Source organism: Shimia sp., assembly GCF_049116215.1.
Lineage (GTDB): Bacteria > Pseudomonadota > Alphaproteobacteria > Rhodobacterales > Rhodobacteraceae > Shimia.
In genome coordinates this window covers 1-54809 of record NZ_JAGDZB010000002.1, presented here as the reverse complement: position 1 = coordinate 54809, position 54809 = coordinate 1, and the positions used below count along the sequence as shown (strand labels likewise).

At 57.3% G+C, this 54809-nt stretch carries 61 protein-coding genes (1 of these 61 running past the window's edge); 39 read left to right on the top strand and 22 right to left on the bottom strand.

From position 1 onward, the window contains the following. On the top strand, positions 1–294 hold the 3' portion of the coding sequence (locus tag JXR15_RS05830; RefSeq protein WP_422052304.1) for a lytic transglycosylase domain-containing protein. The gene continues 291 nt to the left of window position 1, outside the view; only the last 294 of its 585 coding nucleotides appear in the window; its start codon lies off the left edge, out of view; it ends in the stop codon at positions 292–294. Between the two features lie 21 nt (positions 295–315). Here the strand turns inward: JXR15_RS05830 and JXR15_RS05825 are convergent, their stop codons facing one another. Continuing rightward, positions 316–1236, bottom strand: a complete 921-nt coding sequence (locus tag JXR15_RS05825; protein WP_422052303.1) for a helix-turn-helix domain-containing protein — start codon at positions 1234–1236, stop codon at positions 316–318. Between the two features lie 87 nt (positions 1237–1323). After that, positions 1324–2205, bottom strand: a complete 882-nt coding sequence (gene miaA, locus JXR15_RS05820) for a tRNA (adenosine(37)-N6)-dimethylallyltransferase MiaA (protein ID WP_422052302.1) — start codon at positions 2203–2205, stop codon at positions 1324–1326. A 119-nt stretch (positions 2206–2324) separates the two neighbouring features. Between miaA and pyrH the strand changes: the two genes are divergently transcribed. From pyrH to JXR15_RS05750, 14 genes are all read left to right on the top strand, one after another. Next, the gene (pyrH, locus tag JXR15_RS05815) at positions 2325–3059 is read left to right on the top strand and encodes a UMP kinase (RefSeq protein ID WP_299424727.1); all 735 of its coding nucleotides are present in this window, start codon (positions 2325–2327) and stop codon (positions 3057–3059) included. Between the two features lie 97 nt (positions 3060–3156). After that, on the top strand, positions 3157–3720 hold the full coding sequence (frr, locus tag JXR15_RS05810; protein ID WP_299424729.1) for a ribosome recycling factor: 564 nt from the start codon (positions 3157–3159) through the stop codon (positions 3718–3720). A 5-nt stretch (positions 3721–3725) separates the two neighbouring features. Further along, positions 3726–4448, top strand: a complete 723-nt coding sequence (locus JXR15_RS05805) for an isoprenyl transferase (RefSeq protein ID WP_422052301.1) — start codon at positions 3726–3728, stop codon at positions 4446–4448. Further along, positions 4445–5218, top strand: a complete 774-nt coding sequence (locus JXR15_RS05800) for a phosphatidate cytidylyltransferase (protein ID WP_422052300.1) — start codon at positions 4445–4447, stop codon at positions 5216–5218. Before JXR15_RS05805 ends, JXR15_RS05800 begins: the two co-directional genes overlap by 4 nt. Continuing rightward, positions 5215–6384, top strand: coding sequence for a 1-deoxy-D-xylulose-5-phosphate reductoisomerase (gene dxr, locus JXR15_RS05795; protein WP_422052299.1), 1170 nt, complete (start codon positions 5215–5217; stop codon positions 6382–6384). The genes JXR15_RS05800 and dxr overlap by 4 nt, the downstream gene beginning before the upstream one ends. 24 nt (positions 6385–6408) lie before the next feature. Next, entirely contained in the window at positions 6409–7755 is a 1347-nt protein-coding gene (gene rseP, locus JXR15_RS05790) for an RIP metalloprotease RseP (RefSeq protein WP_422052298.1), read from the top strand. Positions 7756–7848: 93 nt separating this feature from the next. Then, positions 7849–7995 (top strand): hypothetical protein, encoded by a 147-nt coding sequence (locus JXR15_RS05785; RefSeq protein ID WP_299424738.1) that lies wholly within the window; start codon positions 7849–7851, stop codon positions 7993–7995. A gap of 177 nt (positions 7996–8172) precedes the next feature. Continuing rightward, positions 8173–10533, top strand: a complete 2361-nt coding sequence (gene bamA, locus JXR15_RS05780) for an outer membrane protein assembly factor BamA (RefSeq protein WP_422052297.1) — start codon at positions 8173–8175, stop codon at positions 10531–10533. An 18-nt stretch (positions 10534–10551) separates the two neighbouring features. Next, on the top strand, positions 10552–11106 hold the full coding sequence (locus JXR15_RS05775; RefSeq protein ID WP_422052296.1) for an OmpH family outer membrane protein: 555 nt from the start codon (positions 10552–10554) through the stop codon (positions 11104–11106). 131 nt (positions 11107–11237) lie between these two features. After that, a complete protein-coding gene (fabZ, locus tag JXR15_RS05770) occupies positions 11238–11702 on the top strand; it encodes a 3-hydroxyacyl-ACP dehydratase FabZ (RefSeq protein ID WP_299424743.1) in 465 nt (154 codons plus the stop codon). A gap of 5 nt (positions 11703–11707) precedes the next feature. Beyond that, positions 11708–12505, top strand: coding sequence for an acyl-ACP--UDP-N-acetylglucosamine O-acyltransferase (lpxA, locus tag JXR15_RS05765; protein WP_299424744.1), 798 nt, complete (start codon positions 11708–11710; stop codon positions 12503–12505). Positions 12506–12509: 4 nt separating this feature from the next. Beyond that, positions 12510–13310, top strand: a complete 801-nt coding sequence (locus JXR15_RS05760; RefSeq protein WP_422052295.1) for an LpxI family protein — start codon at positions 12510–12512, stop codon at positions 13308–13310. After that, on the top strand, positions 13310–14467 hold the full coding sequence (lpxB, locus tag JXR15_RS05755; protein WP_422052294.1) for a lipid-A-disaccharide synthase: 1158 nt from the start codon (positions 13310–13312) through the stop codon (positions 14465–14467). The genes JXR15_RS05760 and lpxB overlap by 1 nt, the downstream gene beginning before the upstream one ends. Beyond that, the gene (locus tag JXR15_RS05750) at positions 14464–15042 is read left to right on the top strand and encodes a cadmium resistance transporter (protein WP_422052293.1); all 579 of its coding nucleotides are present in this window, start codon (positions 14464–14466) and stop codon (positions 15040–15042) included. Before lpxB ends, JXR15_RS05750 begins: the two co-directional genes overlap by 4 nt. A 12-nt stretch (positions 15043–15054) precedes the next feature. Here the strand turns inward: JXR15_RS05750 and mnmA are convergent, their stop codons facing one another. Then, positions 15055–16200: a tRNA 2-thiouridine(34) synthase MnmA gene (gene mnmA, locus JXR15_RS05745; RefSeq protein WP_422052292.1), complete on the bottom strand. Its 1146-nt coding sequence runs from the start codon at positions 16198–16200 to the stop codon at positions 15055–15057. A 123-nt stretch (positions 16201–16323) separates the two neighbouring features. Between mnmA and JXR15_RS05740 the strand changes: the two genes are divergently transcribed. The 5 genes from JXR15_RS05740 to JXR15_RS05720 all read left to right on the top strand — a co-directional run bounded on the left by JXR15_RS05740 (position 16324) and on the right by JXR15_RS05720 (position 22092). Continuing rightward, on the top strand, positions 16324–16596 hold the full coding sequence (locus tag JXR15_RS05740) for a DUF1153 domain-containing protein (protein ID WP_283426374.1): 273 nt from the start codon (positions 16324–16326) through the stop codon (positions 16594–16596). A gap of 102 nt (positions 16597–16698) precedes the next feature. Further along, positions 16699–17415, top strand: coding sequence for a response regulator transcription factor CtrA (gene ctrA, locus JXR15_RS05735; protein ID WP_299424752.1), 717 nt, complete (start codon positions 16699–16701; stop codon positions 17413–17415). 97 nt (positions 17416–17512) lie between these two features. Then, entirely contained in the window at positions 17513–19765 is a 2253-nt protein-coding gene (gene ligA, locus JXR15_RS05730; protein ID WP_422052811.1) for an NAD-dependent DNA ligase LigA, read from the top strand. Next, positions 19762–21852 carry an ATP-dependent DNA helicase RecG gene (gene recG, locus JXR15_RS05725; protein WP_422052291.1) on the top strand — a complete coding sequence of 697 codons (2091 nt, stop codon included), beginning with the start codon at positions 19762–19764 and terminating at the stop codon, positions 21850–21852. The genes ligA and recG overlap by 4 nt, the downstream gene beginning before the upstream one ends. Before the next feature lie 117 nt (positions 21853–21969). Next, positions 21970–22092, top strand: coding sequence for a hypothetical protein (locus tag JXR15_RS05720; protein ID WP_422052290.1), 123 nt, complete (start codon positions 21970–21972; stop codon positions 22090–22092). Positions 22093–22410: 318 nt separating this feature from the next. Here the strand turns inward: JXR15_RS05720 and JXR15_RS05715 are convergent, their stop codons facing one another. Further along, positions 22411–22863 carry an iron-sulfur cluster assembly scaffold protein gene (locus tag JXR15_RS05715; RefSeq protein ID WP_422052289.1) on the bottom strand — a complete coding sequence of 151 codons (453 nt, stop codon included), beginning with the start codon at positions 22861–22863 and terminating at the stop codon, positions 22411–22413. Positions 22864–22930: 67 nt separating this feature from the next. Between JXR15_RS05715 and hisI the strand changes: the two genes are divergently transcribed. After that, entirely contained in the window at positions 22931–23293 is a 363-nt protein-coding gene (gene hisI, locus JXR15_RS05710; RefSeq protein WP_422052288.1) for a phosphoribosyl-AMP cyclohydrolase, read from the top strand. Here the strand turns inward: hisI and gluQRS are convergent. The 3 genes from gluQRS to JXR15_RS05695 all read right to left on the bottom strand — a co-directional run bounded on the left by gluQRS (position 23290) and on the right by JXR15_RS05695 (position 26610). After that, the gene (gene gluQRS, locus JXR15_RS05705) at positions 23290–24132 is read right to left on the bottom strand and encodes a tRNA glutamyl-Q(34) synthetase GluQRS (RefSeq protein ID WP_422052287.1); all 843 of its coding nucleotides are present in this window, start codon (positions 24130–24132) and stop codon (positions 23290–23292) included. The genes hisI and gluQRS overlap by 4 nt on opposite strands. 95 nt (positions 24133–24227) lie before the next feature. Further along, positions 24228–25571: a methylenetetrahydrofolate--tRNA-(uracil(54)-C(5))-methyltransferase (FADH(2)-oxidizing) TrmFO gene (trmFO, locus tag JXR15_RS05700; protein WP_422052286.1), complete on the bottom strand. Its 1344-nt coding sequence runs from the start codon at positions 25569–25571 to the stop codon at positions 24228–24230. Positions 25572–25824: 253 nt separating this feature from the next. Beyond that, positions 25825–26610: an enoyl-CoA hydratase gene (locus tag JXR15_RS05695; protein ID WP_422052285.1), complete on the bottom strand. Its 786-nt coding sequence runs from the start codon at positions 26608–26610 to the stop codon at positions 25825–25827. A 56-nt stretch (positions 26611–26666) separates the two neighbouring features. On the opposite strand from JXR15_RS05695, the gene JXR15_RS05690 reads away from it, so the two are divergent. Then, positions 26667–27086, top strand: a complete 420-nt coding sequence (locus JXR15_RS05690; RefSeq protein ID WP_422052284.1) for a PaaI family thioesterase — start codon at positions 26667–26669, stop codon at positions 27084–27086. 32 nt (positions 27087–27118) lie between these two features. Next, positions 27119–27724 carry a DUF2459 domain-containing protein gene (locus tag JXR15_RS05685; protein ID WP_422052283.1) on the top strand — a complete coding sequence of 202 codons (606 nt, stop codon included), beginning with the start codon at positions 27119–27121 and terminating at the stop codon, positions 27722–27724. Positions 27725–27800: 76 nt separating this feature from the next. Here the strand turns inward: JXR15_RS05685 and JXR15_RS05680 are convergent, their stop codons facing one another. Next, complete coding sequence (locus JXR15_RS05680) at positions 27801–28031, bottom strand: DUF1127 domain-containing protein (protein WP_422052282.1); 231 nt, start codon at positions 28029–28031, stop codon at positions 27801–27803. 89 nt (positions 28032–28120) lie between these two features. Here JXR15_RS05680 and JXR15_RS05675 point away from each other — a divergent pair, with 89 nt between their 5' ends. The 7 genes from JXR15_RS05675 to JXR15_RS05645 all read left to right on the top strand — a co-directional run bounded on the left by JXR15_RS05675 (position 28121) and on the right by JXR15_RS05645 (position 34134). After that, positions 28121–29515, top strand: a complete 1395-nt coding sequence (locus JXR15_RS05675) for a PLP-dependent aminotransferase family protein (RefSeq protein ID WP_422052281.1) — start codon at positions 28121–28123, stop codon at positions 29513–29515. A gap of 159 nt (positions 29516–29674) precedes the next feature. After that, on the top strand, positions 29675–30136 hold the full coding sequence (rplM, locus tag JXR15_RS05670; RefSeq protein WP_299424769.1) for a 50S ribosomal protein L13: 462 nt from the start codon (positions 29675–29677) through the stop codon (positions 30134–30136). 3 nt (positions 30137–30139) lie between these two features. After that, entirely contained in the window at positions 30140–30625 is a 486-nt protein-coding gene (rpsI, locus tag JXR15_RS05665; RefSeq protein WP_093320630.1) for a 30S ribosomal protein S9, read from the top strand. Positions 30626–30783: 158 nt separating this feature from the next. Further along, positions 30784–31947: a hypothetical protein gene (locus JXR15_RS05660; protein ID WP_422052280.1), complete on the top strand. Its 1164-nt coding sequence runs from the start codon at positions 30784–30786 to the stop codon at positions 31945–31947. A 149-nt stretch (positions 31948–32096) separates the two neighbouring features. Next, a complete protein-coding gene (locus tag JXR15_RS05655; protein ID WP_422052279.1) occupies positions 32097–32771 on the top strand; it encodes a cytochrome c3 family protein in 675 nt (224 codons plus the stop codon). Continuing rightward, a complete protein-coding gene (locus JXR15_RS05650; protein ID WP_422052278.1) occupies positions 32768–33655 on the top strand; it encodes a c-type heme family protein in 888 nt (295 codons plus the stop codon). Before JXR15_RS05655 ends, JXR15_RS05650 begins: the two co-directional genes overlap by 4 nt. Next, complete coding sequence (locus JXR15_RS05645; protein WP_422052277.1) at positions 33643–34134, top strand: hypothetical protein; 492 nt, start codon at positions 33643–33645, stop codon at positions 34132–34134. Before JXR15_RS05650 ends, JXR15_RS05645 begins: the two co-directional genes overlap by 13 nt. 8 nt (positions 34135–34142) lie before the next feature. Here the strand turns inward: JXR15_RS05645 and JXR15_RS05640 are convergent, their stop codons facing one another. The 8 genes from JXR15_RS05640 to secG form a co-directional block, all read right to left on the bottom strand. Next, a complete protein-coding gene (locus JXR15_RS05640; RefSeq protein WP_422052276.1) occupies positions 34143–34718 on the bottom strand; it encodes a hypothetical protein in 576 nt (191 codons plus the stop codon). Positions 34719–34731: 13 nt separating this feature from the next. Further along, a complete protein-coding gene (locus JXR15_RS05635; RefSeq protein WP_164646435.1) occupies positions 34732–35349 on the bottom strand; it encodes a TetR/AcrR family transcriptional regulator in 618 nt (205 codons plus the stop codon). Further along, complete coding sequence (ppk2, locus tag JXR15_RS05630) at positions 35342–36211, bottom strand: polyphosphate kinase 2 (RefSeq protein ID WP_422052275.1); 870 nt, start codon at positions 36209–36211, stop codon at positions 35342–35344. Before ppk2 ends, JXR15_RS05635 begins: the two co-directional genes overlap by 8 nt. A 71-nt stretch (positions 36212–36282) precedes the next feature. Continuing rightward, the gene (gene metA / locus JXR15_RS05625) at positions 36283–37227 is read right to left on the bottom strand and encodes a homoserine O-acetyltransferase MetA (RefSeq protein WP_422052274.1); all 945 of its coding nucleotides are present in this window, start codon (positions 37225–37227) and stop codon (positions 36283–36285) included. Between the two features lie 48 nt (positions 37228–37275). Next, positions 37276–38145: an ATPase gene (locus tag JXR15_RS05620; protein ID WP_422052273.1), complete on the bottom strand. Its 870-nt coding sequence runs from the start codon at positions 38143–38145 to the stop codon at positions 37276–37278. 207 nt (positions 38146–38352) lie between these two features. Further along, positions 38353–38625: a hypothetical protein gene (locus JXR15_RS05615; protein WP_422052272.1), complete on the bottom strand. Its 273-nt coding sequence runs from the start codon at positions 38623–38625 to the stop codon at positions 38353–38355. A gap of 275 nt (positions 38626–38900) precedes the next feature. Further along, the gene (locus JXR15_RS05610) at positions 38901–40544 is read right to left on the bottom strand and encodes a CTP synthase (protein ID WP_422052271.1); all 1644 of its coding nucleotides are present in this window, start codon (positions 40542–40544) and stop codon (positions 38901–38903) included. Positions 40545–40809: 265 nt separating this feature from the next. Beyond that, positions 40810–41172 (bottom strand): preprotein translocase subunit SecG, encoded by a 363-nt coding sequence (gene secG, locus JXR15_RS05605; RefSeq protein ID WP_422052270.1) that lies wholly within the window; start codon positions 41170–41172, stop codon positions 40810–40812. A gap of 429 nt (positions 41173–41601) precedes the next feature. On the opposite strand from secG, the gene JXR15_RS05600 reads away from it, so the two are divergent. The 4 genes from JXR15_RS05600 to JXR15_RS05585 are packed head-to-tail and all read left to right on the top strand — an operon-like array spanning position 41602 to position 44433. Beyond that, a complete protein-coding gene (locus tag JXR15_RS05600; RefSeq protein WP_422052269.1) occupies positions 41602–42762 on the top strand; it encodes a helix-turn-helix transcriptional regulator in 1161 nt (386 codons plus the stop codon). Positions 42763–42815: 53 nt separating this feature from the next. After that, positions 42816–43430 carry a nitrile hydratase subunit alpha gene (nthA, locus tag JXR15_RS05595; RefSeq protein ID WP_422052268.1) on the top strand — a complete coding sequence of 205 codons (615 nt, stop codon included), beginning with the start codon at positions 42816–42818 and terminating at the stop codon, positions 43428–43430. After that, positions 43427–44104 carry a nitrile hydratase subunit beta gene (gene nthB, locus JXR15_RS05590; protein ID WP_422052267.1) on the top strand — a complete coding sequence of 226 codons (678 nt, stop codon included), beginning with the start codon at positions 43427–43429 and terminating at the stop codon, positions 44102–44104. Before nthA ends, nthB begins: the two co-directional genes overlap by 4 nt. Continuing rightward, positions 44101–44433 carry a nitrile hydratase accessory protein gene (locus JXR15_RS05585; protein ID WP_422052266.1) on the top strand — a complete coding sequence of 111 codons (333 nt, stop codon included), beginning with the start codon at positions 44101–44103 and terminating at the stop codon, positions 44431–44433. Before nthB ends, JXR15_RS05585 begins: the two co-directional genes overlap by 4 nt. On the opposite strand, the gene JXR15_RS05580 is transcribed toward JXR15_RS05585, so the two are convergent. Continuing rightward, positions 44430–45359, bottom strand: coding sequence for a transferrin-binding protein-like solute binding protein (locus JXR15_RS05580; RefSeq protein WP_422052265.1), 930 nt, complete (start codon positions 45357–45359; stop codon positions 44430–44432). The genes JXR15_RS05585 and JXR15_RS05580 overlap by 4 nt on opposite strands. A gap of 142 nt (positions 45360–45501) precedes the next feature. Beyond that, positions 45502–45897, bottom strand: coding sequence for a DUF6524 family protein (locus tag JXR15_RS05575; RefSeq protein ID WP_422052264.1), 396 nt, complete (start codon positions 45895–45897; stop codon positions 45502–45504). A 151-nt stretch (positions 45898–46048) separates the two neighbouring features. Here JXR15_RS05575 and JXR15_RS05570 point away from each other — a divergent pair, with 151 nt between their 5' ends. The 3 genes from JXR15_RS05570 (at position 46049) to JXR15_RS05560 (ending at position 48216) form a co-directional block, all read left to right on the top strand. Continuing rightward, complete coding sequence (locus JXR15_RS05570) at positions 46049–47362, top strand: adenylosuccinate synthase (RefSeq protein WP_422052263.1); 1314 nt, start codon at positions 46049–46051, stop codon at positions 47360–47362. A gap of 28 nt (positions 47363–47390) precedes the next feature. Beyond that, positions 47391–47633, top strand: a complete 243-nt coding sequence (locus tag JXR15_RS05565) for a DUF2842 domain-containing protein (RefSeq protein WP_422052262.1) — start codon at positions 47391–47393, stop codon at positions 47631–47633. 124 nt (positions 47634–47757) lie between these two features. Beyond that, positions 47758–48216 (top strand): thiol-disulfide oxidoreductase DCC family protein, encoded by a 459-nt coding sequence (locus tag JXR15_RS05560; protein ID WP_422052261.1) that lies wholly within the window; start codon positions 47758–47760, stop codon positions 48214–48216. Positions 48217–48264: 48 nt separating this feature from the next. On the opposite strand, the gene JXR15_RS05555 is transcribed toward JXR15_RS05560, so the two are convergent. Then, on the bottom strand, positions 48265–50754 hold the full coding sequence (locus JXR15_RS05555; protein ID WP_422052260.1) for a hypothetical protein: 2490 nt from the start codon (positions 50752–50754) through the stop codon (positions 48265–48267). A gap of 142 nt (positions 50755–50896) precedes the next feature. On the opposite strand from JXR15_RS05555, the gene JXR15_RS05550 reads away from it, so the two are divergent. After that, a complete protein-coding gene (locus tag JXR15_RS05550; RefSeq protein ID WP_422052259.1) occupies positions 50897–51577 on the top strand; it encodes a thiamine diphosphokinase in 681 nt (226 codons plus the stop codon). Here the strand turns inward: JXR15_RS05550 and JXR15_RS05545 are convergent. Continuing rightward, the gene (locus tag JXR15_RS05545) at positions 51534–52457 is read right to left on the bottom strand and encodes a DMT family transporter (RefSeq protein ID WP_422052258.1); all 924 of its coding nucleotides are present in this window, start codon (positions 52455–52457) and stop codon (positions 51534–51536) included. The genes JXR15_RS05550 and JXR15_RS05545 overlap by 44 nt on opposite strands. 81 nt (positions 52458–52538) lie before the next feature. Beyond that, complete coding sequence (locus JXR15_RS05540; protein ID WP_422052257.1) at positions 52539–53015, bottom strand: Lrp/AsnC family transcriptional regulator; 477 nt, start codon at positions 53013–53015, stop codon at positions 52539–52541. 93 nt (positions 53016–53108) lie between these two features. Between JXR15_RS05540 and JXR15_RS05535 the strand changes: the two genes are divergently transcribed. Continuing rightward, complete coding sequence (locus JXR15_RS05535) at positions 53109–54263, top strand: MFS transporter (protein ID WP_422052256.1); 1155 nt, start codon at positions 53109–53111, stop codon at positions 54261–54263. Between the two features lie 76 nt (positions 54264–54339). Here JXR15_RS05535 and JXR15_RS05530 read toward each other — a convergent pair. Continuing rightward, positions 54340–54809 (bottom strand): AMP-binding enzyme (locus JXR15_RS05530; protein ID WP_422052255.1); only part of this gene is annotated, 470 nt, incomplete at its 5' end.

The window sequence follows — 54809 nt, the reverse complement described above, 5'->3', positions numbered from 1 at the left end:
AAGCTGGTGCAGCAAGAAAGCAATTGGAATGCCACGGCAAAGTCGCACAAAGGGGCGTTGGGGCTGGCGCAGTTGATGCCGCAGACCGCGCGGCTGTTGCGGGTGGATCCACATGATCCGCAGCAAAACCTGGAAGGTGGCGCGCGCTATCTTAAACAACAGTATCAGAAGTTTGGCAGCTGGCGCTTGGCTTTGGCGGCCTACAACGCCGGTCCAGGTGCGGTGGAGAAATACGGCGGTGTGCCGCCGTACGCAGAGACTCGCAACTATGTGCGGGTTATCTGGGGCGGGTAAGCCTTATTAATTTCAGATAAATTACCGGACGCGGGCCTGCTTGCGCACTTGGCTCGGCGCGGCGCCAAAGTGCTGTTGGCAGAAGCGCGTGAAATAGGCGGCGCTGCCAAATCCGAGAGAATCTGCCACACGGTTGATGGGCAGATCACTATCCAAAAGTAGGCTGCGGGCGCGATGCTGGGTCATTTGCGAGAGCATTTCGGCTGCGGTGAGACCGGCAGCCTGACGACAGACGCGCGTCAGATGTGTCGGCGTGATATCGAGTTGGTCAGCGTACCACGCCATCGGGTACCCACTGGTGTATTCGGCCGCAAGGATGTCACAGAAGCGGCGTACAATGCGTTCTGAGGCGCGGGTTGGCGGCGGCGGTCCAGCCTCTTGCAGGTCCCGGCGCAGGGCGACAGATAGAAGGCGGGCGTGGGCATTTAAGGCCTCGGCCATAAAGGGGCGCTTGTCGTGCAACTCGCGGCGCAGAGCGTCCAGAATGGCGGTGAATTCGGCTTGTTCGGTTCCGTCCTGCAATCGCAGATGCTGGGCACGGTCGGGCAGAGTCACGCGGCCGTCATCCGGGATCAACATGGCCAAGCCCTGAACCTGCAACCCAAGTTCAAAGGAGAGCAGTTTGCCAGCGGGGACAAAAATTGCGTTATGCGCCCCAAAACCCCGGCGCAGGCCATGCAACAAAACGCGCCCCTGACCACGGGTGGTCCACAATAAAATGTGGTGCGTGCGCACATGTAATTGCTCAAGCATCCACGGCGCGCCTTTGGTCAGGCCAGCAAGAGTTTCTACACGAATTTGTGGCAAAGGTTGATCTGCCAAAACAGGGCGTGGCGGCGGAGCTGCAGCCACAGGCGCCGCAGGTTTTCGCGCCGCTCCAGACATGCCGCCCATGCCCGGTTTGGTCATAAATGACGGGATATGTAAATTTTTATCGGTCATCTTGCTGTGGATTAAGCGCAGGATGTGCGATTCGAGCAAGTGAAGACTTACTGACCTGTTGTGCCGAATGGCGAAAATTTGCGGAAATTAGATGTCTGCCGGCGTGTGGTGATGCCAGGTTTTCATTTTGGAGCGGAACCATGTGCGTTGACGTTTGGCAAACTGGCGCGTGGCAATTGTGGCGCGTTCGCGGGCGGTTTCCAGATCAATTTCACCACGCAGATGCGCGATGAGTTCCGGCGCGCCAATGGCTTTGGCGGAGAGAAGGGTTGGATCATAGATGGCGAGATTGGCTTCGGCTTCTTCCAGCGCGCCGTGGTCCAACATCAGGTCAAACCGCCGGGCAATCCGCGCGTTGAGCCAGTCTTTGGGCACGTCAAAAACAATCGGCATTGTATCGGACAATGGCAGGAGCGGAGGCGGCGTGTTGTCTTGCCAATCTGCCAATGCGCGGCCTGTGGCGGTGAGGACTTCCCATGCACGCTGCACACGCATGGGGTTTTGGGTGTCGATCCGGGCCTTAGTTTCGGGATCAAGCTCGGCAAGCAGGGCTTGGAAGCCCTCGGCTTCAACGCGGGCGTTGGCGTGCGCGCGCAGCTCTGGTGGTGTGGCGGGGATGTCTGCTAGGCCCTGGGTCAGCGCTGTGAAATACAGGCCGGTGCCACCAACAATGATGGGGCGGGGACCGTTGGTCAGAATTGGCGCCACCTCACGCAGCCAGTGGCCGACTGAATATTCAGCATCATAGGGAACATGGCCATAAAGGCGGTGAGGGGCGGCGGCTTCGTCATCGAGCGAAGGGCGCGCGGTGAGTACGCGCCAATTGTCAAACACCTGAATTGCATCGGCATTGATGATCATGCCGCCCTGTTGCGCAGCAATCTCCAGCGCAAGGGCGCTTTTGCCGCTGGCTGTGGGGCCTGCGATCAATACGGGTTGATCAGAGGCGATGGGCGGCAGTTGTGACATGCGGGTGACCTGACTTTGCGCTTACTTTTGTCGGTTATCCCCAACTCTCGCATTGAACCTGCGGGCGTTTTCCGACATTTTGCGTCCAATCCTAAAACGATGCGCAGATGGAGTGCAACATGAGCGACGACACCGTCCCCGCCGACGCCACCTTTAACCGTGTGATGTTGAAAATTTCGGGGGAGGCGTTGATGGGAGACCAGGGCTATGGCCTGCACCCGCCGACAATTGCGCGTCTCGCCAAAGAAGTGAAATCTGTTCACGACATGGGCGTGGAGATTTGCATGGTGATTGGGGGCGGCAACGTGTTCCGCGGCCTGTCCGGTGCTGCGCAAGGTATGGAACGCACCACAGCGGATTATATGGGCATGCTGGCCACGGTGATGAATGCGCTGGCGATGCAGAGTGCGTTGGAAGAACTGGGCGTGTTCACCCGCGTGATCAGCGCGATTCGTATGGATGAGGTGGCTGAGCCATACATTCGTCGTCGTGCTGTGCGTCACCTTGAGAAAAAACGCGTGTGCATCTTTGCAGCCGGAACCGGTAACCCGTATTTCACCACGGATACGGCTGCGACACTGCGCGCCAATGAGATGGCTTGTGAAGCGATCTTTATGGGCAAAAACGGTGTGGACGGCATCTATGACAAGGATCCCGCCGAGCATGATGATGCGGTGCGCTATGATGAAATCACCTATGACGAGGTGCTGGCCAAGCGTCTGCGGGTGATGGACGCGAGCGCAATTGCACTCGCGCGGGACAACAACCTGCCGCTGATTGTGTTCCCGCTGGACGAGCCTGGTGGCTTCAAAGGCATTCTCGCGGGTCGGGGCACCTATACAAAGGTTGTCTGATCCCGTTAAGGTGATCGAGACGGCGTGACGCGGCGGCAAAAGCCCCGCAACGCGCGAAAAAGACAAAAGAAAACAGACAGAAGAAGAGAGCAATCTCATGTCCGAAGAGTTTGAACTTGATACCGACGATCTGGCACGCCGTATGGATGGTGCCATGGGTGCGTTGAAAACTGAATTTGCGTCGCTGCGCACAGGCCGCGCCTCAGCCAACATGCTGGAGCCTGTGATGGTGGATGCTTATGGATCGCGCACACCCATCAACCAGGTGGGCACCGTGAACGTGCCTGAGCCACGTATGGTGACCATCAACGTCTGGGATAAATCACTGGTGAGTGCGGTTGAGAAGGCGATCATGAACTCTGGTCTTGGGATCAACCCACAGACCAACGGCACCATTGTGATGTTGCCTATTCCGGAGCTGAACGAAGAGCGCCGCACCGAGCTGGCGCGTGTGGCTGCGCAATATGCCGAACATGCCCGTGTTTCGATCCGCAACCTGCGTCGGGATGGCATGGATCAGATCAAAAAAGGCAAGGCGGACGGCCTGTCTGAGGATGATCAGAAGCTTTGGGAAGCGGAAGTTCAGGAAATGACTGACCGTTATATCAAGCAAATCGACGGCGCGCTTGAGAACAAGCAATCCGAGATCATGCAGGTCTGATCAATATGGGTGACGAGATTCCCGCGACCGGCCCTCGGCATGTGGCCATTATCATGGATGGCAACGGCCGTTGGGCGCAGGCGCGCGGTCGCCCGCGGTTATTCGGGCACCACGCCGGGGCCAAGCGCGTCAAAGAGATTGTGCGCGCTTGTAAGCCTTTGGGCGTGGAGTATCTGACGATTTTTGGGTTCTCGACCGAGAACTGGAAGCGCACGCAAGCGGAAGTGGCGGGCTTGATGAGCCTGTTCCGCCAATACATCCGCAAAGAGGCCCGTGGGCTGAAGGCGGAAGGGGTGCGGGTGCGATTTATCGGCGACCGTCCGCGTTTGGATGAAAAACTGCGCGCTTTGATGGACGAATTGGAAGAACTCACCGCAGACAATGACGGGGTGAATCTCACAATTGCGTTGAACTACGGCGGTCGTGATGAAGTGGCGCGCGCCACGCAGCGGTTGGCGCAGGACGTGGCAAACGGGTCGTTGGCACCGGAAGATGTGAACGAAGAGACCTTGCCAAAGTATCTTGATACACATGTTTTGCCCGATCCCGATCTGGTCATTCGCACAAGCGGCGAAGCGCGGATTTCCAACTTCCTATTGTGGCAATCGGCGTATGCAGAATATGAGTTTATTGACACGTTGTGGCCGGACTTTTCGAAAGAGGAATTCCGCAAACTGGTGGACGCTTATGCGCGACGGGACCGTCGTTTTGGCGCGGTGACAGTGTGAGCAGCGTGTCTGGTAAGTGGGGCGATTTGTTGCCTCGGACCCTGTCGGCAGTTGTGCTGCTTGGCGTGGGGGGATTGGCGATCTGGCAAGGGGGCTTTTTGTTCCACGAGTTTGTCGTGATCATCTGTGGCGGTATGGTTTGGGAATTGAGCCGGATGATGTCCGGTGGCGACCAGAAAATCTCGCTCTCTATGGGTGTCTTGGCCGCTGTGGTGATGTTCTTGACCGACTTTGTGCCGGGGCAGGCGATTTTGCCGATGCTGCTGGCTGTGCCCTTAGCGGGTGCTGGGCAACTCAAAAAAGATCGTGGAATTTACTTGGCTTACGCAGTGGGGCTTATGTTGGCCTGTTATGGGCTGATTGTGTTGCGCGATGTACGTGGGGCCTATTGGGTGATCTGGCTGGTGTCGGTTGTCGTGGCTACAGATGTGGCGGGCTATTTTGCCGGGCGCCTTTTGGGCGGTCCAAAGTTCTGGCCCAAAGTGAGCCCCAAAAAGACGTGGTCCGGCACAATGGCTGGCTGGGTGGCAGCGGCCTGCGTGGGCGTGGCCTTTGGTGGCACGCCGTTGATACTTCTGTCGGTGCTGACCTCCTTTGCCTCGCAGATGGGCGATGCAGCTGAGAGCGCGATCAAACGTCGTACGGGTATCAAAGACAGCTCAAACCTTATTCCGGGTCATGGCGGCTTGTTGGACCGGTTTGACGCTATGTTGGGCGCCGCGCTTTTGGTGCTGGTGCTGGGTGCCGTGTTGGGGCTGCCTGCGACATGAGAAAAATCTCCATTTTTGGTGCTACCGGGTCGATTGGGCAAAACACCATTGACCTGATCCGACGCGATCCCGCCAGCTATGACGTGGTGGCGTTGAGCGGTGGTCAAAATATTGCCCAACTGGCGGCAGACGCGCGTGAGCTGAAGGCTGATGTGGCGGTGACGGCGGATGAGGCGCGGCTTGATGACCTGCGCGCTGCATTGGCTGGCAGTGGCGTTGAAGCGGCGGCTGGTGCGGCTGCGATCCGCGAGGCAGCGGCGCGGCCTGCGGATTGGGTGATGAGCGCAATTGTTGGTGCAGCGGGACTGGCGCCGGGTTTGGAGGCGCTGGAGCAAGGCGCGACCTTGGCGTTGGCCAATAAGGAATCGCTGGTCACAGCGGGCCAGCTGATCATGGGCACCGCTGCGAAATACAACGCGCGTATCTTGCCGGTGGACAGCGAGCATTCAGCGATCTTTCAAGGCCTGATTGGCGAAGATATGGCGGCGGTGGAGCGGATCATCATCACCGCCAGCGGTGGTGCGTTCCGGGATTGGACCCTGGAAGACATGGCGCGCGCCACACCGGAGCAGGCCAGCAGCCATCCCAATTGGAATATGGGACAGCGGATCACTGTGGACAGCGCCTCGATGTTCAATAAGGCGTTGGAGGTCATTGAGACCAAAGAGTTTTTTGGCTGCGGGCATGAGCAGATCGAGGTGCTGGTGCATCCGGAATCTCTGGTGCATGCGCTGGTTGGGTTCAACGACGGCGCCTTGATGGCGCATGTAGGGCCACCGGATATGCGGCATGCGATTGGCTTTGCTTTGCATTGGCCAGAGCGCAAGACGTTGCCGGTGGAGCGGCTGGACCTTGCCAAGGTCGGGGCGTTGCACTTCCGCGAGCCAGATTTGCAGCGCTATCCGGCGTTGCGACTGGCACATGAGGTGTTGGAACTGGGCGGGCACGCGGGGGCCATTTTTAACGCGGCGAAAGAGCGTGCGTTGGACGGGTTCCTGGATCATCGCATTGGGTTTTTGCAGATGGCCGAGGTGGTCGAAGAGGTTTTAACACAGCTTTCTCCATCACATTGCCGCAAGAATGCCGAAATGACCCTTGATACGGTCATGGAAACCGACCATCTGGCCCGCAAGACGGCCGGTCAGGTCATGCAAAAATTGGCATAACGCCCCAGAAAGAGGACGACCCCTTTGGATATTTCATCGCTGATTTCCGGTATTGGTGGCGGCGGGCTGACCGTGTTGTGGTTTGTGGTGGCCCTGTCGATCATCGTCGCGATCCACGAGTATGGCCACTACATTGTGGGACGCTGGAGCGGCATTGGCGCGGATGTGTTCAGCCTGGGCTTTGGGCCGGTGATTTGGTCACGTTATGACAAGCGCGGCACCAAGTGGCAGATCGCGGCGATTCCGTTGGGTGGTTATGTGAAGTTCAAAGGTGATGCCAATGCCGCCAGCGGTAAAGACGGCGAAGCTATGGAAGAGATGTCCGAAGAAGAACGTCGTCACACCATGCACGGTGCGCCACTTTGGGCTCGAGCTGCCACGGTTCTGGCCGGACCGGTGTTCAACTTCATTCTGTCGATCATCATTTTCACTGGCGTGATGTTGTTCAACGGCCAGATTGGCAGCAAGCTGATTGTGGGCGAGATCTGGGATCTGCCAGAAGCGCCGTATGAATTGCAGCAGGGCGATGTTGTGACTGCGATTGCAGGGGCAGAAATCCCGTCGTTTGATGATCCTGAAGCCTTTGATGCCTTTGCCAAAGCGATGCCGAAAGATGCTGTGCTGACCTATGCTGTGGAGCGCGGCGGGGAGACATTAGAAGTGTCCGGACCATTTTTGTATCCGCCAATGGTGCAGTCGTTGGCGCCACGTTCCGCTGCCTATAATGCTGGCCTGGAAGTTGGAGACGTGTTCACGGCGATCGATGGTAAGCCGATTGTGGCTTTTTCCCAACTCAAGGAAGCTGTTGAAGGTGGGGAAGGGGCCACATTGGCTCTGACGGTAGATCGGGCAGGTACTGTTGATCAGTTTGACCTAACGCCCCGTCGTGTCGATGAACCTCAGGCGGATGGTGGGTTTGTCACACATTGGCGGATAGGCATTGGTGGTGGCCTGGCGTTTGACCCAGCGACTGAGACTTTGCCTGCCGGCGAGGCCTTTATGGCTGGTGTACGTCAGACCGGGCGGATCATGGAAGGCTCTGTCAGTGGGCTTTATCACATGATCACCGGCGCGATCAGCAGCTGTAACCTGTCAGGGCCCGTTGGCATTGCGCAGACTTCCAGTGCGATGGCCAGCCAAGGCGCGCAAAGCTTTATTTGGTTTATTGCTGTGTTGTCCACGGCCATTGGTCTGTTGAATCTTTTCCCGATCCCGATGCTGGATGGCGGACATTTGGTATTCTACGCCTATGAGGCCGTTACCGGGAAGCCACCTGCGGACAGTGTGCTGCGCATCCTGATGACGGCGGGTTTGGTGTTGGTTTTGAGCATGATGGTGTTTGGTCTGACCAACGATTTGTTCTGCCCCTAACGTGATTTTGGGCACGGCTCCAATGGTTGTGCCCAATTTTCGCCCAATTCCTCCGGTAGAGTTAGGCTGTAGGTAAGAATTGGGTTTGGAACTATGCACACCATTGAAAACGGGTACCGCGCAGTTGGGCTGTTGATTGACATCAACTGGGAGCGCATGTTGTTTCCAACAGCAATCCTCGCTGGATTGTCGCTTGGCGCCTTTGTCGGCACGATGATGATGAACGGCGGGCTTCAGTAAGCCATGGGATTGAGCGGAGGCCTTCGCACAACATTGTGTGGTGTTGACAGGCCGACCCGCTAGGGATGCCAGTGCATTGGCGGCCGATTCTCTTTGATCCAAGGTCAATGCTGTTTTGACATCAGCCCTCAGACCCGATAGTCACAACTCAACTGGGATGTACTGCGGAGTTTGGGAATGACCAAACAATCGAGGGCTTTGGCGATTGCCAAAGACGGGGGAGAGGTGCAGAAACGGCGCCTCATTACGGCGTTTTTCTTTGCAATTTTTGCGATCATGGTGGCGTTGCCAACATTTGGTCTAGCGCAAACATACAACTTCAGCTCGATCCGAGTTGAGGGCAACCAGCGGATCGAATCTGCTGCAGTGGCAAATTACGCTGCTATTCCGCGTGGAACAGCGGTCTCTGCCGGACAGGTGAATGCCGCATACCAGCGCGTGCTGGCGAGTGGTCTGTTTGAGACCGTCGAACTTGTGCCAAGCGGCAGCACGCTTGTGATCAAGGTCACAGAGTTCCCAACCATCAACCGGATCAGCTTTGAAGGCAACAAGCGTCTGAAAGATGAGGCGTTAGAGCAGCTGATTGAGTCGCAATCCCGTCGGGTGTTGAATCCGACCACGGCTGAGCGCGACGCAGCGCGGATCACTCAAGCCTATTCCGAACAAGGCCGCTTGGCGGCGCGGGTGAACACCCGGCTTATTCGGCGTAGCGACAACCGTGCGGATCTGATTTTTGAAGTGTTCGAAGGCGGTGTGGTCGAGATCGAACGCATTGGGTTCGTGGGCAACCGCAACTACAGCGACAACCGGCTGCGTCGCGTTTTGGCGACGAAGCAAGCTGGCCTGTTGCGGGCGTTCTTTAAGCAAGACACCTTTGTGAATGACCGGATCGAGTTTGACAAACAGGTGCTGCGGGATTTCTACCTGTCGCGCGGTTATGTTGACTTCCGTACCCTGGCGGTAAACGCTGAGCTGTCGCGCGAGCGCGACGGTTATTTCCTGACGTTTAACGTGGAAGAAGGCCAGCAGTTCAAATTTGGCAATATTACTGCGACCAGCGAAATTAACGGGGTAGATGCGCAAGAGTATCTGGACACCCTTCGGCTAAAGCCCGGCGTGACGTATTCACCAATTTTGGTTGAAAACTCGATTACAAGGATGGAGCGGTTTGGCCTGAAGCAAGGGCAAGATTTTCTGCGGGTGGATCCCCGTATTTCGCGGAATGACCGTGACCTGACTCTGGATGTGGAATTTGTCATTTCTAAGGGGCCGAAAATTTTCGTCGAGCGCATCGATATTGAAGGCAATACAACGACGCTGGACAAGGTCATCCGCAACCAATTCCGGATTGCCGAAGGGGATCCCTTCAATCCGCGTGAAATCCGTGAAAGTGCGGAGCGTATCCGCGCGCTTGGGTACTTTACGGTTGCAGATGTAAATGCACGAGAAGGCAGCACACCTAGTCAGGTGATTGTGGATGTTGATGTCGAAGAGCAGCCTACGGGGTCGTTGGCACTGGGCGGGACGTACTCGACAAACGATGGTATCGGGCTGGTCGTTCGCTTTAGCGAATCCAACTTCCTCGGCCGAGGTCAGAGCTTTGGGCTGTCCTTCTCGACCTCATCTGACATCAAGGATTATAGCTTGTCCTTTGCTGAGCCCGCGTTTTTGGGGCGCGACCTGACCGCCGGTTTTGGGTTCTTCTATAAGGAATTTGAACCCAGCGAAGCGCGTTTTACTAACACTGTTGGTGAGTTCTCACCCTACCTTGGGTTTGAGATGGGGGAGTTCTCCAATATGCAGCTGCGCTATAAGCTGGAACGGTCTGGTCTGGATGTCTCCGCGGACAATTCGATCGATCCAAATACGATTGTCGAACAAGAAGCGGCACGCGGTGAAATTTGGAAAAGCTCGGTTGGCTACACCTATCGCTATGACACGCGCAAACGTGGTTTGGACCCAACACGTGGTTACATGTTTGAGTTTGGTCAAGACTTTGGTGGCCTCGGTGGCGACTATAAGTTTGTGTCGACCACCGCGCGAGCGGTCGCAGAATCCAAAGTATGGCAAGAGGAAGTGACATTGCGCGCGACGCTGCAAGGTGGTGCGCTATACTCTCCAAATGGCGACAGCCGCATTGACGATCGCTATATTGTGTCCAACCGCCACATCCGTGGATTTAAACCTTATGGTGTTGGCCCACGAGAGCGGTCTGCGGATGGGTCATTGGATGACGCATTGGGTGGCAAATACTATGCCTCGGCACGGTTTGAGGCTGAGTTTCCTTTGGGATTGCCTGAAGAGCTTGGGATCACCGGTGGTCTGTTTTATGATGTTGGCTCACTTTGGGGGCTCGATAACACCAATGGTGTCGGGACAATCTACTACGAAGATTTTTCGCTGCGTCATGTCATTGGGGCGTCAATCTTCTGGACCACGCCAATTGGGCCGCTTCGGTTTAACTTCACCAAGGCGCTTCAGAAAGAAGAGTTCGACCGCGATCAATCCTTTGACTTTACCATCAGTGCTCAATTCTGATCCGGTATGGGACGAGGCGTGTTTCGCATAACTTTCCTGATCGGGGCGCTGTTGAGCGCCCCGATTGTCTTTGCGCAGCAGCAGGTTTTGCCACAGTCACAAGTGTTGACGGTTGATAGTGATGTGATGTTCAGCCAATCCCAGTTTGGAATCCGCGTGGCCCAAGAGTTGGCTGCGGATGAGTCAATTTTGTTGGCTGAGAACCGTCGTATTCAGGCTGAGCTGACTGCGGAAGAAAAAGCACTTACCGCGAAACGTAGTGAGATGGAGGCTGATGCGTTTCGGGCGGTGGCGGAGGCATTTGATGCACGGGTGGTGCAAATCCGCAAAGAGCAAGATGAGAAAGCCGCCAATCTGGAGCGTCGACGTCAACGCGAACAGGACGCGTTTATTCGCGTCGCCAGTCCCATTTTGACAACCCTAATGCGAGATGCCGGGGCCAAGGTTATTCTGGAACGTCGCGATGTGTTGCTGGCGGATCCCGCGGTTGATGTGACGTCTTTTGCAATTATGCGGCTGAACCAGGTGCTGGGTGATGGCGCGGAACAGGATGATGTTCCGCCAGACGAGTAGCAGGGGCTGGTTATAGTTCTCCCTTGTGATGCCTCCTTCTGAAACGGATTGAATCTTGCCTGGTGCTTGCCCCTCGCGTCGGGGATTGTTAGGGCTAAGATCAAAGTCTTAGGCCGCATGAGGAGCAATAAATGTCCGAAGATCTCAAGAGCGCCGATATCGAACTGATCCAACGGCTCATTCCGCATCGCTATCCTTTCCTGCTGGTCGACAAAGTGGTTGATATCGATGGGTATCAATCGGCCACGGGCATCAAGATGGTCACCATGAACGAGCCACATTTTCAGGGTCACTTCCCGAAGAAACCGATTATGCCGGGTGTGACAATTGTCGAAGCCATGGCGCAGACATCGGCCATTATGGTGGGGGTGGCGCTGGATTTGGCGGACAAAGATCTGCTGGTCTACTTCATGGGCATCGACAAATGTAAGTTCCGCCGCATGGTGGTTCCAGGTGACAAGCTGGAAATGAAAGTGGAAACCACTCGTGGCAAGCCGGGCGGCAAAGTCTGGAAATTTGCTGGGACGGCCACGGTTGACGGCGACGTCGCTTGTGAAGTTGAATTCACTGCAATGATGGACCTGCCTAAGGAGTAAGGCTGATGGCTATTTCTGCTCATGCAGAGGTGCATGCCTCAGCGGTGATCGAAGACGGTGCAGTGGTTTCGGACGGCTGTGTAGTTGGGCCATTTTGCGTCGTGGGTGCAAAGGTTGTTTTGCACGCCGGTGTTGAGCTGAAGTCCCATGTGGTGGTGACCGGCGATACTGAAATTGGCGCGGACACGGTGGTGTTCAGCTTCTCGGTGATTGGCGAGGTACCACAGGATCTTAAGTTTGGTGGCGAAGACACCAAACTGGTGATTGGCGAACGCAATCGTATCCGTGAGCACGTGACGATGAACAGCGGCACCGACGGTGGTGGCGGCGTGACCCGCGTGGGTGACGATGGCCTGTTCATGGCGGGCTGCCATATCGCGCATGATGCGCAGATCGGCAACAATGTGATTGTGGTGAACTCTGCCGCTGTAGCGGGGCACTGCATCATTGAAGACGACGTTATTATTGGCGGTCTGTGTGGCATTCACCAGTGGGTGCGCATTGGTCGCGGTGCCATCATTGGTGCGGTCAGCATGGTGACCAATGATGTGATCCCCTACGGTCTGGTGCAAGGGCCGCGTGGCGAGTTGGACGGGTTGAACCTTGTCGGCTTGAAGCGTCGTGGCGTGGCACGCTCTGACATCACCGCTTTGCGGGCGGCGTTTCAGATGCTGGCCCAAGGCGAAGGTGCGTTTCAGGCGCGGGCCAAGCGCTTAGGCGAAGAAACTGACAGTGACTATGTGCAAGAGATTGTCGCATTTATCATGGGCGACACTGATCGTTCCTTCCTGACACCGAGGTAAATCAATGGGCCGACTGGCGATTTTGTGTGGCGGCGGCAGCTTGCCTGTGGCGCTGTCTGCCGCTCATCCGGATGCGATGTGCGTGGTGTTTGAAGGCGTGGCGCATGATATGCCTGATGACGTGCATTCGCATCGCTTTGAAAAAATGGGCGGATTGTTTGAGGCTTTGAAAGCTGGCGATGTCACGCGGCTGGTGATGGCGGGCAGTTTGGGCCGTCCGGCGCTGAACCCAGCAGAGTTTGATGCCGGGATGATGGCAATTGCGCCGCGTTTGTTGCCTGCACTGCAGGGCGGGGATGACGCGATCTTGCGGTTGATCATCTCCGTGTTTGAAGAGCAAGGCTTTGACGTTGTGGGCGCGCATGAGTTGCTTGAGGGGCTGACGGCGGAGGAAGGTTTGCTGACTGGTCCGGAACCGTCAGAGCAGGCTTTGCAGGATGCCAGTCGCGCGGCGGATATTCTGTTGGCGTTGTCGCCATTGGATGTGGGGCAGGGCGCTGTTGTGGCGGCCGGTTTGGCGTTGGGCATTGAGACGCTGCAAGGCACGGACGCCATGCTGCGCTTTGTGGCGGAGACGCCGGAACACTTGCGGCGGGGCAAAGGCGTGTTTCTGAAAGCACCAAAGCGGGGGCAGGACTTGCGGGTTGATATGCCCGCGATTGGGCCGGACACCGTGCGAGCCGCTGCCAAAGCGGGTGTGGAGGGCATTGTCGTTTCTGCTGGACGCGTGGTTGTGTTGGATCGGCCAAAGACATTGGCAGCGCTGGAAGAGAGCGGATTGTTTTTGTTGTCTCGGGTGATCTGATGAAAGTGTTTCTGGTCGCAGGCGAATTGTCGGGCGACCGACTTGGCGGGGCGCTCATGGAAGGGTTGCGCCAATTGGTGCCGGATGTGGAGTTCGCCGGCGTAGGTGGGCCGCTGATGATCGCGCAGGGGCTTGAAAGCTTGTTTTCAATGGATGAGTTGAGCGTGATGGGCATTGCCGAGGTGCTGCCCAAGTACCGCCATCTGGTGAAACGTATGCATCAGACGGCGGAGGCTGCGCTGAATTGGAAGCCGGATGTGATGGTGACCATCGATAGCCCGGATTTCTGCCTGCGGGTGGCGCGGGAAGTGAAAGCCAAGAGCGATCTGCGTTGTGTGCATTATGTTGCGCCGTCGGTTTGGGCCTGGCGTCCAAAGCGGGCCGAGAAAATGGCTAAACATGTGGATCAGGTTTTGGCGCTTTTGCCGTTTGAGCCGCCTTACATGGAAGCGGTTGGCCTGCGGTGTGATTTTGTCGGGCATCCGGTGGTAACAGAACCGGTGGCGACCGGTGCAGAGGTTTCAGCATTCCGTCAGGAACACGGAATTGGTGATGCGCCTTTGCTGTTGGCTTTGCCGGGATCGCGGCGTGGCGAGGTTGGTCGGTTGACCCCGACATTTGGCGAAGTGGTTGCACGGTTGGTGCGGCAGAAGCCGGACCTGAAGGTGGTTGTGCCTGCAGCTGCACCAGTGGCTGGGCTAGTGAAAGAATTGGTCGCAGACTGGAAAGTTGCACCCATAGTGCTCGATCCCAACGAGGTGCACGCCGAAACAGCCCAAACACAGAAACGGGCGGCATTCAGAGCGGCGGATGTGGCTTTGGCAGCGTCAGGGACGGTGTCGCTTGAGTTGGCAGCCAGCGATACGCCAATGGTGATTGGCTATGACATGAATTGGATCAGCTGGCAGATCATGAGCCGGATGGCGTTGATTGATACTGTGACACTGGCAAATTTGGTCGCAGAAAGTCGGGCGGTGCCCGAATTTTTGGGGCCTGCCTTCCAGGCTGAAGAGATTGCGCCTGCCATTCTGCAAGTGCTGGAAGATGCCTCAGAGCAACGGGATGCAATGGCACTCACTATGGAGCGTTTGGGCCGAGGTCAGGAGTTCCCCGGTTTGCGCGCGGCACGGGCTGTGCTGGATGGACTTCAAAAATGATTGATGAGTTTGGCATTGCGCTATCGGCCCTGACCGCGCATGTGGCCACCAACCTGGACAATCTGGCTATCATGGTTGGGTTGATCCTGACTGTCGGACAGCTACGTACTTTGAGCGGCTATTTGATTGCGCAGGGCATCATGCTTGCGGCGGCGGTGTTTGTCTCTGCTGGGTTGGAAACCGGTTTGCCACATCAGGTGGGCTACCTTGGGTTTATCCCAATTGGGTTAGGCGTTTATGCCTTGGTCGCGCGTTTCTTGGGCAAAGAGAGTTCCGCGGCGGAGCAGGTTTCCAAATCCCACGTACTGGCGATCATCGCGCTGTTCCTCAGCGTGTCGTTTGACAGCTTTGCTGTTTTCACACCGTTGCTCGCCGACTCCGGGCCGAGCTACACGCTGCCGATCCTTCTTGGTGCAGGGGCTTCTGCGGTGGCTCTGGCCTTTGGTGGCGCTGCTTTGGCGGCGATGGCGCCAGCAAAAGTATCCCGAATTGAACGGCTGGAATGGTTGGCGCCTTATGTGATGATTGCCATTGGGCTCTACGTTGTGATCAACACCGGCACCGACATCACGTGATGGTGGCGCGGTTCAGTAACCGCGCCAGACCCAGCCACCGCCGTAGATGCGCGAACTGTCGTTGTCGTAAAACACGCAAGCTTGTCCGGGGGCGACACCTTCTTCTGGTGTCAACAGCTCTACCTCTGCTGTGTCCGGTCCGGTTGGCCGTAAGATGGCGTCGCGTGGCGGGCGTGTGGACCGCACTTTTACGGAAAAGTGCCACTCCTTGCGGCTTTCAAAAGGCTCGTCGCCAAGCCAGTTGATTTCACGCACAGGCACGATGCGGGTCGCCAACATTTCTTTCGGACCAACGATGACCTGTTTTTTTTCCACGTCGAGCTTCACCACATAGAGCGGTGTTGTGAGGCCACCGATGCCCAGCCCCCGGCGTTGGCCGATGGTGTAATGGATCACCCCACCGTGGGTGCCCAGAACATTGCCTTCACTGTCAACGATTTCGCCGGGCTCGACCGCGCCGGGGCGCAGTTTTTCAATCACGCTGGCGTAATCGCCATTAGGAACAAAGCAGATGTCTTGGCTGTCTGGCTTGTCTGCCACTGCGAGGCCGTATTCGGCGGCCAAAGCGCGGGTGGCGTCTTTGTTTGGCAGGTGGCCGAGTGGAAAGCGCAGGTAGTCGAGCTGTTCCGGTGTGGTGGAGAACAGGAAGTAGCTTTGATCGCGATTGGCGTCAGCAGCGGAATGAAGCTCCGGGCCTTCAGCGCCCAATTTGCGCTGAATGTAGTGGCCGGTGGCCATGCAATCCGCATCCAGATCCTTGGCGGTTTCCAAAAGATCCTTGAATTTCACCCGTTCGTTGCAGCGGATGCAAGGCACAGGAGTGGCGCCGCCGAGATAGCTGTCGGCAAATTCATCGATCACCGCGTCCTGGAAAATGTTTTCGTAATCCAGAACGTAATGCGGGAAGCCTTTTTCCTCGGCCACGCGACGGGCGTCGTGGATGTCGATCCCCGCACAGCAAGCGCCTTTTTTGGCCAAGGCTGCACCGTGGTCATAAAGCTGCAACGTCACGCCAACCACGTCATAGCCCTCGTCCGCCAACTGGGCGGCGACCACAGAACTGTCGACGCCACCGGACATGGCGACGACCACGCGGGTCTCGGACGGGGGCTTGGCAAAACCGAGCGAATTAAGGGGCGTGTCGCCATCAAGCGGCATGGTGAGTCTCTCCGGGTCAGAAGTCCACGAGAATATAGGAAAATCTTAGATACTCTCAAGGGCTGCTTTAGGGCCTCGTTAAGTCCCATAGGCGAATATTTCCTCACCAAGAGGATGAGCGAGATGTTTTTAAAGAAAGTGGAAGGCCCAAGATGTGTGACTTTGACCGATGGTCAGGTCATGACACGTGCCGACTTGCCCCCAGCCAAAACCAAGAGATGGGTGGCATCCCGCAAGGCAGCCGTGGTGCGCGGCGTGGCGTATGGATTGATTACCAAGAGGGAAGCCCTTGAAATGTATAGCTTAAGTGAAGATGAGTTTAATGAATGGGTGACGGCGGTTTCCACCCATGGTCAAGATGCGCTCAAAGCGACGGCCGTTCAAAAATATCGCTAATTGTGGCAATCTCTGTTAACCTTCCTAAATCGGTAACCTGTCGTTAACCTTTAATCGTTAAGGTTAACGACAGTAACCCTCCAATGTAAGGAAGCCGAACCAATGAGAGTGCTGCTGGTCGAAGACGATCCTACAACATCCAAAAGCATCGAAATGATGCTGACTCATGCCAACCTGAATGTTTATGCCACCGATCTTGGTGAAGAAGGCATCGATCTGGCGAAGCTTTACGATTACGACCTTATTTTGCTGGACCTTGGCCTGCCAGACATGACCGGTCACGAGGTTCTGCGTCAGCTGCGGACATCCCGTATCGACACCCCAATCCTGATCCTGTCGGGGGCGGATGACACCGAAAGCAAGCTCAAGGGCTTTGGCTACGGTGCGGACGACTACCTGACCAAACCGTTCCACCGCGAAGAGCTGGTGGCGCGTATTCACGCGATTATTCGCCGGTCCAAAGGTCACTCGCAGTCGGTTATTAAGACCGGCCAGATTAACGTGAACCTGGATGCGAAGACCGTAGAGGTCGAAAACAAGCCTGTGCATCTGACCGGCAAAGAGTACCAAATGCTCGAGCTGCTGTCCCTGCGCAAAGGCACCACGCTGACCAAAGAGATGTTCCTGAACCACCTGTATGGCGGTATGGACGAGCCTGAACTGAAAATCATTGACGTCTTTATCTGTAAACTTCGCAAGAAGTTGTCTGAGGCGACCGGTGGTGAAAACTACATCGAGACCGTTTGGGGTCGTGGCTATGTGCTGCGTGATCCGGAACCGGTTGCTGGTTCTGACGACCCGGTGGCCATGCGCGCTTAAGGCGCGGCGACCTCTGGACGTTGACGGTTGTCAGCCCTATTGCTTGGGAGGGTAGAATAGGGAGGCGGCCGTGGCCAAAGAGATTGCTGTCACAGATATGACTGTGGATCAGGCGCGCGAGGCCCTCGCGCGCCTTTCTGCGTTGTTGGGTCAAGCGAATCGCGACTACCACGGAGCGGATGCGCCGACGATCTCGGATGCGGAGTATGACAGGCTTAAAAAGCGCAATGCCGAGATTGAAGCGCGGTTTCCAGAGCTGAAGCGAACTGATAGCCCGACCGAGCAAGTGGGCGCTGCGCCCTCCGAGGGCTTTGGCAAGATCGCGCATAAAGTGTCTATGCTGAGCCTAGGCAACGCCTTTGAAGATCAGGATGTGGCGGATTTTGATGAGCGCATTCGTAAGTATCTGGGCTTGAGCAGTGAGCCGCTTGCGTTTACGGCAGAGCCGAAGATTGATGGGTTAAGCCTCTCCATTCGTTATGAAAATGGAGAGATGGTCTATGCGGCGACCCGAGGGGACGGCAGCACGGGCGAAGACGTGACCGCCAATGCGCGTACGATTGCGGATATTCCCCAGAGTATTGCCAATGCGCCAGCGGTACTGGAGGTGCGCGGCGAGGTGTATATGAGTCACGACTCTTTTGAGGCGTTGAATGCGCGGATCGTGGTGGAAAACGAACAGCTTGAGGTCGCCGGCAAGAAACCCAAGACGGTGTTTGCCAACCCGCGCAATGCCGCGGCCGGTAGCTTGCGGCAGCTGGATGCGCAGATCACCCGTGAACGGCCGCTGAAGTTTTTTGCTTATGCCTGGGGGGAGCTGTCAGAACCTTTGGCGGACACCCAGATGGACGCGATTTCCCGGATTCAAGATTTTGGATTTGTTATCAACGATCTGACTAAAGTCTGCGACAGTCCGGAAACGTTGATCTCTCACTACAAGATGATTGAAGAGCGGCGTGCGACGTTGGGCTACGACATCGACGGCGTGGTTTATAAGGTGAACGACTTGGCGTTGCAGGAGCGGCTTGGGTTTCGATCCACCACGCCGCGATGGGCGATTGCGCACAAGTTCCCGGCTGAGCTGGCCTGGACCCGGCTGGAAGCGATTGACATTCAGGTGGGCCGTACAGGCGCGTTGAGCCCAGTGGCGCGTTTGGCGCCGGTCACCGTGGGCGGTGTGGTGGTCAGCAATGCGACCCTGCACAACGAGGACTACATCGCTGGGCTGGATAGCAAAGGCGCAAGCATTCGTGACGGTAAGGACATCCGGGAAGGCGACTGGGTGCAGGTCTATCGCGCGGGGGATGTGATCCCGAAAGTGGCGGATGTTGACCTTAAGAAACGTCCCGATGATGCGGTGCGCTATGCGTTCCCGGACCAGTGTCCGGTGTGCGGTTCACCCGCAGTGCGGGAAGAAGGCGACGCCGTGCGGTACTGTACCGGCGGCTTGATTTGTGCTGCGCAAGCGGTTGAAAAATTGAAGCATTTTGTGGCGCGTAAGGCGTTGGATATCGAAGGTCTGGGTACAAAACAGATCGAGATGTTTTACGAAGACCCCGATTTGCCGATCAAAACACCTGCGGACATTTTCACGCTCGCCACACGGGATGGCGCGAACTTGACCAAACTTGCGAACCGCAAAGGGTGGAAAGACAAGAGTGTTGCCAACCTTTTTGCCGCGATTGAGGACAAGCACGAAATCGCCTTTGCGCGGTTGCTGTTTGGTCTGGGTATTCGGCATGTTGGGGAAACGGCCGCCAAGGATTTGGCGCTGCATTACCTGACGTGGGAGGACATGAGTGCGGCGGCAGAGAATGCGCGATCAGCTGCTTTGGCTTGGCGTTCGGCGGATTTGGCTGAGGACCGAGAGCGGGTGGCGGCTCAAACGGAAGGGCGGCGCGCGAAGGTCAAAGAAAGCCGAGACGCAGCTATGGCAGCGCACGAGGTGTCTGCTGAGGCGCAGGCGGCCTGGGATGATCTGACTGGGATCGACGGCATTGGCGCGGCGGTTGGGCTTTCATTGACTGATGCCTTCGCCAACGAACGCGAGCGCAGAGAGATCGACCGTTTGGTTGGCATGTTGACCGTTGTGTCGCCGGATGCGCCGACGCAAGATAGTCCCGTCGCAGGCAAGACTGTGGTTTTCACCGGCTCCTTGGAAAAGATGACGCGGGCGGAGGCCAAGGCGCGGGCGGAAAGTCTGGGCGCCAAAGTGTCTGGCTCTGTGAGCAAGAATACGGATCTTTTGGTGGCCGGGCCTGGCGCGGGCAGCAAGGCCAAGAAGGCGGCGGATTTGAGCATTGAAACCATCGATGAAGATGGCTGGCTGGCACTGATCGAGGGTCTATGAGCGGACGTCCCGAGCTTCTGTTTCCGCTGTTTGCGGATGTGACAAAATTGGATGGTGTTGGGCCTAAAACGGCGCAGCATTTGGAGCAGATTGATGTCGCTAAGCCGCGTGATCTTTTGTTTTTGCTGCCATATTCCGGAATTGATCGCGGCTTGAAAATTTCGGTCAATGAAGCGGAGCTGCCGGGTGTGGTGACGGTTCAAGTTCTCGTTGGCGCGCATCGTGCGCCGCGCAATCGGGGCGGGGCGTATCGGATCACGGTGCAAGACGCGCTGACCTCGTTTCAGCTGGTGTTTTTTCATGCGCGTGGCGACTACCTCAAAAAAATCTTGCCTGAAGGTGCACGGCGTGTGGTTTCCGGGAAGGTTGAGGTCTTTGATAACGTCGCGCAGATGGTGCACCCGGAGTACGTGGTGGCGCCGGATGAAGCTGAAGAGATCCCGGCGTTTGAACCGGTTTATCCGCTGACCCATGGGGTGACGCAGAAGACGATGGTGAAGGCGGTGCGGTCGGCGTTGGATCGCGCGCCGGAGATGGTGGAGTGGATTGATCCGTCGCAAAAGGACAAGGCGAAGTGGCCCAATTGGCGTGAGGCGATGGAGTTGGTGCATCGGCCCGAGGCGTTGGAACAGGTGTCGCCGAACCATCCGGCACGGGAGCGGCTGGCGTATGATGAGTTTCTGGCGCATCAGCTGACGTTGGCGCTGGCGCGCAGTCAGTTGCAACGGGCCAAAGGCGTGATTTCCGAGCAAACCGGTGTGTTGCAGGCTAAGGTGCGGGCCGCGTTGCCCTATAGCCCAACGGGCGCGCAGGAGCGGGCGATTGAGGCGATCGCGCGGGATATGGCAACCGATCAGCGGATGAACCGGCTTTTGCAAGGCGATGTGGGCGCGGGTAAAACTCTGGTGGCGTTTATGGCGCTTTTGGTGGCGGTAGAGGCTGGCGGGCAGGGCGTGATGATGGCCCCAACCGAGATTTTGGCACGGCAACACATGGCGGGGCTTCAGCCGTTGGCGGAGAGCGCCGGAGTTGTGGTCGAGGTCTTAACCGGGCGCGACAAAGGCAAGGAACGCCGTGCCAAGCTGGAGGCCTTGGCGCGCGGTGACATTCATATTTTGGTGGGCACACATGCGGTTTTCCAGGACGATGTGCATTTTGCCGACTTGAGGCTTGCGATCATCGATGAGCAGCACCGATTTGGTGTGCGACAGCGCTTGGAGCTCGGCAAAAAAGGAGAGGGGGCGGATGTGCTGGTGATGACCGCCACGCCGATCCCACGGTCTCTGGCTTTGGCGCAATATGGCGACATGGATGTCTCGGTGCTCGATGAAAAGCCGCCCGGTCGGCAGCCGATTGCCACGGCGTTGGTGTCGACAGAACGGTTGGATGAGGTGGTTGAGAAGCTTCGTAAAGCCGTGGCTGAGGGCAAGCAAGCCTATTGGGTGTGTCCGTTGGTCGAAGAAAGTGAGCGGGTGGACTACACCGCGGCGGACGCGCGGTTCAAAGCGCTGCGCAGCGCACTTGGTGAGGGTGTGTGCGGCTTGGTGCATGGGCAGATGCCACCGGAAGAAAAAGACGCGGCCATGGCGGCGTTTCAGGCGGGCGAGACGCAGGTCTTGGTGGCCACTACGGTGATCGAGGTGGGGGTTGATGTACCCAACGCCACAATCATGGTGATTGAACGCGCAGAAGCTTTTGGATTGGCGCAGCTGCACCAGTTGCGGGGGCGTGTCGGTCGCGGCTCACAGGCGTCGACCTGTTTGCTGATGTATCAGGCACCTCTGACAGAAGGTGGGGAGAAACGGCTTAAGACCCTGCGCGAAAGTGAAGACGGGTTTGTGATTGCGGAAACGGATCTGGCGATGCGTGGCGCGGGTGATTTGATTGGCACGGCGCAGTCAGGTTTGCCGCGGTTCCGGATTGCAGATGTGGAAACGCAAGCAAGCCTGATGGCGGTGGCACAGACTGATGCGCGTAAGCTGTTGCATGATGACCCAACTTTGGAAAGCGACCGGGGGCAGGCGGCTCGTGTTCTTTTGTGGCTGATGGAACAGGACCAGGCGATTCGTTTGATTTCAGTGGGTTAGCGCCGCTCAGTGACAAAAATTCCCTTAATGTTCTCAAATGTTCTCAAAAAGTTCTTTACTCGACTCACTTGATATGAGAACAAAGTAGCAACAAGACATTCGGGAAGGAGAGACCACATGATGCAGCAAATCAAAACGGTAGTTCGCAACTCTGGCGATACATTGTTGCAGGACGCCGCTGGCGGCTTGGTCTTGGTCTTCATGCTGGTGCTTGCGCTGCATGTTCCGGGTTTTGTGTGAAATCTGATGTGATCTTTTGTGTTTGTACCAGTGTGACGTGGTGAGTTTGATCTAATTCTGCCTGCGAAATTCGTGCCGGTCCGTCCGCGCATCTGTCCCCATTTGATGCGTCTCGACTGACACTGCCTGTTCATCGTCCTCTTGGGGGTCTGCCTCCCCCTAAGTCGGATGGCCCGGGTCCCACGCGATACCGCTTGCGCTTGCCGCCGCCTTCCATTGGGAAGTGCGGCGGTTTTTTTTGTGATGGGGGGCCAAAAGAAAAGCCGCACGGGAAGGCGCGGCTTGTTGGATTGTTATACAGATTATACGGGCAAACACTTAGGCGCAGTTGACCTGTTCAGCTGCGTCAAAGGCTTCGGCGGTGGCATCCAGCGCAAGCATGATTGAGGCGTGGCGGTTTTTGTAGTCCCGCGCAGGACGCAGAACTTCGAGACCATCAAAGGGGGCAGCAGGTGTGGGGCCGTCTTCTTTTAACATGGCCTTGAGCGCGTCACGCGCGGCTTCGATACCTTCGCGGGTTTGTCCCAAGACATTGGCGCCCACAACCGAGGCCGCAGCTTGACCCAAAGCACAGGCTTTCACATCTTGTCCAAAACTAGCGATGCGGCCGTCTTCGATTTTTAGATCAACCGTCACGGTGCTGCCACAGAGAGGCGACCGTTTTTTGACGCTGGCGTCGGGCGCCTCCAACCGGTCGGTGTGCGGGATGGCTGCTGCGAGTTGCAGGATCTGGCCAGAGTAGAGCTTGATCAGGTCGGTTTCGCCGGACATCGCGGTTTCCTTTTTTGCGCCTTTCCTAGATAGAGAGGAAAATCGCGGATGCAAAGGGGACGATGGTATGGGATTTGATCCTAAGGCGCTGAAATACAATGAGGCGGGGTTGATCCCGGCAATTGCACAGGACAGCGAGAGCGGCGAAGTGCTGATGATGGCGTGGATGAACGCCGAGGCCGTGGCAAAGACATTGGAGACCCGGAAGGTCACTTATTGGAGCCGGTCGCGGCAGTCCTTCTGGATCAAAGGCGAAACCTCGGGACACGTGCAGAAGCTGGTCGATTTCCGCTATGACTGCGACCAGGATTGCATTTTGGTGTTGGTGGAGCAGACCGGCGCCGCCTGTCACACCAACCGGCGCACGTGTTTTTACACTGCAGTGCGCGATGGCGAGACCGTGGAGCTGATGAAACCGATGGAAGACTAAAGGCCAACCATGGCGCGGATGTCGGCTGGCGAGGTGCCTTCCGCGCGGTATTTTGCAATGGCGCGTGCGTCGTCTCGTTTGGCAAGACGCTTGCCATTTTCGTCGCGGATCAACTTGTGGTGATGATAGCGCGGTGTCGGCAGGCCCAATAGTTTTTGCAGCACTACATGGATTGCAGTGGCCTCAAACAAGTCCGCGCCCCGTATGACGTCGGTCACTTCGGTGGCCGCGTCATCCAACACCACGGATAGGTGGTAAGAAGCCGCCATGTTGGGGCGAGCCAGGACGACATCGCCGACGGTTGAGACCATTGTGCCGAGATCTAAAACGTGCGTGCCGGTGTGGTCTGGTCCGCTTTCCTCAAAGTGTACGGGCAGTGCCTTCTCGCAGGCGGCGCGCATGTCGAGACGGATGCATTTGGCGTCCGAAGACGCGTGTCCCGTCTTGCGACATGTTCCCGGATAGATGCGCCCGTCGGGTCCAAATTGCGGGACACCTTCTTGCGGGGCATTGGCGGCTGCTTCGATGTCGCGGCGGGTGCAGGTGCAGGCATAGGTGAGGCCCATCTCAGACAGCCTGTGCAGAGTTGCGTCGTAGTCTGCGAAGTGGTCGGACTGGCGGCGGACGGGTGTTTCCCACGTGAGGCCCATCCAGGCGAGATCATCGTAGATTTGGGCTTCCCAGGGATCGCGCGCGCGGGACTGGTCGAGGTCGTCGATGCGCAATAGAAACGTGCCTCCCTCCGCCTGAGCCCTGTCGTGCGCCAGCATTGCCGAGTAGGCGTGTCCCAAGTGCAAGGGGCCAGTTGGTGAGGGGGCGAAGCGGGTGATAAAGGTCACGGTTTCAGTCGTTTATCGAGGGGTCTTCACAAAAAATGAGCGGGTCCGATTGGCCCGCTCTCTAGATATTATTGGAAGATGCTTGCGCCGTCCAGTTACGCTTGCGCGTCGACCCAGGCCTGCCAATCTGATTTGGCGCGGTCGGTGTAAGCTTTGTAGCGGTCCTTGCGGCCGCGACGCCCGCCTTTCAGGCCTTCAACCGGCTGGAAAAGGCCGAAGTTCACGTTCATTGGCTGGAAGGTTTTGGCCTCCGCACCACCGGTGATGTGGTGCACCAAAGCGCCCATAGCGGTGTTCAGCGGCGCGGTGTCCTGATCCTGGCCAAGGATTTCCGCGGCGGCCAAACGGCCCGCCAAAAGCCCCATGGCGGCGCTTTCCACATAGCCTTCGACGCCGGTGACCTGACCTGCGAAGCGGATGTTTGGGCGGGACTTCAGACGCATTTGGTCATCCAGCAGCGTTGGCGAATTGATAAAGGTGTTGCGGTGGATGCCGCCGAGGCGGGCGAAAGAAGCGTTCTCCAAGCCCGGGATCATCTTCAGAACTTCGGTTTGCGCGCCGTACTTCATCTTGGTTTGGAAGCCGACGATGTTGAGTAGCGTGCCCAATGCATTGTCGCGGCGCAACTGTACCACGGCATAGGGTTTGTCATCCGGCTTGTGCGCGTTGGTGAGGCCAACAGGTTTCATTGGGCCAAACCGCAAAGTTTCGCGGCCGCGTTCTGCCATGACTTCGATTGGCAGACAGCCGTCAAAATAACCGGCGGTTTCGCCTTCGTGGAATCCGGTTTTGTCCGCCGCCAGCAGTGCGTCGATGAAGGCCTCATATTGGTCTTTGGTCATCGGGCAGTTGAGGTATGCCTTTTGCTCTTCCTCGGTCTCGCCTTTGTCATAGCGGGATTGCAGCCAGGCCACGTCCATGTTGATGCTGTCGGCATAGACGATTGGCGCAATGGCATCAAAAAACGCCAGACGGTCCGCGCCGGTTTCTTCCTGGATGGCTGCGCCCAGAGCGCTGGAGGTCAGCGGGCCGGTGGCGATGATCCAATAGCCTTCGCTGGGCAGTTCGGAAATCTCGCCGTATTGCACGGAGACATTGGGGTGATCCATCAGTGCCGCAGTCACGGATTCTGCAAAAGGATCGCGGTCCACGGCAAGGGCCCCACCCGCTGGGAGACGGTGTTTGTCTGCGGTGGCCATGATCAACCCGTTGGCAGCACGCATTTCCCAATGCAGGAGGCCCACGGCGTTCTGCTCGTCATCATCAGAGCGGAAACTGTTGGAGCAAACCATCTCCGCCAGATGCCCGGTGCGGTGTGCAAAAGTTTCGACTTTGGGCCGCATCTCGTGGATCACCACGTTCACGCCCATGTTTGCGGCCTGCCATGCGGCCTCCGCGCCGGCCATGCCGCCGCCAACGATATGCAATGTCTCTGTCATGGGGGCGACATAGGGCAGGGATCGGCGTTTGGGAAGGGCTAAGAATGAAAAGAGGCGCGCGCCTCATCGGTCAAAGTAAGCAGTACAATGTGACCAATGAGGCGACGCGCAACCCGCGGGTCGGTAACGAGCCGATCCGCTTAGCGAACTGGTGCCTCACATGCGTGTGGTTTGGTTGCGTTTGTTGTGCCCAAGTTGATTAGGATTCGACACAGCTTTGTTGGAAAAACACCGTTGTGGGAATGGAAACTGGCTACTGATCCCACTTGGGGGGCTGTTTGTTGAGGAAGGCCTCAATGCCGGCTTCGGTTTGGGCATTCAGCATATTTTCAACCATGACGTTGCCAGCGTGCGCATAGGCCTGATCGAGCGGCATTTGCAGTTGCTCATAAAAGGTTTGCTTGCCGATTTTCACGGCGGCGGAGAGCTTTTGCGCAATGGTTTCTGCGAGCTGTGTGGTTTCGGCTTGCAGGTCTTGTTGTGGGACCACGCGGTTGATGAGTCCGAGGTTTTCGGCGCGGGTGGCGTCGATGAACTCGCCGGTCGTGAGCATCTCAAACGCCTGTTTGCGGGGAATGTTGCGAGTCAGGGCCACCATTGGGGTGGAGCAAAACAGGCCGATGTTGACGCCGTTCACCCCAAAACGGGTGCCTTCTGCAGCCACGGCCAGGTCGCACGTGGCGACCAGCTGGCATCCAGCGGCGGTGGCAATGCCATGCACCTGAGCGATAACTGGTTGCGGCAGCTGTTGAATGGTCTGCATCATCGTGGCGCAGCGATTAAAAAGATCGGCAAAATAGGCGCGACCGCTGTCCTCAGACTGGCGCCCAGTTGTCATTTGTTTGAGATCATGTCCGGCGCAGAAAGCTTTACCGCTGCCAGACAGCGTGATGGCGCGGATGGAACTGTCGTCCTTGAGCGCATCAAATTCGGATTGCAGGGCGGCAAGCATCTCGTCGGAGAGGGCGTTGAGCCGCTCAGGTGCGTTCATGGTGAGATGTGCCACCGCATTTGTGTCGCGACGTTCCAAAAGTGTCATCTTGCTCTCCTCCCAAGTTGGCGCGAGGGTAGCGCGGGGAGAGACGGAGGAAAAGCATGCAAGCCGTGATGACAGCAGAAGAAATGGGCGCGTGGCTCGAGCAGGTGTTCCCGCAGGTCAAAGATGATTTTGTGGTTGAGCACATCGACGGGGTGAACACTGTGATGCGGATGATGGTGCAGAAACGGCATCTGCGCCCCGGCGGTACAGTCTCTGGTCCGTCGATGTTTGCCCTGGCGGATGTGTCGGCCTATGTGGCGACCATGGCCATTATTGGCAAAGAGGCGCTGACCGTGACCACAAACTGTTCGCTGGATTTCATGCGCAAGCCTGAGGCGGGGAAGGATTTGATTGCCAAAACGCAGCTGTTGAAGTTGGGGCGGACGTTGTCTGTGTCTAACGTGCTGATTTACTCGGAAGGCTCAGAGGCGCCTGTTGCAAGGGCTAATATGACTTACGCTATTCCGCCCAAATGAAGGTGGTGCGCTGGGTTGCGATTGCGTTTTTCGTGGGGGTCTTAAGTCGGTTTGTATCGTTTGGGGCTTCTGACGGGTATGATCGCGACACAGGCACGCCGATTTGGATTTTTGATCACGGGTATCATGCGGGTCTTATTCTGCCACGACGCGCCCTCAAAGACTTTGGCGGTGCCCATTCTGATGTTTGGCTGACGCTGTTTCCTGAGGCAGATTGGTTTGAATTTGGCTGGGGTGACAAAGGGTTTTACTTCGATGTGCCAACCTTTGCGGATGTGACCTTTGCCATTGGCGCCAAGGCTCTTTTCTGGCCGACGGAGACCGTTATGCACGTGGCCGTTGGCACTGGTTCCCCGTGGACACGGTTTACACACTCAGAGGGGATTGAAATTCCGGTTACGGACATGGCCTTGAAGAAACTGGTGAGTTTTGTCGAGGATAGTGTTGAATCTTCTCAGATGCTTGGTCCGGGCCTGTATGGTGTGAGCGCCTTTTACAAGGGGCGTGGCAAGTATCACCTGTTTCAGACCTGCAACAGCTGGGTCTCCCAAGCTTTGCGCGCGGCTGGAGTAAAGTCTGCACCAGCGCCCGCGGTCTTGAGCTCAGGATTGATGTGGGATTTGCAGCGGCGCTTTTAGCGCGTTGATGGCGGTAGTGCGATACAAAAAAGGGTCGGGACAAGCCCGACCCAGTGGAAGAGGCGTCTGACGGGGATCAGATCTGCCACATCTTTTTGCGCGCCTCGATACGGGCGTCATGCAAGGTCAATCCAACATCTTTCAACTGTGCGTCGCTCAGCCGGGCGAGGGCACGACGGGTACGCGTACGCTTATCCCAATCGGTGACCACTGCCGCAAAAGACAGAGCCGCACGTGCAGCAACTGGAAGTTGTGTATTTGCATTGTGGTTTGCCAGGATTTGCAGGTTTGTTGTGGTCATTGTCATGGTCATCTCCAATATTGTATTGATACAATCCTCAAGTTTGTTACAAGGGTGGTGTAGCTAACCTAGGATACAATTGCGAGGGAAACATTGTGATTGATACAATTTGGCCGCCGAACTTTGAAAGCTGTACCGATCCGAAATACATTGTATTGATACAATCACTTCGTGGGGCTGTGCGCAGCGGCCAGCTGCCTGTAGGGGAAAAACTTCCACCGGTGCGCGAGTTGGCCTGGCAGCTGGGTATCACTCCGGGCACGGTGGCGCGGGCGTATAAATTGGCGGTGGAAGAAGGGTTGCTGGAGACCACAGTGGGGCGTGGCACTTTTGTGGCGGATGGGCGGCCGGAGACAGTTTTGCCGCCAGAGCCGTTGATCTCCTTAACTCAGACAGAAGACCTCGACATGCGGGCGGTGCGAGTGCCGGACGTTGGGCAGGACGCTATCATTCGCAGAGCAATGGCTGACGTGGCAGCGGAGGTAGGCGCGTCTTACTTGTCCTGTCCAACATCGGCAACGGATCTGCATGCGCGGCAGGCGGTGGTGAACTGGATTGGGCCGGACGTAGCAGGGCGGTTTGCAGCGGAGGATGTGGTGCTGACCATGGGAGCGCAAAATGCCGTGGTGACAGCATTGCAATGCTGTTTGCATGGGGCGCATCCGGTCATCTTGACTGAGGCCGTGACGTTTCCCGGTGTGCGCCATGCCGGACGCCTGCTGCGGGCTGAGGTTGTGGGGGTAGAGATGGATGCCCATGGCATTCGGCCAGAGAAACTGGAAGAGGCGCTGCGCCGTCATGGGGGGCAGGTGCTGGTGACTTCTGCACAGGCGCACAGCCCAACCGCCATTACAACATCAATGGAACGGCGGCAGGAGATTGCAGCCATTGCCCGGCGATACAATTTGCAGATCTTGGAAGATGATTGCCATGCACTGGGGCCGGCGGACACGCCGTCTTATCGGGCGCTGTGTCCGGATCGGGCGTGGTACATTGGGTCGTTGACCAAGTCAGTGTCTGCCTCGTTACGCTTTGGCTATCTCATTGCTCCGGAAGGCAGCGCGCAAACCGCGCGGCACGTGGCGCAGTCGATGTTTTACGGGTTGCCGCAACCGATGCTCGATATCTGTGCGGAGCTCATACAGAGTGGACAGGCGGATAAAATACGACAGCGGGTGGAACAGTTCATCAATAGACGTGTGCAGTTGGCAGTGAATGTGCTGGGCAGCTGGGATATACGTTGGCGCCCCTTTGTGCCGTTCATTTGGCTCAAGCTGCCGCAGGGCTGGCGTGGGTCCACCTTTGTTCGGGCTTGTGACGCGGAGGGCATTCGCATCAAGTCTGCTGATGAATATGTTTTGGCGGATGGGCATGCCCCCAATGCTGTGCGGATTGCCTTGGCACCGGAGGTAAGTGACGCGGATTTGCAGGGGGCATTGGAAATCATGTCTGATTTGCTGTCAAAACCACTGCAACATGCACCAATTTAGTGGGGTAAAATAATACCTAAATTGCAAGCATTTGTTTTTGTTGGTTTTATTTGATTTTTGTGCGCTTGACGCGGCAAAAGGGTGCTTTATAACCCGCCCATCGCATTTTGATGCGTCGGGCAACCGATGTATCTGTCAACCAATCATGGAAGACCTAACATGAAAACCTTCTCTGCTACTCCGGCAGACATCGAGAAGAAATGGATCATCATCGACGCCGAAGGCGTGGTGCTGGGCCGTCTCGCGTCGATCGTCGCCATGCGCTTGCGCGGCAAGCACAAGGCCTCCTTTACTCCGAACATGGACATGGGTGACAACGTCATCGTGATCAACGCGGATAAAATTCAACTGACCGGCAAAAAGCGCGCGGACAAAACCTACTACTGGCACACTGGCCACCCAGGCGGCATCAAGTCCCGCACTGCTGGTCAGATCCTGGAAGGTGAGCACCCAGAGCGCGTTGTGACCAAAGCTGTTCAGCGTATGCTGCCAGGCAACCGCCTGTCCCGTAAGGTCATGACCAACCTGCGCGTCTATGCCGGTGCTGAGCACCCGCATGAAGCTCAGGCCCCAGAAGTGCTGGACGTGAAGTCCATGAACAGCAAAAACACCCGGAGCTAATCAATGGCTGATCAAATCAACTCGCTTGAAGAGCTGAACGCCGTTGCCGGTGAAGAAGCTGTTGTAGAAGTTGCGGCACCGCGTGAGCCGGTACGTGACGAGCTGGGTCGTTCTTATGCGACTGGTAAACGTAAAGACGCTGTTGCCCGCGTTTGGATCAAGCCGGGTTCCGGCAAGGTTATCGTGAACGGCAAGGATCAAGACGTGTATTTTGCCCGTCCGGTTCTGCAGCTGATCCTGCGTCAGCCAATGCAGGTTGCCGGCGTTGAAGGTGAATTCGACGTTTATGCCACCGTCAAAGGCGGCGGTCTGACCGGTCAAGCTGGTGCGGTTAAGCACGGTATTTCTAAAGCTCTGCAGCTTTATGAACCCTCCCTGCGTGGCGCTCTGAAAGCCGCTGGCTTCCTGACACGCGACAGCCGTGTTGTGGAACGTAAGAAATACGGTAAGCGCAAAGCTCGTCGTTCGTTCCAGTTCTCCAAGCGTTAATCGCTGGACACCAAGATTTTTCGGAAAGGCCGCTCTTTTGGTGCGGCCTTTTCTTTTGGACCCTGCTTTGCCGATTTTGCCGATTTTTCAGACTGCGCAAGCGGCTGGCTTTCCGATAAAAGGAACCGAGCCAACCCGCTGATCTGAAAGGAAAGACTGTGAGCAACGCAATGTGGACCTATCCCTGGGATATCGCTGATATTGGACAGGAGGTTGTGTCGTCTGAGTTGCGCGATCTCGGCTTTGACATGATCAGTCTGGCGACTGTGTATCACGCGGGTCGGTTTTTGCAGGTACGCAGCCCCAAGCGGCGGGCGTATTTTCCCGAAGACGGCACGTTGTATTTCCGCCCCGATGCCAGCATTTGGCAAGGGCAGGCGGTACAGCCGTTGGTGTCGTCGTTGGCACAGGAACAGGACGTGTTGCGCGAGATGATTGAGGCGCGCGATGCGGGTGGTTTGGATGTGTCTTGCTGGACTGTATGCCTGCACAACTCGGCGCTTGGGTTTGCCAACCCCGATCTGGTGACGCGCAATGCCTTTGGGGATGCGAATTCCTACAATCTGTGCCCAGCTAACCCCAAAGCGCAGGCTTACGTGGGCAATCTGGTGCGCGATATCTCGGAGAATTACCAGCCCAACCGGATCGAATTGGAGAGCCCCAATTACCTCGGCTTTGCCCATGAATACCACCATGAGAAAGACATGGTTGGCCTGCCGCCGGAGGGCGACTTTCTGATGGCGCTGTGCTTCTGTGAACATTGTCAGGCTGCAGGACAGGCCGCCGGTCTGGATATGCCGGCGTTGCAAGCGCGCGTGCGGGGGCTGATCGATCAGATGTGTGCAGGGGATACTCCGCAGCGGGTGTGTCCGGATTTCCCCGAACGTGGACTGGATGCCTTTGATTTTGATGCGGAATTGCGGGCTTGCCTGGATTTGCGGTTTGATCATGTAAATGCGGTTCTGACACTGGCCAAAGACGCTTGTGCGGCGACGTCTGAGCTGATGTTGATCGACGGGCAAGCTGGTTGGCTCGGCGGCTGTGACCATGATGCGGCGGCTGACCTTGGGTTGAAAGTGATGCTCTGCGCCTACGACATGGGACCGGAGGCGGCGGAAGGTTTGATGTCATACGCTACGGGCTTACCTCACGGCGCTGGCGGGCAAGTCGGTTTGCGGCTGGGCTATCCCGAATTTTCCGGCCGGGAGGACTTCGCGCAGCGGATTGAGTTGTTGAAGGACAGCGGCGCAACCGGCGTGAACCTTTACAACTACGGCTTGGTGCCCAAGGCGCGGTTGGATTGGGTGCGCGGGCTTTTGTGACCGCCCTCAGTAGTTCGGAGTAAAATCAAAAGGCGTGCCAGAGGGCGCGTCTTTCGCGTTTAACGGTTTCTTTACAATTAACGATTGATTAACTTTGTTTCGCGACACTTTTGTGCGTAGGTCGTTTGTTTTTAGTTTTGGAGGGTCGCATGGCGCTGCCATCTGCCCGGACGGTGCGATTATGGGCTGTATTGGCGATTATGCCGACAGCACTGTGGGCGGGATTGGCCCTGACACAGTCCAAGACTCAAACAGCATTGGCTCACGGACCGCTTATCGCAGCGCACCATGGTGTTGCCTGTGTGGCGTGTCATTCGAAGACAACCGGCACCGTGCGGCAGCAACTTCAGGCGCAGGTGCGCTACGTGTTAGGGCTGCGGGAGACACCTGTAGATTTTGGCTATGCTTCGGTTGGATCGGACCAATGTCTGGCGTGCCACGCGCGTCCCAATGAGCGGCACCCCATTTACCGGTTTCGGGAACCACGGTTTGCAAATGCGGTGGCTGAGGTAGATGCGCGCAGTTGTCTGGGCTGCCATTCTGAACACCGTCCACAAACGGTCACTGCAGATCCTACCGTGTGTCAGACCTGTCACGACGACTTGAAAGTCAAAAACGATCCGGTGGACATCCCTCATGTCGAGCTTGTGGCCCGGAAGAATTGGACCAGTTGCATGGGGTGCCATGATTTTCACGGCAATCATGCTTTTCAAGCGCCGGTCATGATGGCTGATGCGCTGCCGGAGGCTGCAATCTGGGCTTATTTTGAGGGCGGCAAAGACCCGTTTGGCAGTCCAAAACTCTTCGAAGGGAAGGCACCATGAGTTTTTCACGCATTATACTAGTTGGCGTGTTTGCCTGTCTTGCCATTTACCTTTTTGCCACAGCACCGGAGCCGTTGCCTGATGGCGATGCCGAGGTTGCGGGATGCCGGCACCCCGTGACCGCGCTGTTTGGCGGCGTGAATGCGATCAATGAGGTCGCGCGCACGATATACACGAAGCGCATTGTAGGAGGGGGTATGGCTGCTGGCCTCAAGTTTGGCGAGGAGTGGCAGGAACCGGGCGTGGAGCAAGGGCCATTGCCTGCGTTGTTCCTGCGGGCCACAGCCGCCCACATGGAGACATTGCCACCGCAGATGGGGCTGTATTTGGGGTCGGATGCCCCCATCAACAAATCCAACCTTTTTGGCGACCAACAGATGGTTTCGTTTGAGACGGTGAAAGCCACGCGGGTGGCGGTTTACTCACAGGATGCGCAAAGTGGGTTTGTCGCTATGTATCCAGATGTGGCTGGTGTTGCCCCTTGTGTGACATGTCACAACGACCACCCTGACAGTCCTAAAAAGGACTGGGAGCTCAACGATGTCATGGGGGCGACGACATGGACCTATCCCAATGCAGAGGTCTCCGCGGATCAATACTTGGGCGTGGTTGATGCCATGTATAGGTCGGTACGGAATACCTACGAAAGTTATCTCAGCAAGGCCGCGGCGTTTGAAGTGTCCGTTGAGTTTGGGACCAATTGGCCAAGTAAGGGCGTCCGCGCGTTACCAACGGCAGACGTTTTTTTGGCAGAGGTTAAAAACCAAGCGTCACCAGCCGTGATGCGCGCCATAATGCAGGATAGGCGGGCGCCAGATCTGGGGGCAGAGCAGAGCTCCTTGGCTGTTCAAGCGGAAGGGGAGCGGGTGCCATGCGGGTTTTGAAAGCCACCTTGCGGCGCACGCCGTACGTGCCTTTGATCCTTTTTGCGGTGGTGTTTGCCGCTGTGCTGCTGTCCTCGGAGTTGAAATCGGCGTTGGCAAGTCCCTTGACCGGGTTTGTGCAGCAGGTTGTCACCGGAACACTTTTGTTGGGCTTGCTTGGCTACCAGTGGATGCTGTTCTTTAAGCGGGTTACAAAAGACAACCGCAATGCGCGGACAGTCCTGGTGCGCCACCGTTGGATGGGGGCAGCAGCGACGTTGTTGTTTGCGCTGCACGCGGTGCGATTTGGGCATGTCTGGATGAGCGCGTTGAGTGCTGTGGTGTTCCTCATTGCCTTGACCGGTGTGATGAACCGCGAGGTGCTGCGCTATCGCAGTAACGCGATTTACCTGATCTGGCTGGTGACTCACATTGGCTTGTCAGCAGCTCTCGTGCCTATGGTGGCGGTGCATATTTGGGTCGCACTCGCCTACCAATAGGCGGGAGTTTATTGCGTAACTGCCGCGTATGCAGTCCAGACGTTGTCCAACAACGCGGCGTCGGCGTCTTTGGCTTCTGCAGCGTGCAGTAGGTTTTTGGCAGCTTCCAGGTCACGGGGCATGTGAATGCCGGTGATCAGCTCGCCTGCCAGCATGGCACCAGCATCGCCCAATCCACCTTCAAGCGCCAGAACCAGCAGGCCGGCACCGGAGTCGGTGTTCTGTGGAATGCCCAGGCCGCGGATCATGCGCACACCGCCGTAGGCCAGTGCCACGGGGTAGCCCTCCTGGGCAGCGCGCAGGTAGAAATAGGATATCTGCTCATCGTCGCCGGTGTAATAGGCGCAATTTTGGGAGGCGACTAGCCAAGCCAACGCAGACAAAGCTGCCGGGTTTCCTTGTTTTTCAGGGTCCGCAGCGTTGAGCAAGCGGCCGAAGGCGTCTTCGTTGCCAGCACAGGCGAGGTCGCTTTCTGCTGTGTATTTGGCGCGGTCCGCTTCAAACTCAGCCATTGGCCGCACGTCTTGGGCGGTTGCGGTGGATGCGCAGGCCATCAAAATGGCTGGCAGGGTTAAGTGTTTCACTTCGGATCCTCGTTCATTGGTCCGGCGCAATCAACCCTAGCCCGCGTAGGTAGACGCCGATGCCACTTTCCAGCAGGTCTTCGGGGGCAAACGGGCTTTGGGTTCCGGGGGAGTTCCGCGCGTATAGTTCGACCACGCCGTGGCTCATCGCCCAAATATGAGCGGAAAACATGCTGGCAGGTGGTCGTTTTTCTGGGGGGATGTGTTTGGACAGTTCGGCGGCGGCGTGTTCCATAACGCCGCGTGCACGGGTGGCCACAGCGGCGAGCTCTGGTGTGCGGTTCACCGAGATGCCGCTTTCAAACATCGCAATGTAGTGGCCTGGATATTTACGGGCAAAGGCAAGGTACGCCCGGCCCGTGGCTTCAAAGGAGGCTAGGGCGGATGGTTGGCCTTTGTCAAAAGCGAACTGCATCAAATCGGCAAAGATTTCATAGCCTTGGCGGGCGGCTTCGGCAATCAGGTCTTCGCGGCCTTCAAAGTGGCGATAGACTGCAGCCGGGGTCACGCCGGCGGTTTTTGCGGCCTCAGAGAGGGTAAAGCCGGTTGGGCCCTTCGCCTCGATCAGGCTGAGAGCGGCCTCAACCAAAGCTTGGCGAAGATTGCCGTGATGATAGCCGCGTTTAGGCATTCCAGATGTCCGGTCCGCCACAGATTTTGTTGTCGATTGCGCCAATCGCGTCCTCGTCTTTGCGATCGTAAGGCAGGGCGTGCAACACAGTGCGCATGGCATTCAGACGGGCGCGCCGTTTGTCATCGGAGCGGATGACAGTCCAAGGCGCGGACTCGGAATGTGTGCGGCGCAGGGTTTCGCCAATGGCCGCTGTGTATGCATCCCAGCGTTTCAGACCTTCGACGTCAATCCAGCTTAATTTCCATTGCTTCAGCGGGTCGATTTCGCGGCTCAGAAAACGGCGCAATTGTTCCGCGCGGCCGACATTGAGCCAAAATTTAAACAAGTAAATTCCGTCGTTTACGAGGGTTTCTTCGAGGTTGGGGGCCTGATGAAAGAAACGTTCTCGTTCATAGTGTTCGCAGAAGCTAAAAACCTGTTCGACCACACCGCGATTGTACCAGCTGCGGTCAAACAGCACCAATTCGCCGCCTGACGGAAGGTGATCAAAGTAGCGTTGGAAATACCATTGGCTGCGTTCCGCATCGGTGGGCTTGGACAGGGCGACGATGCGGGCGCCACGAGGGTTTAGGTTCTCGCGAAAGCGCTTGATGGTGCCGCCTTTGCCTGCGGCATCACGGCCCTCAAAGACACAGGCAATGCGCGCTCCGCTGTCTTTGGCCCAGTGCTGCATCTTGACCAGTTCAATCTGCAAGGCCTCAAGTTCTGCCTCGTAGGTTTTTCGGCCCAAGCGGTCCTTGTGTGGGTAACTGTCAGACAGGATGTCATTCTTGCCAGCGTTTTGAATGGCGGCACGCACCTCGGCAGGGGCCTCTTTTTCAAAGTAAGCGCTGATCGCGCCGTCAAAGGGCAAGTCCATGAAAGCTCTCCGTTTTCCCCAATATGGGGTGTCCTGCACGTCAGTGCAATCAGGATGGCGGCGCGCCGAGCTTAGGCGCGCAGGTCTGTGATTTCATGGCCAATGCGGGACATGTCAAACGGCGTGGTTTGATATATCTCTGACACCCAGTTGCCGTAGAGCAGGTGCGCGTGGCTGCGCCAGCGGTTTTGCGGCGGGTTGGAAGGATCGTCATTTGGATAGTAGTTTGACGGCACATTGATGGTCGTGCCTTCAGCCACGTCGCGATCGTACTCCTGTTTCAACGTGTCACTGTCGTATTCGAAGTGGTTGAAAATAAACAGATCTCGCGTTTTTGGCGCTTCGATCAAGCACGGCCCAACGTCCTCAGAGTGCAGCAGCGTGCGCAGCTCCGGACGGGCGTCAACTTCGTCCTGGCGGATTTCGGTCCAGCGGCTTACGGGGATCACGCAATCGTCTGAGAAACCGCGCAAATACGGAGAGGAATGGGCGAGGTTTTGATGGCGGAAGCAGCCAAACGCTTTGTGATTCAGGATGTGTTTTTGCACGCCGTGGAAATAGTTGATCATGGCCATGCCACCCCAGCAGACGCCGAAGGTGGAGTGCACATGGGTGCGGGTCCAGTCAAAAACCTCGCAGAGTTCTTTCCAATAGGTGACCTCGTCAAACGGCAAATGCTCGATTGGCGCGCCAGTGATGATAAGTCCGTCGAACTTTTCTCCTGAGTCCTTAACCTCCTGAAACGGGCGGTAAAATTCCGCCATATGTTCGGCCGCCGTGTTGCGAGTTTTGTGCTCGGACATACGGATGAGCGACAATTCCAGCTGCAACGGGGTGGCGCCGATCAGACGGGCAAACTGGTTTTCCGTCTGAATTTTCTTCGGCATCAGGTTAAGAAGCCCAATACGCATCGGACGGATGTCCTGGCGGGAGGCCTGATCCGCGGCCATGACCATAACGCCTTCGTGCTTGAGCACGTCAAAGGCGGGTAGGTCGGCGGGGATCTTGATGGGCATGTCAGTCTCTTTATCTGTTAGATGGTTGAAAAGGCGTGAGGGCCATAGTTAGGCGGGGATCGCGGGATGCTCAAGGGCTGTGGCGATCACGTCGACGAAATCAGCCGCTGTGGAGACCTGTGAGACCGCCTCGGCAGTCACGGTCACGCCCCAACGGGACATGGCCTCATAGCGGGGCTGGCGGTGGGCCAGCGCGCGGGCGTAGGTCCAGCGCACAAAGGCATCCGGGTCCACGACACTTTCGTCCTGACCTGTTTCATCGAGATAGGCGTGCCAGCACTCCAGCAGGAATTCCGGCTGATAATACATCGGCTTAGGTGCCTTATCAAAACGGCGCACCAGCTCTTCGGTGTGGGCATCCGAGCCTTTGATCCAGACCATGAGCGTGTTTTGTGACAGGGAGGTCAGGATTGGATCTTTGGGATCGTCTGCGTCGACAACCTCGCAAATCGATCCGCCGGTATCACAGACAAAATGGTCATACCCATAAAGATCATGGGCGCGTGAAATGAAAGGCTCGGTGTCCATCAAAGCGGCCATTTCAGCGGTGCGGTGCTGGCGTTGGCGCAGCATGTAGTCGGCAAAGGGCAGGCCGCCTTTTTCTGGGTTGCCGGGCTTGCCGAGGTAGGTGGAGAGGGGGGCGAGGTTGTTGAAGGTGATGTTGGAGCCGATGTAGATGCTGTCACTCATCAGGAGTTCGCGCAGGAAGGGGACCTTCATCGCCTCGCGTTTGGCGTTATCAGTGATGTGTTCGCCCATGTAGCGGGTGCCGATGCGGTAGTCGATGGAGTAGTGGAACCAATCACCATTGTCGCGCAAGGTATTGGAAATGTGAGTTTTCCCCAGTCCGGACATGCCAAAGAGCAGCACTTTTTTCTGCGCTGCGTCGCGCCAGTCTTGCGCAGATTTGTAGATCATGGCCGATGCCCTTTTGCCGGAGTTGCCAGTTTGGTAGCGGGCCGCAGCAGGAGGGTCAAATGCTATTGGGAAGGGGCGTGTTAACCTGCAAAATTCGTGTCGGTAATACGTCGGTATCACGACTGTTTTGCGGAGGTGCAAAAAGTGACGTCAGCGTCACCATAAAGCGTGCGGGCGGTGCCGTATGCAACACCCGCCAGAGCAGGCCTAGCCCTTGCAGCCGGCGTCCGAAAGTTTGATGCCGGCAAAGCCATGGCCGTCTAGCCAGCCTTTTTCATCCCAGTCGCGGATGATGTCACGGGTTTGATCGGGCGTGAAACCATGTTTGGGCAACATCTCTCCGGCTTCCACCGCGGTCATCTGGCAACCGTTGTCGCGGATCAGCTCGAGGAGTTTGTCGGAAGGCGCATTGGCGGCGGTGGCTGGCAGGGCGGTCAGGGACAGTGTGGCTGTGGTCAAAATACGCGCGAGAAAAGGCATCCGGGGCATCCTCAATAGGGTAAACAATTGCGACGGAGTTTCAGGTCGAATTGACCGTTTGGTCAAGCGCGGCTTAGGGGGAGAAACATGCCGCGCGCGTCATATGTGAGGCTGGTTGCGTGTAGGGGCATTGCCCCTCAGGGACGCCAAGCGTCCCTTCACCCCAGGATATTTGGGGACAAAGGAAGATTTGGGGCTGTCTGAGAGCGGGGCGTAAAAAAGGCGCGGTCCGGAGAGCCGCGCCTATTGTGTCGTCTTGATGCAGGCCGTTCTGGTTAGACCAAGCGGCTGTTTTCTTTGGCGGCGCGCACGAAGTCGCGGAACAGTGGGTGTGGGTCAAACGGCTTGGATTTGAGCTCCGGGTGGAACTGTACACCGATGAACCATGGGTGATCTTCCCATTCGACAATTTCCGGCAGGCGACCGTCCGGGCTCATGCCGGAGAAGCGCAGACCGCAGGCTTCGAGTTGCTCGCGGTATTTGATGTCGACCTCATAGCGGTGACGGTGGCGTTCCTCAATCGAGGTACTGCCGTAGACTTCCGCCACTTTGGAGCCTTCGTTCAGGCTGGCGTTGTAAGACCCCAGGCGCATGGTGCCGCCTTTGGCGTCGGTTGCCTTACGGGTGACCTTGGCGTTGCCCTGAACCCATTCTTTGAGGTGGTAGACCACCGGCTCAAAACGAGTTTTTCCGGTTTCGTGGTCAAATTCCTCAGAGCCCGCATCCGCGATGCCAGCCTTGTTGCGGGCCGCTTCGATCACCGCCATTTGCATGCCGAGGCAGATGCCGAAGTAAGGGATCTTGTGTTCGCGCGCGTATTGCGCCGCTTTGATCTTGCCTTCAGTGCCGCGTTCGCCAAAGCCGCCGGGCACCAGAATGGCGTCGTAGCCTTCCAGGTAGGGCGCGGCGTCTTCTTTGTCGAAGACTTCTGCGTCCACCCAGCTGACTTTGACTTTTACCCGGTTGGCCATGCCGCCGTGGGTCAGCGCCTCTTTGAAGGATTTATAAGCGTCCTCAAGCTGGGTGTATTTGCCCACCACAGCCACGTTGACCTGACCATCGGTGTTGTGGATGCGGTCGTTCACGTCTTCCCAGACGCTCAGGTCCGGGCGCGGGGCCGGGGCGATGCCAAAGGCATCCAGCACAGCCTGGTCGAGACCTTCGCGGTGGTAGGCCAGCGGGGCTTCGTAGATCGATTTCAGATCGTAGGCAGCTACCACATGCTCTTTGCGAACGTTACAGAACAGCGCGATCTTCTGGCGCTCTTTGTCGGGGATTGGTTGCTCGGAGCGACAGACCAGAACGTCAGGGGCAATACCAATCGATTGCAGTTCTTTCACGGAGTGCTGGGTTGGTTTGGTCTTGAGCTCACCGGAAGCAGCCAAATAAGGCAGCAGCGTCAGGTGCATGAAGATACATTCGCCGCGTGGTTTGTCATGGCTGAATTGGCGGATGGCTTCAAAGAAAGGCAGGCCCTCAATGTCGCCGACGGTGCCGCCGATTTCGCAGAGCATGAAGTCGACTTCGTCGTCGCCGACATGCAAGAAGTCTTTGATCTCGTTGGTGACGTGGGGGACAACTTGAATGGTTTTGCCGAGGTAGTCGCCGCGGCGCTCTTTCTCCAGCACATTGGAGTAGACGCGGCCGGAAGAGACGGAATCGGTCATGCGGGCAGGCACACCGGTGAAGCGCTCGTAGTGGCCGAGGTCGAGGTCAGTTTCCGCACCATCGTCGGTGACAAACACTTCGCCGTGCTCAAACGGGGACATGGTGCCGGGATCTACGTTCAGATAGGGATCCAGCTTGCGCAGACGCACGGTGTAGCCCCGTGCTTGCAGCAGCGCACCCAAAGCCGCTGATGCCAGACCTTTGCCCAGCGAAGAAACAACCCCACCCGTAATGAAAATGTAGCGCGCCATGTCTGTGGCATCCCCCGTGATTGTCGACCCTTTGGTCGGACGTGTTGTCGATGTAGCAGCGCCCAAGTCAGTGCAGATTCGCCTGCAAATTTGACCCAGCATCACGGGACTTAAGTCTTATAGGATTCGAAGCCAAAAGGCAACCGGACCGCAAGATGCTGTTGCGGTTGGCGTATGGCCCTCAAGCTGTGGTGGATGCCCGATGGGGGCAAAAAATCAGGCGGCCCCGAGAGACCGCCAGACTGTGTTCTAAACTGCGCGACGTTTAATCAGCGCGTGGCACCAATGGGGCGTTGTCGCCTTCAGACGGTGGCAACAGCGAGTCGCCAGCGCCCGGCAGAGTTGGTGCGGTTTCTTCTGCCGCAGGGGCGGAAGTGCCCAGACGGTCAAACACCGAGCTGGAAGAAGAGTTTTTCGCTGCGATCACGGTCAGGGCGATCGAGGTGCAGATAAACGCTGCTGCGAGGATCCAAGTCACGCGGGTCAGCGCGGTGGCTGCTGCGCGGCCGGAGACGGCACCGCCGCCGCCACCCATTCCTAGGCCGCCGCCTTCGGACCGTTGCACCAAAACGACGCCGATCAGCGCCAAAGCCAGAAGAAGGTGGATGATGAGGACAACGTTTTCCATTGGGACCTGTACTGCGAGCGTTCGGATTTTCTAGCGGCGTATGTAGGCAAGTTTGCGGCGGGGGGCAAGGTGGATTTGCGGCTCTTTGTGCGCGAGGGCGTCAGAGAAGGCTTCAGAGCAGAGAAAGGACAGGGCCGGAAAGCGTGTCGCCGGATATGAAAGACCCGACGGCGTCTTACAGACACCGCCGGGCAGGGATGTACAAAAGGTTGGTGATAAAAAGGCTTTGGCAAAATGCCACCACTCACGGGGCAGATTGGTTGTGTCACGGGGAATGAGTCGTCGCATGTGCAAGATTACACATGAGGCCGCAAAACCACGCTTCACGTGTTAAGTGCTTTTTCGCGGTCGTATGTTTTTTTGCTCAGGTGGTAATATCTTTGCTTCGCCCCGGGGCGGGCTTCCAATCCCTAAGAGATAGCTCTCATCATGGACATCGATCATAGCCTGATTTCCGAGATTTATCGGTCTGCCACAAGAGAGCCGGCGTTTGAGCCTGCATTGGCGCGGTTTGCCAGCCGTTATGGTGCCGCGGGGTCGTCGATCCTGATCAATGATGTGGTCGAACCGGTGGTGTCGCAGGTGTATTTCAGCCCGGCGGACATCGCTGAAAAAGTAGCAGAGTTTATGCAGTTGTTTGGCCAAGATGAGCAAAAGATAGTGCGCAAAGTTGGTGCGTTGAACAAACGGTTTTTGTTCATGTCTGAAGAAGATGCCAATGATCTGGGGGATGACATCAGCGCGGGCACGCAATGGCAGCGGGACAATCTTGGCTTAGATAAGCGCTACGCGGCACGGCTTTCCATCACGCCGCTTTGGTTTGATTCCATCACGCTGAATTTTCCGCTGAACCATTCCGGCCTTAGCGCCTGGGCTAAAGACGATGCGCCGGCATATATGCAGCACTTTGCGGCGGCACTGGAGATGATGCGGCCTTTTCGGCTGCTGCAGGCGCGGTTCAAGGCGGTCAGTGCAGCGCTGGATCGTATGACACTTGGCATTGCGGTGGTGGCGCGTGACGGGACTGTGGTGCATCACAATCGGCGGTTTGAAGAGCTGTCCGTGCAGCAGGATGGGGTGGCGCTGGATGCGTCGCAGCAGTTGCGGTTTTCTGGCGTTGCCAAGACCCAGGGAGCACAGCTTTTGGCGCAGCTTCAATCCTATGCAGCGGGTGACAAAAGTGGTGCTGACCGTGCGCATTATGTTTTTGAGCGACCTAGTGGCCGGACCGCGTACATTGCCTCTTTATGTCCGTTGGCGGAGATGATGGGCGATGATCCGTCGGCGGAACAGATGGCGATTTTGTTGATTAAGGACGTGACTGTTGGAGATCACATCGAGGTGGAGGGGCTTGCATCAATTTTTGCTCTGACGCAGGCGGAGGCTGAAGTGAGCCGTCTGTTGGTCAATGGCGCGTCTGTCAAAGACATTGCTGAGCATCGCGATGTGAGTGTGGGCAGCACGCGCAATCAAATTTCGTCAGTTTTGGAGAAGACAGCGTCGAAGTCTCAATCACATTTGATCCGTACTGCGATGAAAGTGGATCTGCCGGTTGAGCCAGAACCTCCAGTGCGTAAAAGAAACGACTAAAGCGACCTCATGCGTAACTGGACAGAGTGGTACACCGGTGGCAGGGTGCGGTCATGCCACATGATCATGACCACCCGCATTCTCACCTGCCATCAGACCCCGCGTTGCGGGTTAAGGCGCTTGAATCTCTGCTGACGGCCAAAGGCTTGGTGGATCCAGCTGCCTTGGATGAGATCATTGACCTCTACCAAAACAAGATTGGCCCACAGAACGGTGCCAAGGTGGTGGCCAAGATGTGGAGCGATCCGGGCTTTCACAAGCAGATGATCGAAGACCCGATGCCAACACTTCAGGAGATGGGGCTCTACGGGCGGCAGGGGGAGCATATGGTGTTTGTTGAGAACACATACGACGTGCACAATATGGTCGTTTGCACCCTGTGCAGCTGTTACCCGTGGCCTTTGCTCGGCATTCCGCCGGGGTGGTACAAGTCGGACGCCTATCGCGCGCGGTCGGTGCGCGAACCACGCGCGGTGTTGGCAGAGTTTGGGGTGACATTGCCTGAAGGCAAGAAAGTGCGGGTGTGGGACAGCACTGCGGAGGTGCGCTATTTGGTGGTGCCGCAGCGGCCTGCAGGCACGGAGGGCTTCAGCGAGGAAGAGCTGGCAGCACTGGTCACACGCGACAGCATGATTGGCACCGCTTTAGCGCAGGAGCCAGAGGCATGAGCCGTATTCACGATATGGGTGGCCGTTTGGGCACTGGGCCGGTGGATCCACAGGATGGGTATGTTTTTGGTGAAGCCAAAGACTGGCACAAACGGGCGTTGGCTCTGAATGTGGCCTGCGGATTTTTAGGCCAGTGGAATATTGATGCGTCCCGTCATGCGCGGGAGTTGCTGGACCCGCAGGATTACATGGCGTTCAGCTATTATGAAAAATGGATGGGCGGACTGGCGGATCTGATGGTGGATCGGGGTGTCGTGACCGCGGACGAGCTGGCCAGCGGGCAGGCGGCCGGGGTGTCGCCGGTTGCCGAGAAAGCTGCGAAGCCGGAGATGGTTGAAGCGGTACTGATGAACGGCAGCCCCTACACGCGGGACGGAGGTGCGCTACAGTTTGCGGTTGGCACGAAGGTGAAAACCCGTCGGATCACGCGCAATGTGACGGTACCGGGCGGGCATACGCGGTTGCCAGCTTATGCGGCGGGGGCTGTTGGCGCGGTTGTGTTGCTGCATGGCGCGCATGTGTTTCCCGACAGCAATGCACATTTTCAGGGGGAGGCGGCGGAGCCGTTGTATGCGGTGCGATTTACGGCGCAGGAGTTGTGGGGCAGTGAAGCGGACCCACGCGATGAGGTCGTGTTGGACCTGTGGCAGAGCTATCTGGAGCCGGTGCAATGACCTGGTGTGGCGACAAGCCGGAACCCGCGTTTTCGGAGCCGTGGCACGCGCAGGCCTTTGCGATCACCGTGGCACTCAACGAAGCGGGGCATTTTGAATGGTCGGCTTGGGCGGAGCGCTTTGGCGCAACGCTTAAGGCACATGGGTTGACCAAGGAGTTGGATGGCGGGGAGGATTACTTCAACGCGTGGCTGGAAACGCTTGAGGGATTCTTAGCTGACATCGGCATAGCCGACGTGGGTGCGCTTCAGCACCTAAAAACGGCGTGGACGGAGGCCTATCTCGCCACGCCGCATGGTCAACCAGTCAATTTGGCAAAGCCGGCTTAGCGCGAGGCACCGAAGGCGCCGATATGGGTGCTGCCCGAGCCGCTGATCGCAAAGCTTCCACCGACTTCTTCAGCGTTTGGGCCATAAAAGCTGCCGGTTGCAGTTCCGGTGCCTGCAGCAGAGGAGGTGAGGTTTGCGTTGAAGCCCGAGCCATCAATTTGACCGGTACCGGAAAAATCTAGGGCGCTCGCATCATGAACGATTTGGCGGGTGCCGTCATTCAGTTTTTTGACACCGCCTTCACGCCACGTTGTATTTGAACTTTGAACCGAGATTGCGCTGAAATCGGATGTCGTCACGGCCACATCAAAGTTGGTTTCGTTATGGATGCCGTCGTGATTTGCGATCCCGAATCCCTTGCCACGATAACTCGCAGTGCCGCTGCTCGGCACTGCCGCCTTTGGAGTCGGCGCACCGTAATGACCGGCGCTAGCTATAGGGGATTCTCGGTCGATATCATACCAAGTTCCGAAGGTCATATGATCGAGATTCATCGAGCCAGAATTGGCGAATTTGGCAGAGCCTGGGTCGCGGTGGTAGTCATAGCCGTAATCGGAGTCATCTTCGGCTTCGATGTAAAAGTTGATGGTGTCTTGGTAAACTTCGACTGCTTCTAATTTGTGTGAACCAAAGCGAAATTTGCTGTCTCCTGCGGAGGCTGAAATCCCGGTTGGCCTGCCGTCTTCATAGGTTATGGTAATTGAACTGTCCTGAGACTCACTCGGTTCGCTGAATGTGGTGGTGCCATCAGCCGAATTTGTGGTGTAGGCGGCCGTATGTGCCTGTCCTTGCAGTTCAACAGCCCCGTCGGCGGGTAGCTCTGACATGCTGGTGAAGGGGACTGGAGACGAGGATCCACCGCCGCAGGCGGTCAAAGTCGTAGCTAGGATTGGGAGAAGGGCTGCCTTTGGAAACTGCGCGAACATTGTGATTCCGGAAATTTTCTAAATGTATGCGCATTTATAGGGTGCGTGGGCGGGGCGATCCACACCTTATGGTGGTTATGCTACAGATTTTGGAAAGGGATTTTTCGCAGAGATTGCGGCCTGTTGGCGTTTTTTTGCAAGCCTATGCCTCGACGTCGTCCACATCCACCTGACCGGTCAGCATGCGGCGTACAATGGACCATCCGAGGCCAATGCCCAGAACAATCGACAACGCCAGGATGGCGAGCCATATGTTCACCGCGCCATTGTCAAGGCTGAGCATGTTGTAGTCGTGCAGTACCCAAGCGACAGCCGCGAGCACGGCTAGCACCACACTCATGCCAAAGGCCCCAATCGAGCGCAGGGTGGCGCGCAGGTAGATCACGTATCCGATCAGAAGCAGGAGGCCGAGCAGCACCGTTAAGGGCAGTTCTTCGGCGTAGTTGGCCTGCGCCCAGACAACATAATTGACCTCCGTTGGATTGTAGGTTGCTGCCAACAACAGAAAGGCGACCAGCCAGCGTAACAAGAGCCCCATCTCTGTCCCCTCAGATGTGTTGCCTGTGTTTTTTCCCAATCCTCGCGCAAAAAGGCGGCTTCTGTCCAGTCTGCGACACAGTTTGTGGTTTCCCAACCCCAACAACATGGCTAAAAGGGCGCGGGTTTGAACTCTCTGCAAAGGACCGGATATGGCCAATGTTGTTGTTGTAGGCGCTCAGTGGGGCGATGAAGGAAAAGGTAAGATCGTTGATTGGCTCAGCGAACGTGCCGATGTCATCGCGCGATTCCAGGGCGGGCACAACGCGGGCCACACGCTGGTCATTGATAGCAAGGTGTATAAGCTGCATGCGCTGCCATCTGGTGTGGTGCGCGGTGGCAAACTGTCGGTGATCGGCAACGGAGTGGTGCTGGATCCTTGGCACTTGCTGAACGAAATCGAAACCGTGCGGGCGCAGGGCGTGGAAATCTCTCCTGAGACGCTGATGATTGCGGAAAACACGCCGCTGATCATGCCGTTTCACGGTGAGCTGGACCGCGCACGTGAAGAGGCGGCCTCTAAAGGCACCAAGATTGGCACCACTGGTCGCGGCATTGGCCCGGCCTATGAAGACAAAGTAGGCCGTCGTGCGATCCGTGTGGCCGATCTGGCCGACGACGCCACGCTGGAAGCGCGGGTGGATCGCGCGTTGCAGCACCATGATCCGCTGCGCAAAGGTCTGGGCGTGGAAGCCATTGACCGCGATGCGCTGGTGGCGCAGCTGAAAGAGGTTGCCGGGAAAATCCTGCCTTACGCGGCGCCGGTTTGGAAAGTGCTGAACGAAAAGCGCAAAGCGGGCAAGCGGATCCTTTTTGAGGGCGCGCAAGGCGCGTTGCTGGACATCGATTTTGGCACCTATCCGTTTGTGACCTCGTCCAACGTGATTGCCGGTCAGGCAGCCACCGGTGTGGGCATTGGTCCGGGTTCGATTGATTATGTGCTGGGCATTGTGAAAGCTTATACCACTCGCGTGGGTGAGGGGCCGTTCCCAACCGAATTGTTGAACGCGGATGGCTCGCCTGATGCGGATGGCGAGCGTCTTGGCACCCGTGGCCACGAATTTGGCACCACCACCGGTCGTCAGCGCCGATGTGGTTGGTTTGATGCGGCTCTGGTGCGCCAGACCTGTGCCACCTCTGGCATCAAAGGCATCTGCCTGACCAAGCTGGATGTTCTGGATGGTTTTGAAAAGCTGAAGATCTGCGTCGGCTATGAGCTGGACGGCGAAACCCTGGATTACCTACCAACAGCAGCGGATCAGCAGGCGCGGTGTAAGCCGATTTATGAAGAGATTGATGGCTGGAGCGAGACCACCGAAGGCGCGCGCAGCTGGAACGATCTGCCAGCCAATGCGGTGAAATATGTGAAGCGTGTAGAAGAGCTGATCGAGTGCCCTGTAGCGCTGTTGTCGACCAGCCCGGAGCGCGAAGACACCATTCTGGTCACCGATCCGTTTGCCGATTGATCGCGTAAGCCTCTGAAAGGAGACTGACATGGCATTGAGTTACAAAGCCCGTCGTCGTGTGGCGCTGCTGGTGTTGCTAGTTGGCTTGCCAATCTACATTCTGGTGGCGTCTGTTTTGGCGACGACACTTGCGCCGGAGTCGATTTGGGTGACCTTGCTGCTCTATGTGGTGCTTGGGATTGTGTGGATCCTGCCGTTTAAGTCTGTGTTCAAAGGCATTGGTCAGGCAGACCCGGACGTGCCGAAGCGGCGGTTTGACGACGATCCATAGGGTGATCTTGCATAAAGTTAGCGAGCGGCGACACCAAGATGTCGCCGTTTTGCGTTTTTGTGGGTGTTCGGAAGTGAGGGGTTGCGGCTCTTCATAGCGCACGGGAGAGTGTCGCATAGCTGAGTTGATCCCACGCACTTCTTTTTCTTATCGGGACGATCCTGCGGTGCCGCCGTTTGATGACAGCGAACCGCTCACGGTGATGGACGGGGAGTGCGTGCTGTGCAGTTTTGGCGCGCGCATGATTGCGCGATTTGATCGGGTTGAGGTGTTTCGGATTTGTCCGGGGCAGACCCCGTTGGGCACGGCATTGATGGGGCACTATGGGTTGAAGCCTGACGACCCGGAAAGCTGGCTGCTGATTATGGACGGTCAGGCCTATGGGTCGCTCGATGCAATAATCCGTGTCGGACAAGAGGTTGGCGGCGTTGGGCATGGGTTGCGGGTGCTGCGGATTTTGCCGCGTGGGGTGCAGGATTGGATCTACCGCCGGACTGCGCGCAATCGCTATGCGATGTTTGGCAAAAGCGATATGTGCGCCTTGCCGGATGAACGGCTGCGCAAGCGGCTGCTGCAAAAGTGAAAAGCCCGATCGGTTGATCGGGCTTTTGCTTTGCAAATTTAGCGCGTCTTAACCGGCTTTGCTGTCACGTGGCTTGAAGTTGATCGAGGCGTTGGCGGTGAACCGGCCACCGGCCACTTTGTCGATCTTCTTGTCGCGCAGCAGTTGGCCAAAGGCACGCAGGCCTTCTTCGCGGGTGAACTGTGGAATGTTCACGTCGCGTGACATGCGCATCAGCATCGGACGAGAGAAGCGTTCCAAACCTTCTACATAAGTCAGATACGCCGCTGCGGCTTCAGTGCTTTCCGGCAGTTGGGTTGCGCCCATGCTGGCGGCGTAGTCTGCAAACCCGCTCAATGTGGAGCCTTTGGCGCTGACCGGGGCAGCGGACTTCGCGGCTTCTTCGCGGTCCAGTTGGCCAGAAGACACCCGGCGCGGACGAACAGGGACGCGGCGGGGGGCTTTTTCTACACTTTGAGGCTCTGGTTGAGCGGGTTGTTCGGGTGTGCTTTGTTCGGTGGTATCAACACGCTGTGCAGCCACCAGTTTCAGCGGAGCAGCGGCGGATTTGGACGGCTTGGCCTCACCGGTTTTGCCACCAGGCACGGCGCGCACAACGGAGGCTAGGTCGTCACGGTATGCCACCGTATCGTCTTTGCCTGTGGCGTTGCTGCCGGCACGTTTTTCGGCGCGGGTTGCGGCCACGGCGGCGCGCAGATGCGCAATCGCGCTGCGACGGCCTTTGCCCTGCGGCTCTTCCATTTCGCTGTTGGCTTTGGCCATGAGACGAGACAGGTCCGGCTCCGGCTGAGGCTGGCGGGCTTCAGCAGGCTTGGGGGCTTCCGGCTCCACTGAGGTGTCGCGCACAACTGGAGCCTCAGCCTGAGGTGCCGGGGCTTCCGCTTTTGGCGCAGCTTCAGCCACATCAGATTGCTTCAGCTCGGCTTCGACCTGGGCCAGTTCGGCCAGCAAGTCGGCCTCGTCTTCTGGCGTCAAGCTGGTTGGCTTTGGGGCTGCCGGAGCTGGAACCGCGTCGATCACGTCCTCGTTTTCCGGATCTGCTTCCAGACGGCCAGAGGCCACGGCGTCCTCAAAGTCAGCCTTTTTCATCCGCACCACACGGGCGCGCAGCGGGCGGACTTTTGGCTTTACCACTTCCGACGCAGCTTCGGCGGCAACCTCTTCGATTTCCTCCGCCTTGGCCTCAACCACTTCGGCATCTTCCACCGCGGCAGGGGCCTCTACGATCTCTTCCACCAGCTCTGCAGCGGCTTCGATCTCGGCGTCGTCTTCCAGGTTTACTGGGGTGAGGTCCATCGGCGCGAGGTCTTCGTCAAAGATGTTGCCTTCGTCGGATGCGGCAACGGTGGTCAGCTCTGGCTGATCATCTTCGGCATCCACTGCGGCGGTTTCGGGTTCAGCTTCGACACGGGCCACCACGGCGCGGATGCGCTCAAGTTTGGCGGCGATGGAGTTTTCTTCAAACTCCGGTGCATCGTCGGCGTCTTCCCAATCCGCAGCTTCAGTTGTGTCTTCCGCCACGTCTTCAGCAAATGGATCTTCGCTGCTGTCCTCAACAGGTGCGTCCAAAACCAGTAAGTCGGCGGTGTCCGCTTCGGCGTCGGTTTGCAACTGGTCGTCGGACAGGGCGTCCACGGCGGACACAGCGGCGGAGATGCCAGCCAGGTCCACTTCAGGCGCATCTTCGACAACCTCTTCCGCGGCTTCAACCGGGGCCTCTTCAGTCACAACCTTTTCGGCCACGGCGTCTTCCAAAAGTTCCTCAACTGCTTCGGCAACTGGTGCCGCCTCAGTTTCTGGCAGGCTGTCTTCGGCAATGGCGGCCATCACGCTGTCGGTGATGCTGTCTTCGGAAGTAATTTCCTCAGATGCGGTTTCTTCGACAGCCTCAACCTCGACTGCTTCCACAACAGTCTCGTCGGCTTCGGCCACCTCAGCTGGTGCGGCGTCTATCTCAACGGGGGATTCTTCTTCTGGAGACTCTTCGGCCACAGCCTCTTCGGCGGCGGCTTCTGGACTTTCTTCAACAGCAGGGGCCTCTTCGATCACGTCCTCGGCAATCGGGGTTTCCTCTGCGGCGTCAACCACGTCCTCAACAACAACCTCAACTGGTGTGTCTTCAACAACCGGTTCGGGGGCCGTTTCCACAACGTCCTCGACCACCGGTGTAGCAACAGGTGCGGCAGCAGCAGGGGTACGTTGCGGCACGGTCTCTTCTACGGCTTCCGGCTGCGCCACTGGGCCGGCTTCAGCCACGGGCTGCGCTTCGGCGTTGGGTTTGGGTTCCCCGGCGCTCAAAACAATTGCGCCATGATCCAAACGCGCACTGACGCGGCGGGCGATTTCTTTTTCTGCGATACGCGCCAGCATTTCAGCATCCGGTGTCGGGGGCTCAGCACCGAAGTACCGGTCATCCGCGGCCAGATCCCTGAAATACTCAGCGATTGCCTTCATTGTATCAAACGACTCCTCAAACCCTTCCAGGGTGCAGGAGAATGTCCCGTAAGACACCGTGAGCACTTTGTTATTGGTAACCATCTTCTGCGGGTCCTTTGCACTACTCAGCAATCAAACTACCACCTAAGGAAAGTCGAAACGTGACCGATTCTGTGGAAGACAGGGTATCATTTCTAGGCCAAATTGTGGCGAAAGGCTTTTCAAGGGGGCTTGGCAGGGTGAAATGACGGCGATTGTTCACAGTTTGGAACCAATCACATTGGTTGGGGCGGGATCGTTGCATGATTCCGATATAGACGACTCACTGGCTTTGGCCCCGACTTTGGTGGCTGCAGATGGCGGCGCGGCGCATTGTTTGGCGGCGGATCACATTCCGGAGGCGGTGATTGGTGATCTGGACAGTTTGGATATGGTGCAGGCGGCGGGCATTCCCTGGGAGCGGCTGCACGAAATCACCGAGCAGGACAGCACAGATTTTGACAAGGCGTTGCGCCATATAGAGACGCCGCTTGTGGTGGCGGTTGGGTTCACCGGCGCGCGCATGGATCACGAGATGGCGGCATACAATGTGTTGGTGCGGAGGGTGGATCGGCGCTGTGTTCTGGTAGGGGAAACGGATGTGCTCTGTGTCGCTCCGCCAAGTCTGACGCTAGATGTACCGGCTGGCACGCGGGTGTCCCTTTTCCCGATGCGGGCTGTGTCTGGGCGCTCAAAGGGGCTAAAGTGGCCAATTGACGGTATCGCGTTTGCCCCGGATGGCATGATTGGCACCTCAAATGCCGCCACTGGTCCAATTACGTTGGAGATGGACGCGCCGGGGATGCTGTTGATCCTGCCCAAAGCGTTTTTGCCACTGTTGGTTAAGCAGCTGCTTGCGACGCCTGCAGGCTGGCCCGCTCCCTGAACACCACATAAAGACCGGCTCCCATGGTGATACAGATGCCAAGTGCTGCGAGACCGTTGGGCCAATCCCCAAACACCAGCCAGCCAATCAGAGCGGCGATTGGTATCTCCAGATATTGCATCGAGGCGAGGGTGGAGGAGGGGGCGTAACGCAAGCTCCAGGTCATCAACAGGTGTGCGGCGGTGCCAATCACGCCAATGGCCAGTAAGAGGCCCCAGTACTGGGTGTCCGGACTGGCTAGCGAGAGGGCAGGCCAGTTCAGTGATTGGCCAATGAAGAGCGCAACAGCAATGAAGCCAGAACCAAGAACGCCGCTGACCGCCTGCACGCCAATCGGGTCGGTGTCTTTAGCGATCTGACGGGTGACCAGCATAAAGAGCGCAAAGATCACCGCCACGCCCAGGGGCAATAGGGCAGGGGCGCCGACTTCGACAAAGCTGGGTTGGATCACCATGAGCGTGCCAGCAAAGCCCACCACACAAGCCATCAGGCGGCGGATGCCAACCTCTTCTTTAAGCACGTATTTGCCAAGGATCAGCATGAGGAACGGCATGACAAAGGCGATGGCCACTGCGTCTGCCAGTGGCAAATAGCGTAGCGCGGTGAACATAAAGGCAATGCCTGCGATGTGCAGCAAGGTGCGCCAGACCACCAGTTTGAATACGCGCCCCGAAGTGCGCCAGGGGCGGCGGGTGACGATCACAATGGGGATCAGGATCAGCGCTTGGATGGCAAAGCGGATGAACACAAGTTGCCCCAATGGGACCGCGCCAGACAGGAGTTTGGCGACAGCGTCGCCCAATGGCGCGAGTACACAGAAACCAAGCATCAAAAGGATGCCAAGCAGAGGGCGGTCTTGGTGGGCTGAATGATCGTTCATTTGGGCACGCTAGGGCGGCGGGTTAACCAAGGCAACAGAAAGATTGTGCCGACACAAAGTGTGGAGCAGCGGTAGCCATCCTCAGAAGTCGGTGATGCCAGCCTGCACCGGGCGTTCTAGATACGTGGAAAGCGCCACATAGGTTTTGGTGCTGACCACGTCCGGCATATCATAGAGCCGCTTGAGCAGCGCCTCCATTGCCTTGGAGTCCTGCATACGTACCTTCAGAAGCATACAGGTATCACCGGTGACAGAATGGATTTCCTCTAGCTCGGGCAGGTCGCGCAACTCCATCATGGCAGCGGATTTGCCCCAACCGGTGGTGTCGACATGCAGAAAGGCCAGAAACGGTTTGCCGGTCATTGTTGGATCGAGCTGTGCGGTGACGCTCGAAATACGGCCAGTGGCTTTGTAGCGTTTGACCCGTTCATGCACTGCGGGGGCGGAGAGACCAACCTTGTCACCCAAAGTGGCGTAGCTTTGTTCAGCGTCCTCGCTCAGAAGCCCTAATAATTTTCGGTCTATGGCGTCCAAACCCTGGTTGTCCTTGAGTGTCATCTGAATCTCATTCGAAATTTTGCAATTCTCGCAAAACGACATACACATCTTATCCGTATTTGGCTATCCATTCTCAAAAATACGGAGAGTGTCATGAAGCCGGTCTGGGTGTTGATGTGTGCAATTGGGGTTGTCGGGTCCAACTCGTTGGTGTTGAGCCCAATCGCGGCGGATGTGGCGGGGGCGTTTGAGGGCAAAGCGGCGTCTGATGTGATGCAAGCGTCAGCGGTCTATGGTGGGACCACCGCGATGAGCGCGCTGTTTTTGGCGCCACGCGCAGATCAGATAGGATTGAAGCGTGCTTTGATCCTGGCCTTGGTGATTTTGGTGGCCGCTTTGACGGCAAGCGCCCTGGCGCCAAGTTTGGTTGTCTTGACCCTGGCACAGGGTGTGGCTGGAATTGGTGCGGGCTTGGCGCTTCCCGCCACCTATGGCTTGGCGGCGGATGTGGCCCCAAAAGGACAGGAGAGCGCGACGCTGGGCAAGGTGCTGACCGGTTGGACGTTAAGCTTGGTTGCGGGTGTGTCGTTTGCAGCGGTTCTGGCAGATATGTTGCACTGGCGTTCGGTCTTTATTCTGATGACACTTATGAGCGGCGGATTGATTGTCTTGATCTGGAAAATGCGGGTCGCTGAACGGCCCGCGACGGCGATAATTTCTCCGTTCCGCGCTTTTCGCGTCCCGGGTCTATTGCCTGTTCTGTTGGCTGTGGTCGCCTTCATGAGTGCCTTTTACGGTCTTTATGCATATCTTGGGGCGCATATCACCACTGAGCTGGGCTATTCCACAGGTGTGGCTGGGTTTGCGGCGTTGACTTATGGTGTTGGCTTTGGAGTTGTTGCGCCTCTGGATCGGTTGATTGACCGGTTTGGCGCCACAAAAGCCGCCCCCATTGTGTTTGCTGCGTTGCTGCTGGTGTATTTGCTGATGGCATCTCTGGCGGGGCAGGGAGTGGCTATATTTGTGGTCTGTCTGCTTTGGGGCGCGGTCAACCACCTGGGGCTTAACATCCTGGTCGGGCAGCTCACAGCGCTGTCGCCAAGCCAGCGCGGGGCGATTTTGGGTATTTACAGCGCGACCACATATGTGGCGATGTTTGTGGGCACCGCGGCTTTCCGACCCGTGTTTGAAGCACAGGGGTTTGCAGTCGCGGCAATTTTGTCCGCCGTTTGTATTGCGCCAGCCTTGGTTGGTGCGCTTTGGGCGTTGCGGCGATCAAGGGGCACCACCGTACCAGCGGCGGAATAAAAAAAGGGCCAGCGCAATGCTGGCCTGACAGGGAGTGAACCCGGGCGATGGATCGACGCCCGGCTTCGGGGAAATCTTAACGGTTCATGCGGTTCTCAATGAGATCGTCCACAACAGCGGGTTCCGCCAATGTGGATGTATCCCCCAGGCTGCCATAGTCGTTTTCAGCAATTTTGCGCAGGATGCGGCGCATAATTTTGCCGGAGCGGGTTTTGGGAAGGCCAGGCGCCCATTGGATCAGGTCCGGGCTGGCAATCGGGCCAATTTCCGTCCGCACCCAGGTGCGCAGCTCTTTCTTGAGTTCGTCAGACGGCTCCTGATCGTTCATCAACGTCACGTAGCAGTAGATGCCCTGACCTTTGATGTCATGCGGGTAGCCGACCACGGCGGCCTCAGCCACGGCAGCATGTGCCACCAGTGCGCTTTCCACTTCCGCGGTGCCCATGCGGTGGCCGGAGACGTTGATCACATCATCCACACGACCGGTGATCCAATAGTCGCCATCCGCATCGCGGCGGCAGCCGTCACCCGCAAAGTAGTAGTTTT

Excerpts from the sequence above, each read along its gene's own strand:
- JXR15_RS05695 (WP_422052285.1), bottom strand. The coding sequence starts at position 26,610 with ATGACACTTTTGGAACGTCGCGACACAAATGCGGTGGCACATCTCACC.
- JXR15_RS05565 (WP_422052262.1), top strand. The coding sequence starts at position 47,391 with ATGGCATTGAGTTACAAAGCCCGTCGTCGTGTGGCGCTGCTGGTGTTG.
- JXR15_RS05635 (WP_164646435.1), bottom strand. The coding sequence starts at position 35,349 with ATGCCTAAACGCGGCTATCATCACGGCAATCTTCGCCAAGCTTTGGTT.
- frr (WP_299424729.1), top strand. The coding sequence starts at position 3,157 with ATGTCCGAAGAGTTTGAACTTGATACCGACGATCTGGCACGCCGTATG.
- bamA (WP_422052297.1), top strand. The coding sequence starts at position 8,173 with ATGACCAAACAATCGAGGGCTTTGGCGATTGCCAAAGACGGGGGAGAG.
- ppk2 (WP_422052275.1), bottom strand. The coding sequence starts at position 36,211 with ATGGACTTGCCCTTTGACGGCGCGATCAGCGCTTACTTTGAAAAAGAG.
- JXR15_RS05600 (WP_422052269.1), top strand. The coding sequence starts at position 41,602 with ATGGACATCGATCATAGCCTGATTTCCGAGATTTATCGGTCTGCCACA.
- recG (WP_422052291.1), top strand. The coding sequence starts at position 19,762 with ATGAGCGGACGTCCCGAGCTTCTGTTTCCGCTGTTTGCGGATGTGACA.
- JXR15_RS05720 (WP_422052290.1), top strand. The coding sequence starts at position 21,970 with ATGATGCAGCAAATCAAAACGGTAGTTCGCAACTCTGGCGATACATTG.
- dxr (WP_422052299.1), top strand. The coding sequence starts at position 5,215 with ATGAGAAAAATCTCCATTTTTGGTGCTACCGGGTCGATTGGGCAAAAC.
- JXR15_RS05575 (WP_422052264.1), bottom strand. The coding sequence starts at position 45,897 with ATGGGGCTCTTGTTACGCTGGCTGGTCGCCTTTCTGTTGTTGGCAGCA.
- JXR15_RS05645 (WP_422052277.1), top strand. The coding sequence starts at position 33,643 with ATGCGGGTTTTGAAAGCCACCTTGCGGCGCACGCCGTACGTGCCTTTG.
- lpxB (WP_422052294.1), top strand. The coding sequence starts at position 13,310 with ATGAAAGTGTTTCTGGTCGCAGGCGAATTGTCGGGCGACCGACTTGGC.
- rplM (WP_299424769.1), top strand. The coding sequence starts at position 29,675 with ATGAAAACCTTCTCTGCTACTCCGGCAGACATCGAGAAGAAATGGATC.
- JXR15_RS05585 (WP_422052266.1), top strand. The coding sequence starts at position 44,101 with ATGACCTGGTGTGGCGACAAGCCGGAACCCGCGTTTTCGGAGCCGTGG.
- rpsI (WP_093320630.1), top strand. The coding sequence starts at position 30,140 with ATGGCTGATCAAATCAACTCGCTTGAAGAGCTGAACGCCGTTGCCGGT.
- JXR15_RS05680 (WP_422052282.1), bottom strand. The coding sequence starts at position 28,031 with ATGACAATGACCACAACAAACCTGCAAATCCTGGCAAACCACAATGCA.
- mnmA (WP_422052292.1), bottom strand. The coding sequence starts at position 16,200 with ATGCCGCTTGATGGCGACACGCCCCTTAATTCGCTCGGTTTTGCCAAG.
- fabZ (WP_299424743.1), top strand. The coding sequence starts at position 11,238 with ATGTCCGAAGATCTCAAGAGCGCCGATATCGAACTGATCCAACGGCTC.
- JXR15_RS05610 (WP_422052271.1), bottom strand. The coding sequence starts at position 40,544 with ATGGCGCGCTACATTTTCATTACGGGTGGGGTTGTTTCTTCGCTGGGC.
- lpxA (WP_299424744.1), top strand. The coding sequence starts at position 11,708 with ATGGCTATTTCTGCTCATGCAGAGGTGCATGCCTCAGCGGTGATCGAA.
- trmFO (WP_422052286.1), bottom strand. The coding sequence starts at position 25,571 with ATGACAGAGACATTGCATATCGTTGGCGGCGGCATGGCCGGCGCGGAG.
- JXR15_RS05550 (WP_422052259.1), top strand. The coding sequence starts at position 50,897 with ATGACGGCGATTGTTCACAGTTTGGAACCAATCACATTGGTTGGGGCG.
- JXR15_RS05740 (WP_283426374.1), top strand. The coding sequence starts at position 16,324 with ATGTTTTTAAAGAAAGTGGAAGGCCCAAGATGTGTGACTTTGACCGAT.
- JXR15_RS05805 (WP_422052301.1), top strand. The coding sequence starts at position 3,726 with ATGGGTGACGAGATTCCCGCGACCGGCCCTCGGCATGTGGCCATTATC.
- JXR15_RS05545 (WP_422052258.1), bottom strand. The coding sequence starts at position 52,457 with ATGAACGATCATTCAGCCCACCAAGACCGCCCTCTGCTTGGCATCCTT.
- JXR15_RS05570 (WP_422052263.1), top strand. The coding sequence starts at position 46,049 with ATGGCCAATGTTGTTGTTGTAGGCGCTCAGTGGGGCGATGAAGGAAAA.
- ligA (WP_422052811.1), top strand. The coding sequence starts at position 17,513 with ATGACTGTGGATCAGGCGCGCGAGGCCCTCGCGCGCCTTTCTGCGTTG.
- JXR15_RS05750 (WP_422052293.1), top strand. The coding sequence starts at position 14,464 with ATGATTGATGAGTTTGGCATTGCGCTATCGGCCCTGACCGCGCATGTG.
- JXR15_RS05580 (WP_422052265.1), bottom strand. The coding sequence starts at position 45,359 with ATGTTCGCGCAGTTTCCAAAGGCAGCCCTTCTCCCAATCCTAGCTACG.
- secG (WP_422052270.1), bottom strand. The coding sequence starts at position 41,172 with ATGGAAAACGTTGTCCTCATCATCCACCTTCTTCTGGCTTTGGCGCTG.
- JXR15_RS05760 (WP_422052295.1), top strand. The coding sequence starts at position 12,510 with ATGGGCCGACTGGCGATTTTGTGTGGCGGCGGCAGCTTGCCTGTGGCG.
- nthB (WP_422052267.1), top strand. The coding sequence starts at position 43,427 with ATGAGCCGTATTCACGATATGGGTGGCCGTTTGGGCACTGGGCCGGTG.
- JXR15_RS05655 (WP_422052279.1), top strand. The coding sequence starts at position 32,097 with ATGGCGCTGCCATCTGCCCGGACGGTGCGATTATGGGCTGTATTGGCG.
- JXR15_RS05540 (WP_422052257.1), bottom strand. The coding sequence starts at position 53,015 with ATGACACTCAAGGACAACCAGGGTTTGGACGCCATAGACCGAAAATTA.
- hisI (WP_422052288.1), top strand. The coding sequence starts at position 22,931 with ATGGGATTTGATCCTAAGGCGCTGAAATACAATGAGGCGGGGTTGATC.
- JXR15_RS05620 (WP_422052273.1), bottom strand. The coding sequence starts at position 38,145 with ATGATCTACAAATCTGCGCAAGACTGGCGCGACGCAGCGCAGAAAAAA.
- metA (WP_422052274.1), bottom strand. The coding sequence starts at position 37,227 with ATGCCCATCAAGATCCCCGCCGACCTACCCGCCTTTGACGTGCTCAAG.
- JXR15_RS05555 (WP_422052260.1), bottom strand. The coding sequence starts at position 50,754 with ATGGTTACCAATAACAAAGTGCTCACGGTGTCTTACGGGACATTCTCC.
- nthA (WP_422052268.1), top strand. The coding sequence starts at position 42,816 with ATGCCACATGATCATGACCACCCGCATTCTCACCTGCCATCAGACCCC.
- JXR15_RS05690 (WP_422052284.1), top strand. The coding sequence starts at position 26,667 with ATGCAAGCCGTGATGACAGCAGAAGAAATGGGCGCGTGGCTCGAGCAG.
- JXR15_RS05650 (WP_422052278.1), top strand. The coding sequence starts at position 32,768 with ATGAGTTTTTCACGCATTATACTAGTTGGCGTGTTTGCCTGTCTTGCC.
- pyrH (WP_299424727.1), top strand. The coding sequence starts at position 2,325 with ATGAGCGACGACACCGTCCCCGCCGACGCCACCTTTAACCGTGTGATG.
- JXR15_RS05535 (WP_422052256.1), top strand. The coding sequence starts at position 53,109 with ATGAAGCCGGTCTGGGTGTTGATGTGTGCAATTGGGGTTGTCGGGTCC.
- JXR15_RS05715 (WP_422052289.1), bottom strand. The coding sequence starts at position 22,863 with ATGTCCGGCGAAACCGACCTGATCAAGCTCTACTCTGGCCAGATCCTG.
- ctrA (WP_299424752.1), top strand. The coding sequence starts at position 16,699 with ATGAGAGTGCTGCTGGTCGAAGACGATCCTACAACATCCAAAAGCATC.
- miaA (WP_422052302.1), bottom strand. The coding sequence starts at position 2,205 with ATGTCACAACTGCCGCCCATCGCCTCTGATCAACCCGTATTGATCGCA.
- JXR15_RS05825 (WP_422052303.1), bottom strand. The coding sequence starts at position 1,236 with ATGACCGATAAAAATTTACATATCCCGTCATTTATGACCAAACCGGGC.
- JXR15_RS05785 (WP_299424738.1), top strand. The coding sequence starts at position 7,849 with ATGCACACCATTGAAAACGGGTACCGCGCAGTTGGGCTGTTGATTGAC.
- JXR15_RS05615 (WP_422052272.1), bottom strand. The coding sequence starts at position 38,625 with ATGCCTTTTCTCGCGCGTATTTTGACCACAGCCACACTGTCCCTGACC.